The sequence below is a fragment of the Streptomyces sp. WG5 genome (assembly GCF_049974565.1).
In the GTDB taxonomy this organism is placed as follows: domain Bacteria; phylum Actinomycetota; class Actinomycetes; order Streptomycetales; family Streptomycetaceae; genus Streptomyces.
Genome location: NZ_JBNGGC010000033.1, coordinates 1 through 56,959 on the forward strand (window position 1 = coordinate 1; position 56,959 = coordinate 56,959).

General features: G+C 72.7%; 51 protein-coding genes and 1 pseudogene (1 of these 52 cut by a window edge). 26 read left to right on the forward strand and 26 right to left on the reverse strand.

What is annotated here, in order from left to right; all coding sequences use genetic code 11:
• Positions 1-73: 73 nt before the first annotated feature.
• Complete coding sequence (locus tag ACP4IX_RS28400) at positions 74-724, reverse strand: DUF4232 domain-containing protein (protein WP_426557329.1); 651 nt, start codon at positions 722-724, stop codon at positions 74-76.
• 240 nt (positions 725-964) lie between these two features.
• Positions 965-3,343, reverse strand: a complete 2,379-nt coding sequence (locus ACP4IX_RS28405) for a SpoIIE family protein phosphatase (RefSeq protein ID WP_426519090.1) — start codon at positions 3,341-3,343, stop codon at positions 965-967.
• A 264-nt stretch (positions 3,344-3,607) separates the two neighbouring features.
• Between ACP4IX_RS28405 and ACP4IX_RS28410 the strand changes: the two genes are divergently transcribed.
• From ACP4IX_RS28410 to ACP4IX_RS28435, 6 genes are all read left to right on the forward strand, one after another.
• Positions 3,608-6,694, forward strand: coding sequence for a glycoside hydrolase family 2 TIM barrel-domain containing protein (locus ACP4IX_RS28410; RefSeq protein WP_426557331.1), 3,087 nt, complete (start codon positions 3,608-3,610; stop codon positions 6,692-6,694).
• Between the two features lie 178 nt (positions 6,695-6,872).
• The gene (locus ACP4IX_RS28415) at positions 6,873-9,128 is read left to right on the forward strand and encodes a glycoside hydrolase family 9 protein (protein ID WP_426557398.1); all 2,256 of its coding nucleotides are present in this window, start codon (positions 6,873-6,875) and stop codon (positions 9,126-9,128) included.
• Positions 9,129-9,226: 98 nt separating this feature from the next.
• A complete protein-coding gene (locus tag ACP4IX_RS28420; protein ID WP_426519086.1) occupies positions 9,227-9,475 on the forward strand; it encodes a hypothetical protein in 249 nt (82 codons plus the stop codon).
• 3 nt (positions 9,476-9,478) lie between these two features.
• Positions 9,479-9,856 carry a toxin Doc gene (locus ACP4IX_RS28425; RefSeq protein WP_426519084.1) on the forward strand — a complete coding sequence of 126 codons (378 nt, stop codon included), beginning with the start codon at positions 9,479-9,481 and terminating at the stop codon, positions 9,854-9,856.
• A 414-nt stretch (positions 9,857-10,270) separates the two neighbouring features.
• Positions 10,271-11,881, forward strand: a complete 1,611-nt coding sequence (locus tag ACP4IX_RS28430) for an RICIN domain-containing protein (RefSeq protein WP_426557333.1) — start codon at positions 10,271-10,273, stop codon at positions 11,879-11,881.
• A 513-nt stretch (positions 11,882-12,394) separates the two neighbouring features.
• Complete coding sequence (locus ACP4IX_RS28435) at positions 12,395-12,829, forward strand: protease inhibitor (RefSeq protein WP_426519080.1); 435 nt, start codon at positions 12,395-12,397, stop codon at positions 12,827-12,829.
• Positions 12,830-12,978: 149 nt separating this feature from the next.
• Here the strand turns inward: ACP4IX_RS28435 and ACP4IX_RS28440 are convergent, their stop codons facing one another.
• From ACP4IX_RS28440 to ACP4IX_RS28480, 9 genes are all read right to left on the reverse strand, one after another.
• The gene (locus ACP4IX_RS28440) at positions 12,979-13,242 is read right to left on the reverse strand and encodes a CDGSH iron-sulfur domain-containing protein (RefSeq protein WP_426519078.1); all 264 of its coding nucleotides are present in this window, start codon (positions 13,240-13,242) and stop codon (positions 12,979-12,981) included.
• Positions 13,223-13,867 (reverse strand): HemK2/MTQ2 family protein methyltransferase, encoded by a 645-nt coding sequence (locus ACP4IX_RS28445; protein ID WP_426557400.1) that lies wholly within the window; start codon positions 13,865-13,867, stop codon positions 13,223-13,225. Before ACP4IX_RS28445 ends, ACP4IX_RS28440 begins: the two co-directional genes overlap by 20 nt.
• 30 nt (positions 13,868-13,897) lie before the next feature.
• Positions 13,898-14,929, reverse strand: a complete 1,032-nt coding sequence (locus ACP4IX_RS28450) for an iron-containing redox enzyme family protein (RefSeq protein ID WP_426557335.1) — start codon at positions 14,927-14,929, stop codon at positions 13,898-13,900.
• A gap of 56 nt (positions 14,930-14,985) precedes the next feature.
• Positions 14,986-15,165: a hypothetical protein gene (locus tag ACP4IX_RS28455; protein ID WP_426519074.1), complete on the reverse strand. Its 180-nt coding sequence runs from the start codon at positions 15,163-15,165 to the stop codon at positions 14,986-14,988.
• Between the two features lie 75 nt (positions 15,166-15,240).
• Positions 15,241-16,251, reverse strand: coding sequence for a Ppx/GppA family phosphatase (locus ACP4IX_RS28460; protein ID WP_426519072.1), 1,011 nt, complete (start codon positions 16,249-16,251; stop codon positions 15,241-15,243).
• 89 nt (positions 16,252-16,340) lie between these two features.
• The gene (locus ACP4IX_RS28465; RefSeq protein ID WP_426557337.1) at positions 16,341-19,163 is read right to left on the reverse strand and encodes an NHLP bacteriocin export ABC transporter permease/ATPase subunit; all 2,823 of its coding nucleotides are present in this window, start codon (positions 19,161-19,163) and stop codon (positions 16,341-16,343) included.
• A gap of 1 nt (position 19,164) precedes the next feature.
• Positions 19,165-21,390 (reverse strand): NHLP family bacteriocin export ABC transporter peptidase/permease/ATPase subunit, encoded by a 2,226-nt coding sequence (locus tag ACP4IX_RS28470; protein ID WP_426519068.1) that lies wholly within the window; start codon positions 21,388-21,390, stop codon positions 19,165-19,167.
• The gene (locus ACP4IX_RS28475; RefSeq protein ID WP_426557339.1) at positions 21,387-22,193 is read right to left on the reverse strand and encodes an HlyD family efflux transporter periplasmic adaptor subunit; all 807 of its coding nucleotides are present in this window, start codon (positions 22,191-22,193) and stop codon (positions 21,387-21,389) included. The genes ACP4IX_RS28470 and ACP4IX_RS28475 overlap by 4 nt, the downstream gene beginning before the upstream one ends.
• Positions 22,194-22,455: 262 nt before the next feature.
• Complete coding sequence (locus ACP4IX_RS28480; protein WP_426519064.1) at positions 22,456-22,671, reverse strand: type A2 lantipeptide; 216 nt, start codon at positions 22,669-22,671, stop codon at positions 22,456-22,458.
• A gap of 567 nt (positions 22,672-23,238) precedes the next feature.
• Here ACP4IX_RS28480 and ACP4IX_RS28485 point away from each other — a divergent pair.
• The 4 genes and pseudogenes from ACP4IX_RS28485 (at position 23,239) to ACP4IX_RS28500 (ending at position 26,101) form a co-directional block, all read left to right on the forward strand.
• Positions 23,239-24,544, forward strand: a pseudogene (locus ACP4IX_RS28485) (S1 family peptidase).
• A 234-nt stretch (positions 24,545-24,778) separates the two neighbouring features.
• On the forward strand, positions 24,779-25,198 hold the full coding sequence (locus tag ACP4IX_RS28490) for a CBS domain-containing protein (RefSeq protein WP_426519060.1): 420 nt from the start codon (positions 24,779-24,781) through the stop codon (positions 25,196-25,198).
• A gap of 78 nt (positions 25,199-25,276) precedes the next feature.
• Complete coding sequence (locus ACP4IX_RS28495) at positions 25,277-25,462, forward strand: hypothetical protein (protein ID WP_426557402.1); 186 nt, start codon at positions 25,277-25,279, stop codon at positions 25,460-25,462.
• A gap of 138 nt (positions 25,463-25,600) precedes the next feature.
• Positions 25,601-26,101: a metallophosphoesterase family protein gene (locus ACP4IX_RS28500; RefSeq protein WP_426519056.1), complete on the forward strand. Its 501-nt coding sequence runs from the start codon at positions 25,601-25,603 to the stop codon at positions 26,099-26,101.
• A 133-nt stretch (positions 26,102-26,234) separates the two neighbouring features.
• Here ACP4IX_RS28500 and ACP4IX_RS28505 read toward each other — a convergent pair whose 3' ends face one another.
• Positions 26,235-26,600 carry a nuclear transport factor 2 family protein gene (locus tag ACP4IX_RS28505; RefSeq protein ID WP_426557340.1) on the reverse strand — a complete coding sequence of 122 codons (366 nt, stop codon included), beginning with the start codon at positions 26,598-26,600 and terminating at the stop codon, positions 26,235-26,237.
• A gap of 337 nt (positions 26,601-26,937) precedes the next feature.
• On the reverse strand, positions 26,938-28,692 hold the full coding sequence (locus ACP4IX_RS28510; RefSeq protein WP_426519052.1) for an ABC transporter ATP-binding protein: 1,755 nt from the start codon (positions 28,690-28,692) through the stop codon (positions 26,938-26,940).
• A gap of 178 nt (positions 28,693-28,870) precedes the next feature.
• Between ACP4IX_RS28510 and ACP4IX_RS28515 the strand changes: the two genes are divergently transcribed.
• The 3 genes from ACP4IX_RS28515 (at position 28,871) to ACP4IX_RS28525 (ending at position 31,707) form a co-directional block, all read left to right on the forward strand.
• Positions 28,871-29,959 (forward strand): S-(hydroxymethyl)mycothiol dehydrogenase, encoded by a 1,089-nt coding sequence (locus ACP4IX_RS28515; protein WP_426519050.1) that lies wholly within the window; start codon positions 28,871-28,873, stop codon positions 29,957-29,959.
• Complete coding sequence (locus tag ACP4IX_RS28520) at positions 29,959-30,588, forward strand: MBL fold metallo-hydrolase (RefSeq protein WP_426557342.1); 630 nt, start codon at positions 29,959-29,961, stop codon at positions 30,586-30,588. The genes ACP4IX_RS28515 and ACP4IX_RS28520 overlap by 1 nt, the downstream gene beginning before the upstream one ends.
• Before the next feature lie 180 nt (positions 30,589-30,768).
• The gene (locus ACP4IX_RS28525) at positions 30,769-31,707 is read left to right on the forward strand and encodes an SDR family oxidoreductase (protein WP_426557344.1); all 939 of its coding nucleotides are present in this window, start codon (positions 30,769-30,771) and stop codon (positions 31,705-31,707) included.
• Here the strand turns inward: ACP4IX_RS28525 and ACP4IX_RS28530 are convergent.
• Positions 31,698-32,231 carry a hypothetical protein gene (locus ACP4IX_RS28530; protein WP_426519044.1) on the reverse strand — a complete coding sequence of 178 codons (534 nt, stop codon included), beginning with the start codon at positions 32,229-32,231 and terminating at the stop codon, positions 31,698-31,700. The genes ACP4IX_RS28525 and ACP4IX_RS28530 overlap by 10 nt on opposite strands.
• Before the next feature lie 49 nt (positions 32,232-32,280).
• Between ACP4IX_RS28530 and ACP4IX_RS28535 the strand changes: the two genes are divergently transcribed.
• Together ACP4IX_RS28535 and ACP4IX_RS28540 are read left to right on the forward strand one after the other, a co-directional pair.
• Entirely contained in the window at positions 32,281-33,081 is an 801-nt protein-coding gene (locus tag ACP4IX_RS28535; protein WP_426557346.1) for an SDR family NAD(P)-dependent oxidoreductase, read from the forward strand.
• Between the two features lie 168 nt (positions 33,082-33,249).
• Positions 33,250-33,945 carry a L,D-transpeptidase family protein gene (locus ACP4IX_RS28540; protein ID WP_426557347.1) on the forward strand — a complete coding sequence of 232 codons (696 nt, stop codon included), beginning with the start codon at positions 33,250-33,252 and terminating at the stop codon, positions 33,943-33,945.
• A gap of 31 nt (positions 33,946-33,976) precedes the next feature.
• Here the strand turns inward: ACP4IX_RS28540 and ACP4IX_RS28545 are convergent, their stop codons facing one another.
• The 4 genes from ACP4IX_RS28545 to ACP4IX_RS28560 are packed head-to-tail and all read right to left on the reverse strand — an operon-like array spanning position 33,977 to position 38,441.
• Entirely contained in the window at positions 33,977-35,179 is a 1,203-nt protein-coding gene (locus tag ACP4IX_RS28545) for a Gfo/Idh/MocA family protein (protein WP_426557349.1), read from the reverse strand.
• Between the two features lie 14 nt (positions 35,180-35,193).
• Positions 35,194-36,534, reverse strand: a complete 1,341-nt coding sequence (locus ACP4IX_RS28550; protein ID WP_426557351.1) for an ABC transporter substrate-binding protein — start codon at positions 36,532-36,534, stop codon at positions 35,194-35,196.
• A gap of 10 nt (positions 36,535-36,544) precedes the next feature.
• Positions 36,545-37,528, reverse strand: coding sequence for a carbohydrate ABC transporter permease (locus tag ACP4IX_RS28555; RefSeq protein WP_426519034.1), 984 nt, complete (start codon positions 37,526-37,528; stop codon positions 36,545-36,547).
• A gap of 16 nt (positions 37,529-37,544) precedes the next feature.
• Positions 37,545-38,441 (reverse strand): carbohydrate ABC transporter permease, encoded by an 897-nt coding sequence (locus ACP4IX_RS28560; protein ID WP_426557353.1) that lies wholly within the window; start codon positions 38,439-38,441, stop codon positions 37,545-37,547.
• A 155-nt stretch (positions 38,442-38,596) separates the two neighbouring features.
• Between ACP4IX_RS28560 and ACP4IX_RS28565 the strand changes: the two genes are divergently transcribed.
• Positions 38,597-39,760, forward strand: coding sequence for an ROK family transcriptional regulator (locus ACP4IX_RS28565; protein ID WP_426557355.1), 1,164 nt, complete (start codon positions 38,597-38,599; stop codon positions 39,758-39,760).
• Between the two features lie 150 nt (positions 39,761-39,910).
• Positions 39,911-40,096 carry a hypothetical protein gene (locus ACP4IX_RS28570; protein WP_426519028.1) on the forward strand — a complete coding sequence of 62 codons (186 nt, stop codon included), beginning with the start codon at positions 39,911-39,913 and terminating at the stop codon, positions 40,094-40,096.
• Positions 40,097-40,801: 705 nt separating this feature from the next.
• Here ACP4IX_RS28570 and ACP4IX_RS28575 read toward each other — a convergent pair.
• Positions 40,802-42,175: a S1 family peptidase gene (locus ACP4IX_RS28575; RefSeq protein WP_426557357.1), complete on the reverse strand. Its 1,374-nt coding sequence runs from the start codon at positions 42,173-42,175 to the stop codon at positions 40,802-40,804.
• Between the two features lie 229 nt (positions 42,176-42,404).
• Between ACP4IX_RS28575 and ACP4IX_RS28580 the strand changes: the two genes are divergently transcribed.
• Positions 42,405-43,583, forward strand: a complete 1,179-nt coding sequence (locus ACP4IX_RS28580) for a MalY/PatB family protein (RefSeq protein WP_426557359.1) — start codon at positions 42,405-42,407, stop codon at positions 43,581-43,583.
• Positions 43,584-43,633: 50 nt separating this feature from the next.
• Positions 43,634-44,020 (forward strand): PPOX class F420-dependent oxidoreductase, encoded by a 387-nt coding sequence (locus tag ACP4IX_RS28585; RefSeq protein ID WP_426557361.1) that lies wholly within the window; start codon positions 43,634-43,636, stop codon positions 44,018-44,020.
• Between the two features lie 55 nt (positions 44,021-44,075).
• On the opposite strand, the gene ACP4IX_RS28590 is transcribed toward ACP4IX_RS28585, so the two are convergent.
• Together ACP4IX_RS28590 and ACP4IX_RS28595 are read right to left on the reverse strand one after the other, a co-directional pair.
• Positions 44,076-44,498, reverse strand: a complete 423-nt coding sequence (locus ACP4IX_RS28590) for a Zn-ribbon domain-containing OB-fold protein (protein ID WP_426557363.1) — start codon at positions 44,496-44,498, stop codon at positions 44,076-44,078.
• Positions 44,499-44,694: 196 nt separating this feature from the next.
• Positions 44,695-45,429: a TetR family transcriptional regulator gene (locus ACP4IX_RS28595; protein ID WP_426519018.1), complete on the reverse strand. Its 735-nt coding sequence runs from the start codon at positions 45,427-45,429 to the stop codon at positions 44,695-44,697.
• A gap of 128 nt (positions 45,430-45,557) precedes the next feature.
• On the opposite strand from ACP4IX_RS28595, the gene ACP4IX_RS28600 reads away from it, so the two are divergent.
• On the forward strand, positions 45,558-46,394 hold the full coding sequence (locus ACP4IX_RS28600; protein ID WP_426557365.1) for a hypothetical protein: 837 nt from the start codon (positions 45,558-45,560) through the stop codon (positions 46,392-46,394).
• Positions 46,395-46,418: 24 nt separating this feature from the next.
• Complete coding sequence (locus tag ACP4IX_RS28605; RefSeq protein WP_426557403.1) at positions 46,419-46,907, forward strand: flavin reductase family protein; 489 nt, start codon at positions 46,419-46,421, stop codon at positions 46,905-46,907.
• 248 nt (positions 46,908-47,155) lie between these two features.
• On the opposite strand, the gene ACP4IX_RS28610 is transcribed toward ACP4IX_RS28605, so the two are convergent.
• Positions 47,156-47,539, reverse strand: coding sequence for a hypothetical protein (locus ACP4IX_RS28610; protein ID WP_426519014.1), 384 nt, complete (start codon positions 47,537-47,539; stop codon positions 47,156-47,158).
• 315 nt (positions 47,540-47,854) lie between these two features.
• On the reverse strand, positions 47,855-48,772 hold the full coding sequence (locus ACP4IX_RS28615) for a MurR/RpiR family transcriptional regulator (protein ID WP_426519012.1): 918 nt from the start codon (positions 48,770-48,772) through the stop codon (positions 47,855-47,857).
• A gap of 319 nt (positions 48,773-49,091) precedes the next feature.
• Between ACP4IX_RS28615 and ACP4IX_RS28620 the strand changes: the two genes are divergently transcribed.
• Entirely contained in the window at positions 49,092-49,253 is a 162-nt protein-coding gene (locus ACP4IX_RS28620; protein WP_426519010.1) for a hypothetical protein, read from the forward strand.
• Between the two features lie 319 nt (positions 49,254-49,572).
• Here ACP4IX_RS28620 and ACP4IX_RS28625 read toward each other — a convergent pair whose 3' ends face one another.
• Complete coding sequence (locus ACP4IX_RS28625; protein WP_426519006.1) at positions 49,573-50,235, reverse strand: nucleoside/nucleotide kinase family protein; 663 nt, start codon at positions 50,233-50,235, stop codon at positions 49,573-49,575.
• 80 nt (positions 50,236-50,315) lie between these two features.
• Here ACP4IX_RS28625 and ACP4IX_RS28630 point away from each other — a divergent pair, with 80 nt between their 5' ends.
• The 4 genes from ACP4IX_RS28630 to ACP4IX_RS28645 all read left to right on the forward strand — a co-directional run bounded on the left by ACP4IX_RS28630 (position 50,316) and on the right by ACP4IX_RS28645 (position 55,665).
• On the forward strand, positions 50,316-51,056 hold the full coding sequence (locus tag ACP4IX_RS28630) for a beta-phosphoglucomutase family hydrolase (protein WP_426519004.1): 741 nt from the start codon (positions 50,316-50,318) through the stop codon (positions 51,054-51,056).
• On the forward strand, positions 51,053-53,407 hold the full coding sequence (locus ACP4IX_RS28635; RefSeq protein ID WP_426519002.1) for a glycoside hydrolase family 65 protein: 2,355 nt from the start codon (positions 51,053-51,055) through the stop codon (positions 53,405-53,407). Before ACP4IX_RS28630 ends, ACP4IX_RS28635 begins: the two co-directional genes overlap by 4 nt.
• Positions 53,408-53,606: 199 nt before the next feature.
• Complete coding sequence (locus ACP4IX_RS28640) at positions 53,607-55,085, forward strand: hypothetical protein (protein ID WP_426519000.1); 1,479 nt, start codon at positions 53,607-53,609, stop codon at positions 55,083-55,085.
• Positions 55,086-55,176: 91 nt separating this feature from the next.
• On the forward strand, positions 55,177-55,665 hold the full coding sequence (locus ACP4IX_RS28645; protein WP_426518998.1) for a DUF5709 domain-containing protein: 489 nt from the start codon (positions 55,177-55,179) through the stop codon (positions 55,663-55,665).
• Positions 55,666-55,851: 186 nt separating this feature from the next.
• Here ACP4IX_RS28645 and ACP4IX_RS28650 read toward each other — a convergent pair whose 3' ends face one another.
• Positions 55,852-56,073: a hypothetical protein gene (locus ACP4IX_RS28650; RefSeq protein ID WP_426518996.1), complete on the reverse strand. Its 222-nt coding sequence runs from the start codon at positions 56,071-56,073 to the stop codon at positions 55,852-55,854.
• Between the two features lie 195 nt (positions 56,074-56,268).
• On the reverse strand, positions 56,269-56,959 hold the 3' portion of the coding sequence (locus ACP4IX_RS28655; RefSeq protein ID WP_426557367.1) for a glycoside hydrolase family 64 protein. It continues 521 nt past the right edge of the window; 691 of the gene's 1,212 nt are visible here — the last part of the coding sequence; the start codon falls outside the window, past its right edge — the gene reads right to left on this strand; the stop codon is at positions 56,269-56,271.

Genomic DNA, 56,959 nt, shown 5'->3' on the forward strand with positions numbered 1-56,959 from the left:
TGGCCACCGGATGACCAAAGGGGCCGCCCGGCCTCCGGCCGGACAGCCCCTCAGCAAGATCTTCATCAGTCTTCTAGGGACCGGTTCCGGCGTCCAGGGCGGTGACGGACACCGACGACTCGTTGCCGCCCACCGGGACCTCACCGGCCGTCCACTCGACCTCGATCGGGGTCCGTTCGTCCGGCGGGGTGACGAGCAGCGCCGCAGGAGTCGCGGTGCGGGCGCCGCTGATCTGCGGGCTGGAGAACGACAGCCCGGCCCACGCGCTGCTGCCCGGTGTCAGCGTGACCGTCGCGGGGGAGGCGGGCGCGCGTTCGGGGTCCGGGCCCAGCTGCGCACCGGACGCGTCCACGAAGGCGGCGCCCGGATAGCCGTACAGGGTGCAGGTGCGCTCGGAGGCGTTGGTCAGCACGATCGGGAAGTTCCGCTGCCCGGCCCCCGGGTCGACGCGGCCGACGGCGGCGCGCAGCTCGGAGGTGTGGCAGCGGCCGTCGGTTCGTGCGGAGGCGGAGGCCGATCCCGCGGTGTCGCTGGGCGCGGTGGTGACCGCCGGGGCGGTCCGGATGCCGCCACCGGTGTCCGGGCCGGTCGTGCGGGGAGCCTTGGTGGGTTGTGGGGCGCTCGACGTACTGCTCTCGCTGCCGCAGGCGTTCAGCAGGCCGAGGAGCGCGACGGCGCTCGCGAGCAGGGCCGTGCGGCGTACGGGTGGGGACGTGTTCGCCATCGCTTCTCCACACTGCCGTCAGCTTCTCGCGCACGGCCCGCCCCGTGCGGCGGCACCGTACGCCCTGTGCCTTCGAGTGTCCCGCCGCACGGTGCGGGAAACGAGGGGCGCACGACGTCTGGGCACGAGGGGGCGTGCGACGTCGGGACACGGGGGCCCATGATGTCCGGACACGGGGGGCGCACGACGTCCGGAGACGGGGGCGTACGACCTTCGGACACGGGGGCGTGCCGCCCCGCCTCACTCCTCGTCGAGCAGTCCCAGCTCAGCCCAGATCGTCTTGCCCTCGGCCGTGTGCCGGCTGCCCCAGCGCTGGGTGAGCTGGGCCACCAGCAGCAGACCCCGCCCGCCCTCGTCCCAGGTCTTGGCCCGGCGCAGATGCGGCGCGGTGTGACTGGTGTCGGAGACCTCGCAGATCAACGTGGCCGTGTCGTGGATCAGCCGCAGACGGATGGGCGAGGAGCCGTACCGGATGGCGTTGGTGACCAGCTCGCTCACCACCAGCTCGGCGGTGAAGGACGACTCCAGCAGGGCCCAGGAGGACAGTTGCTCGACGACCTGTTTGCGGACGGGGGCGACCAGTGACGGATCGGCCGGGATGTCCCAGGTGGCGACCTGGCCCGCGGGCAGTCCCCGGGTACGGGCCAGCAGCAGGGCCGCGTCGTCGGCGGCGCCGCCGGGCGGGAGCAGGGCGTGCAGCACCCGGTCGCCGGTCGCGTCCAGGGAGCCGGCGGCGGCCGCCAGGGTCTCGCGCAGCAGCGCCCGGCCGGCGTCGGCGTCCCGGTCGCGGCTCTCGACCAGCCCGTCGGTGTAGAAGGCCAGCACGCTGCCCTCGCGCAGTTCCAGTTCGGCGGACTCGAACGGCAGCCCGCCCACGCCCAAGGGCGGCCCGGAGGGGAGCTCGACCTGCTGGGGCGGGCCGTCCGGGGGTACCAGCACCGGCTCCGGGTGCCCGGCGCGGGCCAGGGTGCAACGCCGCGACACCGGGTCGTACACCGCGTACAGGCAGGTCGCGCCGACCTCGCCGGCGCCGTCGTCACCGGACTCCTCGGACAGCCGGACGACCAGGTCGTCGAGGTGGGTGAGCAGTTCGTCGGGCGTCAGGTCGATGTCGGCGAGGGTGCGGACGGCGGTGCGCAGGCGGCCCATGGTGGCCGAGGCCTGGATACCGTGGCCGACGACGTCCCCGACGACCATGGCGACCCGCATCCCGGACAGCGGGATGACGTCGAACCAGTCGCCGCCGACCCCCGAGCGGGCCGCCGGGAGGTAGCGGGAGGCCGCCTCCACCGCGGCGGTGGGCGGCAGCCAGCGGGGGAGCAGGCTCCGCTGCAGGGTCAGGGTCGTCTCGCGCTCCCGGGAGTAGCGGCGGGCGTTGTCGATGCAGACGGCGGCGCGGGCGGTGACCTCCTCGGCCAGCAGCCGGTCGTCGTCCGTGAAGGACCAGGGCCGCCGGAACCGGGTGAAGACCGCGACGCCGAGCGTGGTGCCGCGGGCCTGGAGCGGTACGGACATCGTGGAGTGGATGCCGCACTCCTCGACCCGGCGGACGCGTACGGGATCCCACTCCCGCCACCGTTCCAGGTCGCCGCGGGGCACCGCTGCCACGATCGCGCGTCCCGCGACCAGACACTCGGCCTGGGGCGAGCCGGCCGGGTAGACGTCGAGTCGGCCCGGCTCGGCCACCGCCTCCGGGCAGCCCGGGTTGACCGACTGGTGGGCCGCACGGCGCAGACCCACCGGCGGTGCCGACACGGCGGCGGGCTCACCGCCGTGCTCCTGAGGGTCCAGCAGGTCGACGCTCACGAAGTCGGCGAGCGTGGGAACGCACACGTCCGCCAGTTCCTGGGCGGTGCGGGTGACGTCGAGCGTGGTGCCGATGCGCACGCTGGCCTCGTTGACCAGTTGCAACCGCTCCCTGGCGAGGTGCTGCTCGGTGAAGTCGTGGGCGCTCACACAGACGCCGCGCACCTGCCCGTCGGCGTCGGTGAGGGGCGCGATGGCGGCGTGCCACGCGTGGGCGCGGCTCTCGCCGGTGGCCTTGAGGTGGGTGTGCATGTCGTGGTGGCGGCCGGTGGCGAGTACCTGCCGCATGTGCTGTTCGAGTTCCCTGTTCTGCCGCTTGCTGCCGATGTCGGTGGGCCGCAGACCGCGGACGCGGTCCGCGGGGAGACCGAGGAGCTGTGCCATGACGTCGTTGATGCCGCGCAGCCGGAGCCGGTCGTCGAAGATCATCGTGGCGCAGGGGGACTGGGTGAGGGCTGCTCTGACCAGCGCGTCGTCCGGACGGTCGGGACCGGCCGCCGGCGGGGCGACGGCGAGCCACGTGCCCGGGCCGCCGCCCTGCGACGGCCTGTGGTGAGCGAGCACCCACACGGACACGGTGTGTCCGTCGCCGTGCCGCAGCGCCAGGGTGCCGTTCCAGCGCTCGTCGCCGGGGCCGGGGAGGGGGTCGCCGTCGCCGTCGGCCAGCAGTCCTGCGGCGGGGCGTCCCACGACGTCCGCGGCCCGGTGGCCCAGCAGCAGGCGGGCGCCCTCGTTCCACTCCCGCAGGGTGCCCGAGTCGTCGATCACTGCGCGGGCCGTGGCGGCATCGTCGAACGGGTTGACCGGACTCATCGTCGCCACTCCATTGCGCACACCCACGGTGAACAGCGCGTCACCTGGCCCCAGCCTAGTGCGTCCGCGCTCCGTGCGGACCCGAACCACTGGGCCCGTGACCGTTCCCTGGGCACTCGGGTCCCCCGAAGGCTGGGCCGCCCGGGACAGAAAGAGCTTTCCGTAGTCTTGACGGTCGCATGTGGCACAGCGTCAGAATCTGTTTGTTCGCGATCAGTTGTGAGTACTTCTGAGCCTTGATGAGCTTGACGAAGGAGATCCGTCATGACGGTCACACGCAGATCGGTTCTGATCGCCTCCGCCGCGGCGCCGGCGGCCGGGGCAGTGCTGGGAGCCCCGTCGGCGTGGGCCGCGGACCCGGCGGGGAGCGGTACGGGCCGCAGTACCGTAGCCCTGCGCGACGGCTGGCGCTTTCGGCTGGTCGACCCCGACGGAGCGGCCGAGGACCCGACCGACGCCGCCGACCCCGCCCACGACGACTCGGCGTGGCGCGAGGTCGCCGTCCCGCACGACTGGAGCATCGAGCAGACGCCCACCACCGAGCACGGCACGACCAGCGGTACCGGCTTCCTGCCGGGCGGACTCGGCTGGTACCGCCTCGCCTTCACCCTGCCGGCCGCCGTCGCCGGCCAGCGGATCTCGGTCGAGTTCGACGGTGTCTACATGGACGCCGTCGTCCACTGCAACGGCCGGGAGGCCGGCCGCCACCCCTACGGCTACACCGGCTTCGCCCTCGACCTCACCGACCTGGTGCACACCGACGGCCGCACCGAGAACGTCCTCGCGGTCCGGGTGCGCAACCGGCTGCCGAGCAGCCGGTGGTACTCGGGCAGCGGCATCTACCGCGAGGCCCGCCTGGTCGTCACCGGACCGGTGCACGTACGGCGCTGGGGCACGTACGTCACCACGCCGCGGGTGAGCGACGAGCGCGCCGTCGTCCGGGTGGAGACGTCCGTCGTCAACGTCTCGGGCACCGCGCGCGAGGTCGAGATCAGGTCGACGGTCAAGGACGCCGGCGGACGCACGGTCGCCCGCGCCGCCTCCACGGCGGACGTCACCGGCGAGTCGAGCGAGATCCACGAACTCACGGTCACCCGCCCCCGGATGTGGGACTTCGCCGACCCGCACCGCTACACCCTCCACACCGAACTGCGCGTCGGCGGGCGGACCGTCGACACCTACCGCACCCCGTTCGGCATCCGCACCTTCCACGTCGACCCCGAGGAGGGCTTCCACCTCAACGGCAGGTACGCCAAGATCAAGGGCGTCGACCTGCACCACGACCTCGGCGCGCTCGGCGCCGCCGTCAGCGTCGACGCGATCCGCCGCCAGATGACCATCATGAAGTCGATGGGCGTCAACGCCTTCCGCACCTCCCACAACCCGCCCGCGCCCGAGATGATCGAGGTCTGCGAGGAGATGGGCATCATCATGCTGGTGGAGGCCTTCGACTGCTGGCGCACCGGCAAGAACCGCTACGACTACGGCCGGTTCTTCGACGAGTGGGGCGAGAAGGACGCCACCGAGATGGTGCTGGCGGCCCGCAACTCGCCCGCCGTCGTCATGTGGTCCATCGGCAACGAGGTCCCCGACTCCACCTCCACCGCCGGACTCGCCATGGCCGACCGGATCATCGACGCCATCCGCGCCGCAGACGACACCCGACCGCTGGTCATCGGCTCCGACAAGTACCGCCGGATGCCCGCCAAGGGCTCCGCCGCCGACCTGATGCTGGCCAAACTGGACGGACTCGGCCTCAACTACAACACCGCCAAGTCGGTGGACGACCTGCACGCGGCCTACCCGCACCTCTTCCTCTTCGAGTCCGAGTCGTCCTCCGAGACCTCCACGCGGGGTACCTACCAGGAGCCCGAACACCTCAACACCGGCGAGAATCACACCCCGGGACGCCGGGCCACCTCCTCCTACGACAACAACCTCGCCTCCTGGACCATGAGCGGTGAGTACGGCCACAAGAAGGACCGGGACCGGAAGTGGTTCGCCGGCCAGTTCCTGTGGTCCGGCATCGACTACATCGGCGAACCGACGCCGTACGACGTCTTCCCGGTCAAGGCGTCCTTCTTCGGCGCGGTCGACACCGCCGGTTTCCCGAAGGACATGTACCACCTGTTCCGGAGCCAGTGGACGGACGAACCGATGGTCCACCTGCTTCCCGCCGGCTGGAACCACCGCGAGGGCGACACCGTCGAGGTCTGGGCGTACGCCAACGTCGACACCGTCGAGCTGTTCCTGAACGGGAAGTCCCTCGGCACCCGGACGTTCGACACGAAGAAGACGGTCGACGGCCGGACGTACCTGGAGACCACCGAGGCCACCGGCGACGACAAGACCTTCACCGACGGCCCCTACCCCGGCAGTTACACCAGCCCGAACGGCAGCGCGGGCAAGCTCCACCTGACCTGGAAGGTGCCCTTCGAGGCGGGCGAGCTGAAGGCCGTCGCCCGGCGGGACGGCAGGGTGGTCGCCACCGACGTCCTGCGCACCGCGGGGGCGCCGCACGCCGTGCGCCTCACCCCGGACCGCGGGAGCGTGGCCGCCGACGGCCGCTCCCTGGTCTTCGTGACCGCAGAGGTGGTCGACCGGCGCGGCGTCGTGGTGCCCGGCGCCGAGCATCCGATCTCCTTCGAGGTCGCGGGCGGCTCCCTCGCCGGACTCGACAACGGCCGCCAGGAGAGCGCCGAGCGCTACCAGGCCAGTACCCGCACCGCCTTCCACGGCAAGGCCCTCGCCATCGTGCGGTCCGGCACCCGGCCGGGCACGGTGCGGGTGACGGCCCGGGCGGACGGGCTGCGCACGGACACGGCGACCGTACGCGCCCGCCGGGCCGCGACCCGCGCCACGACGCCCGCCCAGGAGTTCCGGCCCGGGCACCCCGCGCCCGTGGACCACCCGCACGCGGACGCGAGTTACTCCGGCCGCCCCGACACGCTCCCGGCCGCCATGCTCGACGGTGACCCGGCGACGGGATGGTCCAACGGCTTCCACAAGGCGGCCACCGCCCTGTTGCCCGCGTTCGACGGGGCTCGCGCCGAGGACTGGGTCTCGGTCGACCACGGCCGCAGGCGCACCTACGACCGGATCGAGGTCTCCTTCACGGTGGACGCCACGCACAGTCTGCCCGCCGCGATCGAGGTCGCCGTCTGGGACGGCCGCGTCTGGCGAGCGGCTCAGGGGGTGCGGACCGACTGGGCCTCCGAGTCCGACGTGCCCACCGTCGTCACCTTCGACGCGCTGCGCGGCTCCCGCGTCCGCCTCATGCTGACCAGCCGCCACCCCGACGAGGTGGAGGGGGCGTTCCGCATCAGCCGGCTGGAAGCACCCGCCGCCTGAGGTGCCGGTGACACGGTCCGGACGGGAAACCGGTCCGGTCGAGTCCCGTCCGGACCGTTGACGGAATGTCATGTCTCCCACAAGCATGTCCTGCGACCGCTTTTGGGAGCGCTCCCATATCCCATGATCGAGCGCGCCACCCGTACCTCCCCCGAGGAGCCCGGACGTGACAAGACGCCTGACGCAACGCCCGACACGACGCAGAACCGCCCTCGTCTCCCTGACCGCCCTCCTGGCGGCGGCCGTCACCGCGCTGCCCGCCGCCCCGGCCGGAGCCGAGGAGACCGAGCAGGTCAAGAACGGCACCTTCGACAACGGCACCGACTCCTGGTGGACGAGCAGCAACGTCACCGCGGCCGTGTCCGACGGCCGGCTGTGCGCCGACGCCCCCGGCGGCACCGCCAACCGCTGGGACGCCGCCGTCGGCCAGAACGGCATCACCCTCGTCGCGGGGGAGTCGTACAAGTTCTCCTTCACCGCGACCGGCACACCCGCCGACCACGTGGTCCGGGCGATCGTGGGCCTGTCGGTGTCCCCGTACGACACGTACCACGAGGTCAGCCCGCAGCTGAGCGTCTCCGGCAACACCTACTCGTACACCTTCACCTCACCCGTCGACACCACCCAGGGCCAGGTCGGCTTCCAGCTCGGCGGCACGCCCGACGCCTGGCGGTTCTGCGTGGACGACGTGTCCCTGCTGGGCGGCGTGGCCCCGGAGCCGTACGTGCCGGACACCGGGCCGCGGGTCCGGGTGAACCAGGTCGGCTACCTGCCGTCCGGCCCGAAGAACGCCACGCTGGTCACCGACGCGACCTCGCGCCTGCCCTGGCAGCTGAAGAACGACCGCGGACGGGTCGTCGCCCACGGCTGGAGCACGCCGCGCGGCGTGGACGCCTCCTCCGGGCAGAACGTCCACTCGATCGACTTCGGCCGCCACAAGAAGCGCGGGGAGGGCTACACGCTGGTCGCCGACGGGGAGACCAGCCGCCCGTTCGACATCGGCACGGCCGCCTACGAGCGGCTGCGCACCGACTCCGCGAAGTACTACTACACGCAGCGCAGCGGCACCCCGATCAGCGGCGAGCTGCGCCCCGGCTACGCCCGCCCCGCCGGACACGTGGGCGTGGCACCCAACCAGGGCGACACCGAGGTGCCCTGCCAGCCGGGCGTGTGCGACTACACCCTCGACGTCTCAGGCGGCTGGTACGACGCGGGCGACCACGGCAAGTACGTGGTCAACGGCGGCATCTCCACCTGGGAGCTGCTCAGCACCTACGAGCGTTCGCTGCACGCCCGCACGGGCGAGCCGTCCAAGCTCGGCGACGGCACCCTCGACATCCCCGAGAGCGGGAACAAGGTGCCGGACCTCCTCGACGAGGTCCGCTGGGAGCTGGACTTCCTGCTGAAGATGCAGGTGCCGGACGGGCAGCCGCTGGCCGGCATGGCCCACCACAAGATCCACGACGAGGCGTGGACCGGGCTGCCGCTGCTGCCCAGCGACGACCCGCAGAAGCGCGAACTGCACCCGCCGACCACCGCCGCGACCCTCAACCTGGCGGCGACGGCGGCGCAGGCGGCCCGTCTCTACCGTCCCTACGACCGGGAGTTCGCCGCGAAGGCGCTCGACGCGGCCCGCGAGGCCTGGGCGGCGGCCCTGGCCCACCCGGACGTGCTCGCCGACGAGAGCGACGGCATCGGCGGCGGGGCCTACCCCGACAGTCAGGTCGAGGACGAGTTCTACTGGGCGGCGGCCGAGCTGTACCTGACGACGGGGGAGCGGGACTTCAAGGAGTACGTGCTGAACTCCCCGGTCCACACCGCCGACATCTTCGGCCCGCTCGGCTTCGACTGGGCGCGCACCGCGGCGGCGGCCCGCCTGGACCTGGCGACCGTCCCGAACCGGCTCCCCGGCCGGGACAAGGTCCGCCGCTCCGTCGTCCGGGGAGCCGACCGGTACCTGGCCACGCTCAAGGCGCATCCGTACGGCATGCCCTACGCCCCCGAGGGCAACGTCTACGACTGGGGCTCCAGCCACCAGATCCTCAACAACGCGGTCGTCCTCGCCACCGCCTACGACATCACCGGCTCCTCGAAGTACCGTGACGGCGCGCTCCAGAGCATGGACTACATCCTGGGCCGCAATGCGCTGAACATGTCGTACGTCACCGGCTACGGCGAGGTCAGCGCGCACAACCAGCACAGCCGCTGGTACGCCAAGCAGCTCGACCCGTCGCTGCCGGCCCCGCCCGACGGCACCCTGTCCGGCGGACCGAACTCGAACATCCAGGACCCCTACGCCCAGAGCAAACTCCAGGGCTGCGTCGCCCAGTTCTGTTTCATCGACGACATCCAGTCCTGGTCGACCAACGAGCACACCATCAACTGGAACGCCGCACTGGCCCGGATGGCCTCCTTCGTGGCGGACCAGGGCTGACCGCACGACCACCGGCACCGCCTCCCGCGGTACCCACGCAATGTCGCTTTGACCTGCGGCTATTTACGATTCGGTACCCTCGCGGTACCGTGGGAGGCATGCCAGCTCTGAACGTGGAGTTCAGCGACCGCGAGCTCGAGGACCTGCGGCAGATCGCCAAGGAACGCGGTACGTCGATGAAGGCGCTCGTGCGGGAGGCCGCCGCCGCCGACATAGCCCGGCACCGGGCGCTGCAGGAGGGGGCGGCGGCCTTCCGCCGGTTCTTCTCGGCCCACGCCGACGAGTTCGCGGCCGCCTTCCCCGACGACGAACCACCGCCCCTCGGGGGCGAGGGGCGGGCCGCCTGACCCATGGCAGCGGTCCTGCACATCGACGTGCCCTGGCTGCTCCAGCGCCACGAGGAAGTGCTGCCGGAGCAGCCCACCATCAACGACTTCTCCGCGCTCGTCGCCGCCGTCGCCCGGCACCGCGTCGACCCGCCCCGCCTGGGGGTGGATTCCGACCCCGCCTGGCGGGCCGCGGCCCTGCTGCACACCCTTGCCGTGCTCAAGCCGCTGCCCTCGGCCAACGCCCGCTTCGCCTGCGCGACGGCCGTGGCCTACATGTACGCCAGCGGCGTCGGTATCGACCCGCCCTACGGCGCCCTGGTCGACCTCGCGCGCGACCTGATGTCCGGCGGGGCCGACGTCTACGGGGCGGCCGACCGGCTGCGTTCCTGGCAGATCTGAACCCCGGGGGGCCGCCGCCGGCCCACCGCGTCAGGCCGCCGGCCCACCGCGTCAGGGCGCCTGCCGGGAGCGTGCCCGCCGCACCGGTGTGTGCACGTGGTGCGCGCGGGGCGCGGGGCGCGGGGAGAAAGGTGAAAGCCGCCGCGAGCCGCACGAGTTTCCGGGTGATCCGGCCTTCTTCCCAACAGGGCTCGTGTTGCCGGTTCTCCTTGTTGACCATGAGTGGTTGTGCCAGAGTGAAGCACCCGTGCGGGGGGTGAGGCCGGGTCTCGCACGCGCCTGGACGAGCCAGGCCCGATTTCGCCATGGCGAATGCATGCTCTCCGCACCGCACTCAGAAGGTACATACCCATCAGGGTGTTTTCCGGCGACCGGAACCGCTGCGTCGCATGCGCGTGGGAAGGAAACGTCTCAGTGCCCACCCCCCACCCTCCTCGACCCGTGTACCCGCCGTCCGGCGAGGATCCCGGGGAGTCCGACGAGTTCCTGGCCGCGCGGCTGAGGGACGGCCCCCAGAGCGCGGCCGCCCAGGCCGCCGCGCTGCTGATGGCGCGCCACTGGCAGCCCGCCCACGACTACGCGACCATCTGCCTCGCCACGTCGGGCCAGGTCACCGACATGGTCACCGCCGCCGCCTGGCGCCGGGTGCTGGACCGGCTCGCCCAGGGGGAGCCCGCCACCGCACTGCGTCCGCGGCTGCTGGTGGCCGTACGGGACACCGTTCGGCAGTGGTCCGCCGACGACGGGATATCCGGTGTTCTCCCGCAGTTGCTCAAACCCGCCGGCGGACGCGGTGTGCGGGCGGCGAAGTCCCTGCCCCCGGAGAACCGCGTGCTGGCCGCGCGGGCATTCGCGTCACTTCCTGGACCGGCCCGTTGTTTGCTGTGGCACACGGAAGTCGAGGGTGAGTGCATCAGTGTCCCGGCCGGTCTGCTGGGCATGGATACCGGCACCGCGTCGGTCACGCTCGACCAGGCGCGTGAGAAGTTCCGCGAGGGCTGTCTGCACGCCCACGGCCAGTTGGCGCCGACTCAGGACTGCCGCTTCCACGGTCGCCTCCTCGACGTTCCGATTCGCCGCGGCGGCGCCCTGCTGCCGGATGTCCGCGAGCACCTGACGGGCTGCCGGCACTGCCGGCACGCGGCCGAACAACTCGGCCACTTCAAAGGCGAGCCGGGGCCCCTGATCGCCGAAGCGGTACTCGGCTGGGGGGCCCGGCGCTACCTGGACTCCCGTCCGGGGCGCGGGACGCCGGGAACCCTCGCCAAGGGCGCCGCCCGGCACCGAGGCGGACGCCCGGGGCTGCCGGCCCGGATTCCCGCGCCCGTACGCCGGGCCCCGGGCCGGCCGCGCTCCGGCCGGTCGGCGCTCAGGCAGGTCGGCGCGGCCTCGGCCGCGGTGACGGCGATCGTGCTCGTGGTGAGCGTGTGGTCGTACGACGGCGGTGGCGCCGATCCGGCCGCCTCCACCGGCGTCGCCGGGGGCGACGGCGTGGCGTCCGCGACCAGCCGTCCGAAACCACCCGGTGCTGTGGCCGGGGCCCCCGCGGCGGTGGACCGCACGCGGCTGCGCAACGCCGCCGCGGACCTCTGCCTCGACGTCCGGGGAGAGCCGAAGGCGGGGACGGGCGCCCGGCTGGCGGTGTGTTCCGAGGCGTGGACCCAGCAGTGGACCCACGAGGACGACGGACTGCTGCGCAGCGTCGCCGACCCGGGGCTGTGTCTGGACTCGCAGGCCGACGCCGGAGTCGTCGTTCTCGGTACCTGCGCCGACGGGGGCACCGGGCGCGGCGACGACGTGCGCTACGACCTGACCGGACGGGGAGAGCTGGTGCCGCGCCGGCAGCAGCGGCTCGCCCTCGCCGCCACCACCGTCACCGCGGACGCCGACCTCGTGGTGAAGGTGCGTGACGGCTCCGACGGCCAGCGCTGGCGGACCGAGCCGGTACCGACGGCGGAGGGTGCCCTGTCGGTCGCGGGCACGGGCGCGCCGGACACGCGGCGGGTGGAGCTGCCGGGCAGCTGAGAGGGCCGGGCCCGGTCCGGTGCGCGGTGGGTCCCCGCACAAGGCGCGGGGCTGCCACAGGATGGGCGGCTTGCGCCGCGTGGGGCGACCGGCACGGACCCGCGGGTGGCACCGGTGGCGCGCGGTGCAGCCGTCAGCGGCGCCGCCCGCCCTCCCCGGGTTCCGCCTCGCGTCGTCGAGCTCGCGCCGCCGGCACCGTACCGGTGAGTGTGCCGAGGCCGGCCGCTGGGGGGAACGGATCTGTTACAGGGGTGTTTCAGGCCTATTGACGAACGTGCGGATCACGCCATTCGGCCAGTTCGGGCCTGAAGGACCGATCAAGAACCGCCCCGTTCCGGACTTGGAACGTTCGAATTCTGTGACTTCACGCCACTGATTCAATACGCAAGGTTACCGAAATCCATGGGGTCGAGATGAGTTTCGGCGCCGGACTCGGCAGACTCGCGCTCGCCGTTCCGGCACCGACCGAGCCGGGCCGGCGACACCCTCATATCGAGCGGAAGGATGCACACAATGCGGAACACCGCGCGCTGGGCAGCGACTCTGGGCCTGACGGCGACCGCCGTCTGCGGGCCCCTCGCCGGGGCCTCCCTCGCCTCCCCGGCCACCGCCCCCGCGTCGCTCCACGCCCCCTCGGCCCTCGTGCTGACCGTGGGGCACGGAGAGAGCGCTGCCACCGCCGCACCCGTACGCGCGGTCACCCTGACCTGTGCCCCGAAGGCCTCCGGTACCCACCCCGCCCCCGACCTCGCCTGCGCGGAACTGCGGGCCGCGGGTGGCGACTTCGACGCGCTGACCACCGACTCCGGCGTGCTGTGCACCCGGGAGTACGCGCCCGTCGTCGTCACCGTCGACGGCGTCTGGCAGGGCCGGCACCTCTCCTACGAGCGCACCTTCGCCAACGAGTGCGTGAAGAACGCGGGCAGCGCGAGCGTCTTCACGTTCTGAGGACCGGGACCGCCCGACCCGTGCGGAGTGACCGGCGCCTCGCTACTGGGGAGTGCGAGCGCCGCCGTACGGACCCGCGGTCCCGTACCGGGGACGGCGGACGGAGTGGGGCCGTCCGCCGTCCTCCCCGCAACCACGGCGCGACGCCGTCAGTCCTTCACCGCCGGCCCGGCACCGTCACCGGTGCCGGACGACCTGGAGCGGTGGCTGGTGTCGCACCAGGGGTAGCGCCGACTGCGACGACAGGTGCACAACGCGACCCGGAAGCGGTCGGACGACACCGTCGTCCCGTCCTCCAGCTCCACCTCCACCGGGCCCTCCACCAGCAGCGGCCCCCGGCGCTGGACCCTGACCCGGCGCGGGGAGCCCGCGGGACCGGACGGACGCGGGGGGTCAGACGGGGAGTTCTGCACGGACGACCACCAGTTCCTCCTCGTTCTCGGTCAGGGACAGCAGCCCGCGCTGGCGCAGCCAGCGTTCCCGTCCGCGCACCACGGGGCCGAACGCGATCCGCTGCCTCCGGGTCACCGCGGCCTTCAGCCCGGCCTCGCGCAGAAGCCCGACGGTCCGCTCGGGATCGCTGAGCGCGGACTGCACCAGCAGCAGCACACCGCCCGGACACAGCAGGCCGGGGACCTCCCGGCAGATCCGGTCCAGGACCAGCCGGCCGTCGTGGCCCGCGTCCCAGGCCCGCGCCGCACCGCGCGGCCGGCGGCCACCGCCCGGTGCCGGTACGTACGGCGGATTGGCCAGCACGAGGTCGAACGACTCACCGCGCACGGGGGTGAAGAGGTTTCCGTGCCGGACGCGGATCCGCAGCCCGGCCCGCGCGGCGTTCATCCGGGCCGCGCACACCGCACGCCACGACACGTCCACCGCGGTCACCCGGCCGCCCCGCCGTGCCGCCGCCAGGGCGAGGGCGCCCGAGCCGGTCCCCACGTCGAGCACGGCCGCGTCCGGTGGGAGCGACTCGTCGGACAGCGCCCCCGCCAGCAGGGCGGTGTCCTCCTGAGGGGCGTAGACGCCCGGAAGCACCATGAAATCCACGGATCCCGCGTACCCCGGTGGTCACGAAGTATGGGCGGCTTCGGAGGGCTCGCGGGGCGGATCGGGCAGCCGGGTGCGCAGTGACGACCGGCCGGCCCGCCAGTCGGCGAGCAGCCGGGCACCGAAGCGGTCCTCGACGTACCCGGTGGCGTCGATGCCGAAGGCGACGTCCGCCGCGAGGTGCGGCTCCTGCTCCAGCAGGCCGTCGATCACCTCATGGCGCACGATCTGCTCGTGCACCGCGTCGGCCTCGACGTGCTCGTCGTAGAAGTACGCGGCGGCGGGCCCCGCGCCGGTGCGGCGCATCGCCTCGGCGAGCCGCCGGGAACCCGGCGACGAGGTGATCTCGACCGCCGCGAAATGGCCCACCAGGGCGCCGCGCAGGGCACGGTGCAGGCCGAACAGGGACATCATGTTCACCGTGGCCAGGCACTCGGCGGAGGCCGCGTCGAGATGGCGCCCGTACGTCGTGTCCAGACCCAGGTCCGCCATCAGGTCGGCGAACAGGCGGGCGTGCACCCGGTCCGCACGGCCGCCGCCGTGCTCGTCGAACTCCACCGCCGCCATCGCCGCCTTCGCCCGCCCGGACAGCCGCGGCAGCACCCAGGCGTGCGGGTCGGCCTCCTTCAGGTGGTACAGGGAGCGCTGGGCCGCGTACTCGCGCAGATGCCACAACTCGCCCTCGTCCCGCAGGAAGTGGCTGACGCCCTTCCCGTCGACCGGCTCGACGAGCAGCGCCCCGACCGCCTCGTCCACGCTGTCGTGGACCCGGGTGCCGGCCCGCAGCGCGGACAGGAAGCGGTGTTCCAGCGCGGCCCGCACGCGCAGCAGGTCCGGGTCCCACTCGAGGCCGGCGGACACGCCGGCGAAGCCCCGGTAGTGCAGCTCGTAGCACTGGTACAGGGCGAGCTGCAGGTCGTCTCCGTACGCCGGTGCGGCGGCGACGGCCTCCGGGCCGGGCAGCGGGCCCGTTGCGAGCAGGTACGCGCCGACGGCCGCGGAGAGCGGGCCCCGGGCCGTCGGCAACTGTGGTCCTTCGTGGTCGTACTCCATGGCGTCGCGAGTACCCGCGCACCGCGGCGGCACCCCCGCCCGCGCGCGGTCCCGCGTCACTCGTCCTCGGCGTCCCGCTGGGCCCCGGTGTTCGGCGAGGTGGCGTCCCCCGCCTCTCCTCGGCGCCCGGCCTCGTCGGACTCCGCGTCGCGGGGCCTGGACTCCTTGATCTCGCGCAGGACCTCCTCGATGGCCGTCTCGGGCTGCTCGTGGGTGCGCTCGCCGTCCTGGGACACGGGTGTCTCCTTCTCCTCGTACTGTTCGGTCGTGTGCTCGCGGGCTCGGGAGCGGCCCCTGCCACGCGTGGTGGGTCAGCCGGGCGTGGTCGCGATACGCAGGGGCACGGGGGCCGGAGTGGCCGCCTCGTCGTTGCGGCGGATGACCTCCGCCCACCAGGACGGGCCGTCCTCGATGTGGCGCAGCAGGATGCCCTCGCGGATCGCCCAGGGACAGAGCGTGACCGTCTCCAGCCCGGTCAGCTTCATCGCGGTGTGCCCGACCACCGCCCCGGCCAGGCTCTGTGCCGCCCGCGGCGCGGAGATGCCGGGCAGCCGGGCCCGCTCGGCGGCGGACAGAGCGGCCAGCCGGCCGATCGCCCCTCCCAGGTCCGAGCAGCGCAGCTGCCGCTCCGTGAACGGCCCGTGCCGTCCCGGCGACGCCCCGCACAGCCGCCCGAGCTGCTGGAAGGTCCGCGAGGTGGCCGCCGCCGTGCGGGGCCCCTCCCAGCGGATCCGCGCCGCGACGTCCCGCAGCTGATGGCGTACCTTGCGGCGCAGCGCCCGCAGCTGCTCCGGTGGCGGTGCCTCCTCGCCGCCCGCGAGGAACTCGTGGGTCAGCCGCGCCGCCCCCAGCGGCAGCGAGGCGACGAAGTCGGGCAGCCGGCCGCGGCCGAAGGCGATCTCCAGGGAGCCGCCCCCTATGTCGAGCACGGCGAGGGGCCCGGCCCGCCAGCCCATCCAGCGCCGGGCCCCGAGGAACGTCAGCTCCGCCTCCACCTCGCCCGGCAGGGTGCACAGGGCGGTGCCCGTGCGGGCGCGGACGGTGCGCAGCACCTCCCGGCGGTTGGGCGCGGCACGCACCACGGCGGTGGCGAAGGCCAGCGGGTCAGCCGCTCCCCAGCGGGCCGCGGTCCTGTTCGCGTCGGTGACCGCCTCCACGAGCCGCTCCACGGCCTCCTCGGGGACCGGATCACCGGGCTTGACCTGCTCGGACAGCCGCAGCCGCCACTTCGCGGTGTGGACCGGAAGCGGAACCCCGCCCTCGGCGTCCGCCACCATGAGCCGGACCGTCTTCGAGCCCACATCCACCACGCTGATACGCATGAAGGCGCAGGTACCCATTTTGGCGGCGGTCCAACGGGCCCGGAGCCGGTACGGCCGGAAACCGGGCGTACCGGCCGCGCTCCGGCCCGTCAGGCCAGCTGCCGCCGCACCAGCTCGTGCAGCCGGCCGCCCGTGTCGGCGAGCAGCTCGGCGGGCGGGCCCTGCTGGGCGACCCTGCCGTCCTCCATCACGATCACGCGGTCGGCGTCGAGCACCGTGGACAGGCGGTGGGCGATGACGATCCGGGTGGCGTCGAGGGCCTTGGTGGACTCGATCACCGCGCGCTGCGTCTCGTTGTCCAGGGCGCTGGTCGCCTCGTCGAAGAAGAGGATGCGCGGCCGGCGGATCAGCGCCTGGGCGATCATCAGCCGCTGCCGCTGGCCCCCGGAGACCGCCCCACTGCCCGAGACGATCGTGTGCAGCCCCATCGGCATCCGCTTGATGTCCTCCGCGAGCCCGGCCATCTCGGCCGCCGCCATCACCTCCTCCGGCGTGTACGGCTCGGTGCCGCAGATCACGTCCAGGATCGAGCCGCTGAACGGCTGCGCGTGCTGGAGCACCACCCCGCACTGCCGGCGCACCGCGGACTGGTCGAGGGCGGCCAGGTCCTGGCCGTCGTACAGGACGCTGCCCGACAGCGGCCGGTCGAAGCCGATGAGCAGCCGCAGCAGCGTCGACTTGCCGCAGCCGCTGGCACCGACGACCGCCACGAATTCCCCCGGCCGCGCCTCGAACGACACGTCGTCCAGGACCAGGGGTCCGTCGTCGGTGTACCGGAAGGACAGCCGCCGCGCCTCGAGCGCCCCGGACAGCGGACCCGGCCGGGTGCTCGCCGTGCGGACCTCGGGCGTGGCGTCCAGGACCGGCCTGATCTCCTCGAACAGCGGCAGCGCGGCCACCGCCGACACGAACGCGCCGGTCAGCTGGGTGACCGAGGTCAGCAGCATCGTCACCGAGGCGTTGAAGGTGAGGAACTCGGCCGCCGACATCGAACCGCGCGCCGGACCGGCCAGGAGCATGAACATCAGCAGGGTGCACAGCGGCAGGTACACCGCGCCGAGCACCGCGTTCAGGTTCTTGATCCGCCCCGCACGCTGCTGGAGTTCCCGGCTGTGCGCGAACTGCTCCGCCCACGCCGCGTACGCGTAGTTCTCGGCCGCCGCGACCCGGAGCTTGGGGAGCCCGCGAAGCGTCTGGAACGCCTGGTTGTTCAGCTTGTTGGTGAGCTTGACGAGCCGCCGCTGCCAGCGCACCTGCCACAGCCCCAGCCCCAGGAACACGGCGGCGACGACCACCAGCATGCCGATCGCCGCGAGCGCCATGGGCACGCTGTACCAGAGCAGCAGTCCCAGGTTCATCGCCCCGACGGTCACCGACTGGGCCACCGTCGGACCGACGCCCGCCAGCAGTCTGCGGATCGCGCTGATGCCCATGGCCGCGCCGGCCAGTTCACCGGTGGAGCGCTCGGTGAAGAACTTCGTCGGCAGCCGCAGCAGCCGGTCCCACACCGCGGGCTGGAGGGTTGCCTCCACCCGCCCCTCCAGCCGCAGGATGGTGAGGTTCTGCAGCAGCATGAAGGCGGCCGCGACGACACTGCTCAGCATCACCGCGAGACATACCTGCACGATCAGTCCGGTCTGCGCCTTCGGCACGAACTCGCCGAGCACCTTGCCGGTGGCGATCGGCACCAGCGCGCCGATCCCCACCGTCACCAGGCCGGCGAGCAGCAGACCGGTCAGATCACCGCGCGTGCCCCGCATACAGAACCGCAGCAGCCGCAGCGGACTGAGCCGGCGCTCGGGCAGCGGCCGGTAGAACATCACCGCACGCGGCTCGAACTCCTCGGCGTTCGCCTTCTCGACCGGCGTCTCCCGGCCGGTCGCCGGATGCACGGCCACATAGCCGCCGCGCCGCCACAGCAGCGCCACGGGCGCGCCCGACAGGGCCCGGTGGCCGACCAGCGGCCCGACGTCGTCCCGCCACCAGCGGCCGTCCAGCCGCACGGTCCGGGTGCGCACGCGTGAGGCGACGGCGACCCGCTCGACCGGGTCGAGCCGGTCGCTCTCCGTCCCGTTCCGGGCGGGCTCGGCGAGCGGGATGCCGGCGGCGCCGGCGACCAGCCTGCACGCCGCGTACGTGGCGTCGGCGTCGGCGGACGTGGTGCGCTGCCCCGACCGCTTGCCGATGGAGGCCAGCAGCGTCCGGTCGGCCTGGGCGCGTACCGCCTCTCCGGCCTTGATACCGGCCGCGGTACGGCTCTCGTGGGTGCGCTCCAGCTGCTCGATCCAGCGGTCCAGCGTGGTCAGCAGCCGGTACTGCTGGTCGACCATGCTCTGCCACAGCGCGGGGTCCATCAGCAGGTCGGCGGCCGCCTCGTCGCCGTACAGCGCCCCGTACTGCACGCTGCCCGGCGGGACCTGCATCCAGAACACGTCGTCGTCGGTGGGGGCGGCCGCCCGCCCGGTCGCCACCGGCGCCTGGAAGAGGACGGTCAGACCGCGGCCCACGCCGAGGGCGAGGGCGTACTCCAGCGGGCTCGTCGCCGGCGGTACGTACTGGGGGTTGCCGTACTCGTCGTACGACCAGGTCTGCGTGCTCGCCGGCTGGTACAGCTCGCGCAGTCCGATGCGGTGCACCACGCAGTCCCGCAGCGGACGTGCGACCAGCGTGTGCTGCGGACCGGCGACCGGACCGAGCAGCACCGAGCCCGCCTCCAGGCGGCCCAGGTGGTGCCAGTGGCCCTGCTCCTCGGCGTCCACCGCGAACAGGTCCACCGCGCCGGACGCCACCAGCCACAGCACCTGCGGACCCTCCAGGTCCAGGCGGCCGAACCCGGCGCAGTCGACGCGGCTGCCCAGCGAGCCGAGCGCCCCGAGGACGAGGTCGTCCTGTCCTTCGTGCACGGATCTCATCTCACCGCTCCCTGACCAGCGCCGCGTACGCGCCGCCGTGCGCGACCAGTTCCTCGTGCCGTCCGCGCTCCACGACCGTGCCGTGCTGGAGCACGACGATCTCGTCGCTGTCCCGGACGGTGCTGAGCCGGTGCGCGATCACCACGCAGGCACAGCCGCGCCGCCGCAGGTTGTCCATGACCACCAGTTCGGTCTCCGCGTCCAGGGCGCTGGTCACCTCGTCCAGGACGAGGATGCTGGGCCTGCGCACCAGGGCCCGCGCGATCTCCAGGCGCTGGCGCTGACCGCCGGAGAAGTTCCGGCCGTCCTGTTCGACCGCGCTGTGGATGCCGCCCGGCCGGCGCATCACGACGTCGTACAGGGCGGCGTCCTTGAGCGCGTCCACCACGGCGTCGTCCGGGACCGACGGGTCCCACAGCGCCACGTTGTCGCGGACCGAGCCCTCGAAGAGGAACACGTCCTGGTCGACGAAGGAGACGGAGGACGCCAGCGCCCCGCGAGGGATGTCCTCGAGCCGCTGCCCGTCGATGCGGATCACACCGTCCCACGGGGCGTACAGTCCCGATATCAGCCGGGACACGGTCGACTTGCCGCTGCCGGAGCCGCCGACCAGGGCCACCTGCTGCCCCGGCCCCACGGTCAGGTCGAAACCGGTGAGCAGCGGCTTGTCGAGGGGGTTGTAGCCGAAGGAGATGTTCTGCAGCTCGACGTGGCCGCGCAGCCGGCGGGTGGAGTCGCCGGCGCCGCCCGGTCGGTCGTAGAGCGGGTCGGCGCGGAAGTTCTCCACGTCCTTGAGCCGGGCCACGTCGGCGGCGAAGTCCTGGATGCGGCCCGCGACACCGTTCAGCCGGGTCAGCGGGGCCGTGAAACGGACCACCAGCGCCTGGAAGGCGACCAGCAGACCGACCGAGATGTGCCCCTCGACCGCCCGCATGCCGCCGATCCACAGGATCAGCCCGCTGTTGAGCGTCGCCAGCGTCGGCGCGACCACACCCAGCCAGGCGCTCGGCACCCCGAGCCGCTGCTGTTCCTCCAGGGTGGTGGCGTGCTGCCCCGCCCAGGTGCGGAAGTAGCCGTCCTCACCGCCGGTCGCCTTCATCGTCTCGATCAGCTGGAGGCCGGTGTACGCGGTGTTGGTCAGCCGCGCCGTGTCCGCCCGCAGCTTCGCCGTACGGGTGGCGCGCAGCCGGATGACGATCCGCATCGCGAGGATGTTGAGCAGGGCCACGCCGATGCCGACGAAGGTGAGCTGGGGATCGTACGTGTACAGCAGTACGGCGTACAGGACGACCACGATCGCGTCGACGCCCGCCGCGGCGAGGTCGCGGGCGAGTGTCTCGGCGACGGCGTCGTTGGACTGGAGGCGTTGTACCAGGTCGGCCGGGCTGCGCTGGGAGAAGAACGTCACCGGCAGCCGCAGCAGGTGGCGCAGGAAGCGGGCACTGGAGAGGGTGGAGGAGATGATGCGGCCGTGCAGCAGGTTCGCCTGCTGGAGCCAGGTCAGCACCACCGTGAGCAGCACGCATGCCGCCATCGACGTGAACAGCACGCCGAGCAGCGAGGTCTGCCCCCCGATCAGGAACATGTCGATGTAGGTGCGGCTCAGCGCGGGCACGGCCGCGCCCACCGCCACCAGCAGCAGACTCGCCAGCACGGCCGCGGGCAGCGTGCCGGCGGTGCCGCGCAGCCGGGCCGGCATCGCGCCGAGAACGCCGGGCTTGCGGCCTCCGCGGGCGAAGTCCTCGCCGGGCTCCATGGTCAGCACGACCCCGGTGAAGGAACCGTCGAAGTCCTCCAGCGACACGAAGCGGCGGCCCTTGCCCGGGTCGTTGATGAACACCCCGCGCCGGCCGAAGCGGTGCCCCATGCCGTCGTAGACGACGTAGTGGTTGAACTCCCAGAACAGGATGGCCGGCGCCGTCACCTCGGCGAGGGCGGCCAGGTCCATCTGCATGCCCTTGGCGGCGAAGCCGTAACTGCGCGCCGCCTTGAGGAGGTTGCTGGCGCGCGAGCCGTCGCGGGAGACGCCGCAGGCGATCCGCAGCTCCTCCAGCGGGACGTGCCGTCCGTAGTGGCCGAGCACCATCGCCAGCGAGGCGGCGCCGCACTCCACGGCCTCCATCTGGAGGACGGTGGGCGTGCGCACGGTCTTGGCCCGGCCTTTCGGCACCCTGCGCTTCGGCGGGGCGGCGCGGCGTCTGCCCCGGGTCTCCTGTGCGGTGCTCACGGCAGCAGCCAATCGACGGGACGCTCGTCGGCCAGCCGGATGGAGCCGGTGGCCATGGTCATGGAGGTCAGGCCGAACGGCGGTCCGTCCGCGGACGACCACTCGTAGCCGCTCTTCGTGGACGTGGAGGTGTCCAGCCGGACCGTCACGGCCACCGGCCTGCCCTCCTTGGTGAACTGCTCGCCGAGCTGGCTGTCGCCGAGGAACGCGGAGATCGTCTGCGCCGACTGCACCGAGCGGTCGACCGACTTCACCGTCCCGTGCAGCACGCCGTACTGCTGCGTCGGCACCGACTGGACGGTCAGGTCGACGGAGGCGTGCGCGGGAATGGCGGCGGCGTTCTCGGCGGGGACGTAGACGGTGGCGTAGAGCGGGTCGTCGGCGTGGGCGACCTTCTCGACGGAGGCGACGTTCGCGCCAGTCCGGATGATCTGGCCGACGGTGGCGGCGAGCGCGCTGACCCGGCCCGCGTCGACCGTGCGGACCGTGGTGTCGCCCTCGGCGGTGCGGACCTTCAGTACGGGGGAGCCGGCGGCGAGCCGCTCGCCCTGGCGGGCGAGCACGGCGGTGACCTGGCCGGAGACCGGGCTCTGCAGGAGGTAACTGCTCTGCCCGTGCGTGAGGATGGCGGGCGCGGCGACCGTGGAGGTCACCGAGCCGCTCACCGCCCACACGGACGCGGCGGCCATCGCGACCACCGTCACGGACAGCACCAGCCAGCCCTGCGGGCGGGCGAAGCGCACCGGAAGGTCGAGCTCCTCCGGTGACTGGAGTTTTGCGAGGGCTTGTTGGCGGAACTGCACGTCGGACGTATCCCAGGGTTTTCCGGCGAAGCCACGGAAGACACCGTGGAGGAGGTCACGGAAGAAGCGTCATGGAAGAGGAACTGCGGAAGAGGAGCCGCGGAAGAGGAGCCGCGGAAGAGGAGCCGCGGAAGAGGAGGAGCCGCGGAGGAGGTGTCACGCAACGGCGTCACAAAGGCGTCACGCGAGGGGAGTCACGCGAGAACGGCCGCCGAGTCCCGGAGCCTGGCCGGCTCCGGGACTCGGCGGCGCGAGGGCGCGATCAGAGACCGGCGACCAGGCCCGCGACCGGGGCCGTGTTCAGGCCGGTGACACCCTCGACGGTGCCGACGGCCGTGTTGAGCAGGCCCGAGACCGGGGCGACGCCGTCCACCAGGCCGGTGACGGTGCCGAGGGCGTTCACGGACAGGCCGCCGGAGACGTTGTCGAGGTCGGCGTCGGAGATCTCGACGGTCTCGACCTGGGGGGTGGAGTTCATGATGGAACTTCCCTTCGTATAGCCATTTCACAAGGGGGGAGCGGCCCCCTCTGGGGACAGATGACGGCCGCGACCGCGGGTGCCGGGTGCCCGTTTCCGGAGCCCTCCGCGGCCCCCGCGGTGCGATGGATCAAAGCACGCGGCCCGTCCGCGCTTCCAATCAATCACCCCTCCCACCAGGGAACTTGCGTCTCCCAAGCGCCGAATGGTGCAGGTCTGCGCACTCCGTCGCGGCGACTTCTTCACATGGTGCGCGACATCGTCCCGCGCGACCCCTTGCCCGTACGGAGGCGAATCCGGCACACCCGCCCCAAAGGCGTGCGGGGCCCTTCGGGTCTGTGCAGATCCTCCAACGAGGGTGACCGGGTTGGGCATTCGATGTGCAGATTCACTGAAGCAGGGATTCCGCCCCATGATCGCAACGGAACGTCCTCGACCGCATACGGAGGGTGTCGACCGGGCCCGATTGAACGGCCCGTCCGGCCGCTGCGTACCCACAGCCGTCCGGGCGCCCCCCAACAGCTGCCGGACCGGTGGCGGGGACCCCGTCCCAGGAGGTCGAGAAGGTTGAGTCACCAGCGAATGCCGAAGCACAGGGCCGCGATGGCGGCAGGCGGTGTGGTGGCGCTCGGCGCGGCCGCCGTCCTGCTGCCGAACGCGAACGCCTCCCAGGACGGCGACACCTCCGACGCCGCCGTGGCGGCACCGCGGACCCTGAAGGCGGCGGACGCGTCGGATCTCGCCGCGCGGCTCGCCGGCCTGCTCGGCGACGCCTTCGCCGGGTCGTACTACGACGCCGGCGAGCGGCGGCTCGTCGTCAACGTCGTACCCGGCGACGACGACCAGGTCGTCGTGGAGGCGAAGAAGGCGGGCGCGGACGTCCGCGAGGTCGACAACAGCATGGACGAGCTGAGGGCCGGCGCGGGGACGCTGAAGTCCGAGGCGACCATCCCGGGCACCTCGTGGGCGATCGACCCGCGCACCAACAAGATCGTGGTGACCGCGGACACCACCGTCACCGGCGCCGACTGGGAGCGGCTGGAGTCCACCGTCGAGAGCCTCGGCCCCGGCATGGCGACCGTCAAGACGTCCGAGGGCACCTTCAAGACCTTCGCGTCGGGCGGTGACGCCCTCTTCGGGGGCGGCGCGCGCTGCTCCCTCGGCTTCAACGTCACCGCGGGCGACGGCTCACCCGCCTTCCTGACGGCCGGACACTGCGGTGTCGCGGAGGACCGGTGGTCCGACGCGCAGGGCGGGCAGCCGATCGCCACCGTGGACCAGGCGGTCTTCCCCGGCGCGGGTGACTTCGCGCTCGTCCCGTACGACGATCCCGCCACCGAGGCGCCGAGCGAGGTCGACCTCGGGGACCAGACCGTCCGGATCAGCGGGGCGGCGGACGCGGCGGTCGGTCAGCGGGTCTTCCGCATGGGCAGTACGACCGGCCTGGCCGTCGGCCGGGTCCTCGGCCTGGACGCCACCGTCAACTACCCCGAGGGGACGGTCACCGGCCTCGTCCAGACCGACGTCTGCGCCGAACCCGGCGACAGCGGCGGCCCCCTCTTCACCCAGGACGGCCTCGCGATGGGCCTGACCTCCGGCGGCAGCGGCGACTGCGCGGTCGGCGGCGAGACCTTCTTCCAGCCGGTCACCTCCGCCCTGGAGGCCGTCGGCGCCACCCTGGGCGGCGAGGCGGCCGGAGGCGCCGGCGACCGGGCGGGCGGGCGAGGAGGCCGGCGCCGATGACCCGGCCGACGGTCCAGGGACCGGGGGCGGCGGGGCTGTCGGAGGTGGTGACGAGTCCGACGGCGGATACGGGGCCACCGGGGACGGTCCGGGCTTCGGCAGCGTCGACGGATCCGGTCCGACGGGCTGACCCGAACGCCGCACACCTCGGCCGCAGGCGCACGGACCGCCGACCGGTCCTCGACGCACCGGTCGGCGGTCCGGCCCTCCGGCGGGAGCCGCACCGCGGCCGGACCCGCCGGCGGACACCGGATTGCCGGTGCGGTGTCGCGCGGATCCGTGCCGCCGACGAGGTGCCGGCGGCGCCGCGCCGGGTACCCGGTCGGCCACACCACGAGCGAGCGAAGAAGCGAGGGACCACGCCATGACCCAGTACGTCCGCGACATCATGACCGGCGACCCGGTGACCGTGGAGCCGCAGGCCTCCGTCACCGCGGTGGCCCGCATCATGCGCGATCAGGACCTCGGCGCCGTCCTGGTCACGGACGGCGGCGAACTGCGCGGCCTGGTGACCGACCGCGACCTGGTGATCCGGTCGGTCGCGGAGGGCGGTGACCCGGAACGGACCACCGTGGCCGACGCGTGCAGCGACGACGTGGTGACCGTACGGTCCGACGAGGAACTGAACCACGCCGTCGAGCTGATGCGCAGCCACGCCGTACGCCGGATCCCGGTCGTCGACGACGGCCGCCCCGTCGGCATCGTCTCCCTCGGGGACCTGGCCATGGAGCGCGACCCGCAGTCGGCGCTCGGCGACATCAGTGTGGCCCGGCCCAACCCGTAGCGGCCACGCGCACCGGCGTTTCACAGAGTCACGCCCGGGGACCCGGAGGTCAACGGCACCGGACGCAGAAGGAAGATGATGCCCGTGACCACCGACACCAGCGAGAAACCCGTCGTCCGGCGACTGGAGACGGGCTGGTCGACAGCACGCCGCCTGCGGGCCAGGGGCGCCGTACGCACGTGGATACCCGCCGTCGAGGACGGCACCGCCGCACGCGCACCGCAAGCCGGGCAGGAGACGAACATCGTCAGGGGCGAGGACTGACGACAAGCCCCGAGGACGAGCCCTGAGCTGACGACCAGCCCCGAGCGCGGCGGGGACATGCCCAGCGCGCCGGCCTCGACGCCGGCGCGGCGCGCGCCACCCAACCCCTCCCACCCCTTCCATCACCGTGGATCGTCCGTGCGCCTGCTGCTCATGTCCGACACCCACCTGCCGAAGCGGGCGAAGGAACTGCCCGCGCGGCTGCTGGCGGAGATCCCGCACGCCGACGTCGTCCTCCACGCGGGGGACTGGGTGGACACGGCCACCCTCGACCTGCTGGAGAGCCGCAGCCGCCGACTCGTCGGGGTGTACGGCAACAACGACGGGGCAGGTCTGCGCGCCCGGCTGCCGGAGGTGGCCTACGCCGGCCTCGGCGGTCTGCGCTTCGGAGTCGTCCACGAGACGGGCGCCGCCCACGGCCGGGAGGCACGCTGCGCCGCGCGTTTCCCCGACCTCGACGTCCTGGTCTTCGGGCACAGCCACATCCCCTGGGACACCACCGCGGACACCGGTCTGCGCCTGCTCAACCCGGGGTCGCCGACCGACCGGCGCCGTCAGCCGTACTGCACCTACATGACGGCGACGGTCGCCGACGGCCGGCTCGGGGACGTCGAGCTGCACCGGCTCCCGCGGCGGTAGGCGGACCCGCCCGGTACGGCGTACGGCGCGTCACCGGGGCCTCGGTGACGGGGCCCCGGGCCCGGGGCACGGCGCACCACCCCGGCACGGCGCGCCGTACTCGCCGCGCGGCCCTCGCAGGGCAACGCCCCGGCTACTCGTCCCAGGCCTGGACGGTGGTCTGCTCGACGATCTTGCCGTCCCGCAGCGACAGCATCGACTCGGCGAGGACCCGCACGCCGTCCGGATACCTGCACTCCTCGGTGAACGCGGCGTGGTCGCCCTGGACGACGCAGCGTTCCAGCCGGTGCGTCATGTCACGGCTGTACACGTCGTCGAGCATCTCGGCGATCTCCTGCCGGCCGTGCAGGACCTTGGGACGGCTGGGCTGGTCGTACCGGTCGACGACGCGCATCTCCGCGTCCTGTGCGTACAGCGACACGAGGGGTGCCGCCGTCTTTCCTTCGATGCCCCGGCGCAGTGCTTCGATGTCGAAGCCGGAGCCTGCCGTGGTGCCCATGACGACCTCCCTGGAAGGCCGCGACCCGAGGGGAACGGACGGCCGTGGCCCTCACCTCCGAGCTTCCTCCGTCCGGGCGCCCACGGCAATCGTGGCCGGGCCCGCCGGTCCTCACTCGTGCGCCGTGCGCTCCGGCCCGGGTTCGCGTCCGGCCCCGCCGGCGCCGGTCGGAGCACGCCTCAACACGACGTAGCCTCGGCGCTCCAGCATGTCACCGGCCCGGCTCCCCCCGCCGTCCGGCGCCGTCCCCGCACTCGGCCGCCGGCCCGACCGCAGCCGCCGCCGAGGGCCCTCCGGCCGGACGGCCCTCGCACCCGTCCGCACGCCTCCGCGTGGCTCAGCCGCCGGTGGCGAGGAACTGGGTCGCCGCCAGCTCCGCGTACAGCGGATCGGCGGTCACCAGCTCACGGTGCGTACCGACCGCCCGGACGCGCCCCGCGTCCATCACCACGATCCGTTCGGCCATCGTCACCGTGGACAGCCGGTGGGCGACGACCAGCACCGTGGTCGTGCGGGCCACATCGGCCACGGTGTCGCGCAGTGCCGCCTCGTTGACCGCGTCCAGCTGCGAGGTCGCCTCGTCGAGCAGCAGCAGCCGGGGACGCCGCAGCAGGGCCCGCGCGATGGCGACCCGCTGACGCTCACCGCCCGACAACTTGGTCCCGCGATGCCCGACCAGCGTGTCCAGGCCGTTCGGCAGCCGGGCGACCAGACCGTCGAGGCGGGTCGTCTTCACCACCGTGGCCAGGGCGCCGTCGTCCGCCTCCGGGTTGCCCAGCAGCAGGTTGTCCCGCAGCGAGCCGGACAGCACCGGGGCGTCCTGCTCCACATAGCCGATCGCCGCCCGCAGCGAGGCCGGTTCCCAGTCCGCCAGGATCCGGCCGTCCAGCGTGATCTCCCCGGAGACGGGGTCGTAGAACCGCTCGATGAGGGAGAAGACGGTGGTCTTGCCCGCGCCGGACGGGCCGACGAACGCCGTCATGCCGCGGGCCGGCACGTCGAAGGACACCCCGTGGTGGATGAACGGCAGGTCGTCGGCGTAACGGAAGCGGACGTCGTGGAAGGCCACCGCGGCCGGTTCCGCGCCCGGGGACGGCAGCGGGGCCGGCCGGGCGGGCGGCTCGGCGGGCAGGAGCAGGGCGTCCTGGATACGGGCGAGCGCCGCCTTGCCCGTCTGATACTGCGTGACAGCGCCGACGACCTGCTGTATCGGCGCCATCAGATAGAAGACGAACAGCAGGAACGCGACCAGCGTGCCGATGTCGATGGCCTCGGTGGCCACCCGCGCCCCGCCCACCGCGAGCACCGTGATGAAGGCGATCTGCATCGCCAGCCCGGCCGTGTTGCCCGCGGCGGCCGACCACTTGGCGGCGCGCACACTCTGCCGCCACGACTCCTCGGCGGCCTCGTGCAGCACCCGTTCCTCCCGGGGCTCGGCGCCGGACGCCTTCACCGTGCGCAACGCGCCGAGGATCCGCTCCAGCGCGGCACCCATCACGCCCACCGCGTCCTGCGCCTGCCGGCTCGCCCGGTTGATGCGCGGCACGATCAGCCCCAGGACCGTTCCCGCCCCGAAGATCACGGCCAGGGTGACCCCGAGGAGCACCGGATCGACCACGCCCATCATCACCAGGGTCGCCGCCAGCGTGAGCCCTCCGGTGCCGAGACCGACGAGCGAGTCGGTGGTGACCTCGCGCAGCAGGGTCGTGTCGGAGGTGATCCGGGCCATCAGGTCACCCGGCTCGGTGCGGTCCACGGCCGCGATGCGCAGCCGCAGCAGATACGACGACAGGGAGCGCCGCGCGCCGAGCACCACCGACTCGGCGGTGCGCCGCAGCACGTAGGAACCGAGGCCGCCGAGCGCCGCGTTGGCGACCACGAGGCCCGACATGGCCAGCAACGCCCCCGCGATGGTGCGGTCGTGCGACAGGTCGTCGATCAGCTCCCGCGCCACCAGCGGCAGCATCAGCCCGGTGGCTCCCGTGGCCAGCGAGAGCAGGGCGCCCACGAGCAGGGCCCGGCGGTGCGGCCGTACGTATGTCAGGAGCAGTCGCCAGGCGGGGGGACCGGTCTCCGTCTCTGCGGTGCTCACGGCACTCCTTCGGAAGGTGGGCGGACGACTCAGGCTACGCCGTGGCCGTACGGCGCGGCCCGCGGATATGCGCGCGGGCACCGGCAGACCCCCCGGACCGCCTGTCACCTGCCCTTTGCCGATCGGTTGCGCGTAGGGTCGGGGGGAACGCTGAACGGCCGAACAAGGAGTCAGGACCATGGCGCAGGAAGTACGCGGCGTGATCGCACCGGGCAAGGACGAGCCCGTGCGGATCGAGACGATCGTCGTGCCCGATCCCGGACCGGGGGAGGCCGTGGTCAGTATCCAGGCCTGCGGGGTGTGCCACACCGACCTGCACTACAAGCAGGGCGGCATCAGCGACGACTTCCCCTTCCTGCTCGGCCACGAGGCCGCGGGCGTGGTCGAGTCGGTCGGCGCCGGTGTCACCGACGTCGCCCCCGGTGACTTCGTGATCCTCAACTGGCGTGCGGTGTGCGGCAAGTGCCGGGCCTGTCTGCGCGGCCGGCCCTGGTACTGCTTCGACACCCACAACGCCGAGCAGAAGATGACCCTCGCCTCGACCGGCCAGGAGCTCTCCCCGGCCCTCGGTATCGGCGCCTTCGCCGAGAAGACGCTGGTCGCCGCCGGACAGTGCACCAAGGTCGACCCGGCCGTCTCCGCGCAGGTGGCCGGCCTGCTGGGCTGCGGTGTGATGGCCGGCATCGGCGCCGCCATCAACACCGGGAACGTCGGGCGCGGTGACACCGTCGCCGTCATCGGCTGCGGCGGCGTCGGCGACGCGGCCATCGCCGGCTCCCACCTCGCCGGGGCGGCCAAGGTCATCGCCGTCGACATCGACGACCGCAAGCTGGAGACCGCCCGCTCCATGGGCGCCACCCACACCGTCAACTCCCGCGACAACGACCCCGTCGAGGCGATCCGCGAACTGACCGGCGGCTTCGGCGCCGACGTCGTCATCGAGGCCGTCGGCCGCCCGGAGACCTACCGGCAGGCCTTCTACGCCCGCGACCTGGCCGGCACCGTCGTCCTCGTCGGCGTACCGACGCCCGAGATGAAGCTGGAACTGCCGCTCCTCGACGTCTTCGGTCGCGGCGGTTCGCTGAAGTCGTCCTGGTACGGCGACTGCCTGCCCTCCCGCGACTTCCCGATGCTCATCGACCTCCACCTCCAGGGCCGCCTGGACCTGGGCGCGTTCGTCACGGAGACCATCCGGCTCGACGAGGTCGAGAAGGCCTTCGAGCGGATGCACTCCGGTGACGTGCTGCGTTCGGTGGTGGTGCTGTGATGACCGCCCGCATCGAACGCCTCGTCACCTCCGGACAGTTCAGCCTCGACGGCGGCACCTGGGACGTCGACAACAACGTCTGGCTCGTCGGCGACGACCACGAGGTGATCGTCATCGACGCCGCCCACGACGTCGACGCGATCGTCGAGGCCGTCGGGGACCGCCGGCTCACCGCCGTCGTGTGCACCCACGCCCACAACGACCACGTCAACGCCGCGCCGGCCCTCGCCGAGCGCACCGGCGCCGTCATCTGGCTGCACCCCGACGACCTGCCGCTGTGGCGGCAGACCCACCCCGACCGGGACCCCGACGCCTGGCTGACCGACGGCCAGATCATCGAGGCCGCCGGCGCCGACCTGACCGTCCTGCACACCCCCGGGCACGCGCCCGGCGCCGTCTGCCTGTACGACCCGGGCCTCGGCGCCCTCTTCAGCGGCGACACCCTCTTCCAGGGAGGGCCCGGAGCCACCGGGCGCTCCTACTCCCACTTCCCGACCATCATCGACTCGATCCGCGACCGGCTGCTCGTCCTTCCGCCCGGGACGAAGGTCCACACCGGCCACGGCGACCCGACCACCATCGGCGCCGAGGCGCCGCACCTGGACGAGTGGATCAAGCGCGGGCACTGACCCTTCGCGGGGCGCCCGTAAAAGCAGGGCGTCCGTCGAGGCAAGGCACCCGTGAACAGGACACGCGTAGAACGGGACACGCGTAGAACGGGACACGCGTAAAGGTGACAGAAGATGTCCGGCTTCCCGGGCACTCTCGATCACGACATCGCTCGTGCGGGAGAGGAACGGGAGCCGGACATGGCAGCGCCACCGGAAGCATCACGGAAGAAGCCGCTGACGGGCAGGGTCGCACTGGTCGCCGGGGCGACCCGGGGCGCCGGACGCGGCATTGCCGTCGAACTGGGCGCGGCCGGCGCCACCGTCTACGTCACCGGCCGCAGCACCCGCGCCCGGCGCTCGGAGTACGACCGTCCCGAGACCATCGAGGACACCGCCGACCTGGTCACCGAGGCCGGCGGCCTCGGCATCGCCGTACCCGCCGACCACCTCGACCCGGCTCAGGTCGCCACGCTCGTCGACCGCGTCGCCCGCGAACAGGGCCGCCTGGACGTCCTGGTCAACGACATCTGGGGCGGCGAGAACCTCTTCGCCTGGGACAGCCCCGTCTGGGAGCACGACCTGGACAACGGCCTCAGGCTCCTGCGGCTCGCGGTCGAGACCCACGCCGTCACCAGCCACCACGCCCTGCCGCTGCTGCTGCGTCACCCCGGCGGGCTGGTCGTCGAGGTCACCGACGGCACCGACGACTACAACCGCGACCACTACCGCACCTCGTTCTTCTACGATCTCGCCAAGACGTCCGTCCTGCGCATGGCCTTCGCCCTCGGCCACGAACTCGGACCACGCGGCGCCACGGCCGTCGCGCTGACCCCGGGCTGGCTGCGCTCGGAGATCATGCTCGACCACTTCGGCGTACGCGAGGAGAACTGGCGCGACGCCCTGGACCGGGTCCCGCACTTCGCCATCTCCGAGACGCCCCGCTACGTCGGCCGCGCCGTCGCCGCCCTCGCGTCCGACCCGGACGTGGCGCGGTTCAACGGCCGGTCCCTCTCCAGCGGCGGCCTCGCGCAGGAGTACGGCTTCACGGACCTCGACGGCAGCCGCCCGGACGCCTGGCGCTACGTCGTCGAGGTACAGGACGCGGACAAGCCGGCCGACGTCACCGGTTACCGCTGACCGGGCGGCAGCGGCCAGCGAGCCGTGTGACCCGGCGGCAGCGCCAGGTCCTCCCGCACCGCCGTGTAGTAGCCCTCGCGTCCGGCGCGCTGCCGCTCCAGCAGGGCCTGCCAGGCGTCCGGGTCACGCGTCCCCTCGCGCAGGAAGCGCTCCATCTCCATCACCGTCAGGACCCAGGCCCGGGCCTTCTCCACCACCTCCCTGCTGCCCAGCAGGAGCAGCGCCTCCCCGGCGGGGTCCCGGGCGAGGGTGGCCTCGGCCTGGGCCGGCGCGGCCTCCTGCGGGGGCAGCGGGTGCGGGTGCGGGTCGTTGCCGAGGTGGGCGGCGATCCGGTACGTCAGCGTGACGGAGGTCTTGAGGGCCCGCGCGTAGTCGGCGTAGACCGCGAGCCTGCGCTCCTCCCAGCGGGCCGCGGTCTCGCTGCGGAACCGGGCCCGGTCACTGCGGACCACGGCGAGATACGAACCGAGCGCGCCGATGACGACGCCCATGAGCGCGGGGAGTTGCTGCAGGAACGCGGACATGGAGGCACGCTACCTGTCCGAGTGATCGTTTCGGCAGTACCGTCGCGCCATGACGGACACAGGGCGTTTCACCGACCACGGCGTACTGATCACGGGCGCGGCCCGGGGCATCGGCGCGGCCACCGCACGCCGGCTCGCCGGCGAGGGGGCACGGGTGCTGCTGACCGACGTGGACCTCGCCGCGGCGCGGCGGACGGCGGGCGAGCTGACGGAACAGGGGCTCACCGCCGAGGCGTTCGCCTGCGACGTCACCGACCGGGCGTCCGTCGAGGCGGCCGTCGCCCACGCCGTGGACACCTTCGGCACCCTCGACGTGCTGGTCAACAACGCCTACGCCTGCACGCCCGACGCCGCGCTCTTCGAGGACGAGCCGGACGAGGTCTGGGCCCGCGACCTCGACGTCACCCTCACCGGCGCCTACCGCTGCTGCCGCGCCGCGCTGCCCCACCTCGCGGCCTCGGGGCGCGGCGCGATCGTGAGCGTCGGCTCGGTCAACGCCGTCCAGGACTTCGGCAACCACGCCTACAGCGCCGCCAAGGCGGGCCTCGCCTCCCTCACCCGCACCCTCGCCGGACACGCCGCCGCGCGCGGTGTCCGCGTCAACCTCGTGACGCCGGGCACCGTGCGCACCACGGCCTGGGAGGGCCGGGACACGGAGTTGGCGGCGGTCCGGCGGCTGTACCCGCTGGGGCGGGTCGGCGAACCCGAGGACATCGCGGCGGCCGTCGCCTTCCTCGCCTCGCGGGACGCGTCCTGGATCACCGGCACCACGCTGGTCGTCGACGGCGGTCTCACCGCGGTCAACACCGGGTTCCGGCAGGCGTGCCGGGAAGGGGACGGCACGGACTGACGGCCGCTCGACGGGCCGGGGCACCGGGCGGCGTTTGTCACCGTTTCGTCGCGGTACGGGCGGGTCGGGCAACCGAAACGGCCGGGCGGTGGTCTCCCAAGGGGGGAGCGCACCACGGGTTACCCCCTCCGTCCGATCCACCGCTTCGACGCGAAAGGCCGACCAGCCATGGGGGACATGCACCGACGGGGAGCCGTCGCACTCGGGGTCACCGCACTGGTGGCACCGCTCACGCTCGCGCTCGGCGCCGCACCAGCCCAGGCGGCGAGCTGTACGACGCAGACGGGGCCGCACCAGAAGAAGGTGGAGAAGTTCCTCGGCCGCCCGGCCGACGGCAAACAGTCCACCGCCGACTGCAAGGCGATCCGCGCCTTCCAGACCAAGCACGGCATCACGCCGAACATCGGCTACGCGGGCCCCGTCACCTGGGGTGTGATGGACCTGATGACGAAGCAGAAGGCCGTCGGAAAGAATCCCAACAAGTCGGGCAAGTGCCCGGTCAACAAGGGCCGTATCGCCTGCGTCGACCTCACGCTCCAGCTGAGCTGGATCCAGGACGGCAGGAAGCTCGTGTACGGCCCGGTACCGGTCCGCACCGGCCGCAACGGCCACGAGACCCGCACCGGCCCGAAGAAGGTCTACTGGCGCAACATCGACCACCACTCGACGATCTACGACGTGCCGATGCCCTACAGCCAGTTCTTCGACGGCGGCCAGGCCTTCCACGCGGCCGGCGTCAGCATGTGGAGCCCGCCGGGCTCGCACGGCTGCGTCAACATGACCAAGTCCGACGCCAAGAAGTACTGGTCGCTGCTGAGGAAGGGCGACGACGTCCACGTGTACGGACGCAAGCCGGGCACCTGACGGATCCGGGCACCCGGCTCACGCCTTCGCGTCACAGCTGGGGAGCGTCCCCGAAGTCCGGGATCTCCAGCCTGGTACCGCCCTGCCGCGCGGACTCGTGCGCGACGATGCCCGGCAGGGTGTAGCGGGCGGCGATCCACGCGTTCACGGACGGCAGCGTCCGGGAGTTGACCGCGGTCACGAAGTCGTCCGCCAGGAAGTGGTGGCTGCCCTCGTGCCCGTTGCTCATCCGGTCGTACGCCCGTGGCAGCCGCGCCCGGTCGTGCACCGGCGCCGAACCCGAGGTGAAGGCCGCCCGCAGCTCCGGTGCGACGTGCTGGAGGGACGGGTCGTCGGGGGACGTGGTGGGTTTGGGCTCCAGCAGTTCGCTGATGTCCTCCACCCCGTTCTTGTCCTGCCACAGCGCCACCGTGGCGAGCTGCTCCATGCTCGCCTCGGTTCCGAAGAACCGGAAACGGGACTCCCGGATGTGCGAGGGATAGCCGACCCGCCGGAACTCGTTCGTACGGAACGACCCGCCGCCGGCCACCTCGAACAGTGCCGTCGCGTTGGAGACGTCGTTGTCGAACTGGCTGACCGACCGGTCGAAGACCCCGTCCCCGCGCTCGTCCACCACCCCGAGCGCCGAGACGCTGACCGCGTGCGTCTGCCAGGCGCCCAGCACCCCGCCCACCGAGTGCGTCGGGTACAGCAGTGGCGGATAGCTGGCGGTGGCCTTCCACCCCTCGCCGCCGCTGTACTGGTAGGCCTCGTAGAACCCCAGGTCCATGTCGTGGACGTAGTCGCCCTCGGCGTAGAAGAGCCGTCCGAAGGCGCCCTCGGCGATCCGGTTGCGGGCGTGCACGGTCGCCGGGTGGTACTGGCTGGTCTCGCCCATCATGTACGTCAGTCCGGTCGCCTTGACCATGTCGATGATCTCCGCGATCTCCTGCGTGCTGATCGCCATGGGGACCGCCGAGTACACGTGCTTGCCCGCGGCCAGCCCCTGGAGGACCAGCGGCGCGTGCGTCCAGCGCTGCGTGAAGACCGCGACGGCGTCGACCGCCCTGGACTCCAGCATCGCCTCATAGGTCGGGAAGGTGCCGGTGAGGCCTTCGGCGGCGGTGAGCCGTTCGGCCCGTTCCGGCAGCAGGTCGGTGACGTACACGTCGCTCACACCCGGGTGGGCCATGAACAGCCTGGCGAACTGGCCGGAGAACTGGCCGGCACCTACGATGCCGAGGGAGAACGTCATGGATGGTGTGCCTTTCACTGGTCGAGGATCAGATTGATCTGGTCATTGGTCTCGTCGAGGCTGCTGACGGGTTTTCCGCCGCCGTAGATGTCCTGCATGGCGGGGCGCATGAGTGCCTGCACGTCCGCGGCGTAGTTGGTGATGGGGTAGGAGAAGGTCCGGAACCCCTCTTCGTCCTCGACCGGCCGGGTGAAGGCCGTCACGTCGATGCCCTTCTTCTCGTAGGCCGCGACGGCCGCCTCGGTGCCGTCGGGCGTGGCCGGGAAGACGATGCCGTAGCCGCCCACGGTCCGCTGGCACTCCTCGGAGGCCAGGTACTTCACCCACTTCAGGGCGCCCGGCTTGTTGCGGGCGTCCTTGGTGACGGAGTCCGCGAGACCGTTCATCATCGTGGCCCGCTTGCCGGTCGGACCGGCGGGAGTGACGGCGGTGGCGAAGTCGACGCCCTCGAAACCGGCGTACGTCGAGAGCATCCACGCTCCGTCGAAGGCGGCGGCCGCCCTGCCCGCGGCCACCTGGGCGTTGGCCTGGTTGGACACGGAGTAGTCGGTGAAGGGGGCCATGTAGCCCTGGTCGGCCAGCCCGAAGTACCACTCGATGACCGACTGGAACGTGTCGTCGTCGTACCGGTACTCGGTGCCCCACCGCTCCTTGTCCGTGTAGGTCCAGCCGGCGGACGCGGCGAGGTGGCTCCAGGTGGTCTGGCCGTCACCGTCGCCGCCGCCGTTGGTGGCCAGGCCGTAGACCTCGACATTGTCCTTGTCGAAGCCGGGCTGGTCACCGCGCCGGCCCTTCTCGTCCACGGTCAGGCGCGCGATCGCCTTCTCGAAGGTGCCGCCGTCCACGGGGTTCCAGGAGAGGCCGTTCAGCTCCTCGGCACTCAGGCCGGCGTCCTGTGCCATCCGCTCGTTGTAGAAGAGGGCGACGGTGTCCCAGTCCTTCGGGGCGCCGTAGCGGTGGCCGTCCTCGCCGAGCCAGCCGGCGGCCAGACCGGGCTGGTAGGCGGAGTCCTCGATGCCCAGGCCGTCGAGCGGCTCCAGCACCTTCAGGCCGGCGAACTGGCCGAACTTCTGGATGTGGTCGGTGAACACGTCGGGCTGGGTGCCCGCGATGAAGCTCGCGGTGAGCTTGGTCCAGTAGTCGTCCCAGCCCATCTGGGAGATCTTCACGTCCAGGCCGGGGTTCCGCTTTTCGAAGTCCTTCGCGCACGCCTGGTACGCGGGGAGCTGGTTGGTGTCCCAGAGCCAGTACGTCACCGTGTCCGCGGACGATCCGGCGCCGCCGTCCCGGGCGCAGCCGCTCACCAGGGACAGCACCAGCGCCCCGGTCAGAGCGGCGGCCGTACGAAATCGCATGTCCGTCCCCTCACTTGATGCCGGTGAAACTGATGGTGCTGACGATGCGGCGCGCGAAGACACCGAAGAGCAGCAGCATCGGAAGTGCCGCGATGAGCGTGGCCGCCATCAGGCCGGACCAGTCGGTGCCGGTCGTCGGGGTCTGCGCGCGGAAGACGGCCAGTGCCACGGTGAGTACGCGCGAGCTGTCGCTGTAGGAGACCATCAGCGGCCAGAAGTAGTCGTTCCAGGACGTGATGTACGTGAGCACGGCCAGTGTCAGCACGGGCGTCGCCGCCATCGGCAGCATCACCCGGGAGAAGACCCGCACCTTCCCGGCGCCATCCAGCAGGGCGGCCTCCTCCACCTCCCCGGGAAGGTTCATGAAGAACTGCCGCAGGAAGAACACCGCGAACGGGGTCATGAACATCGTCGGGAGAGCGATGCCCAGCAGGGAGTCGACCAGCCCGATCTCCTTGATGAGGACGAAGTTCGGCAGCAGGGTGAAGACGGCCGGCACCATCAGCCCGGCCAGGAACAGGGCGAACACGGTGTCCCGGCCCCGCCAGCGCAGCCGGGCGAAGGCGTAGGCGGCCATGGCGGAGAAGAGGATCTGGCAGACGGTGACCAGGGTGGAGACGAACACCGAATTGAGCAGGTACCGCCAGAACTTCAGTCCGCTGCCCGAGCCGCCCTGCGCGATCGCCTCCTCGGCGGACTGCAGGCCGAGGGCCCGCTCGAAGCCGCTGGTGGTCGGGGCGACCGGCAGCGGGTCCGCCGGGTGGGCGGCCAGCCCGGTGTTGGCGGACAGCGCGGTGCGCAGGATCCAGTAGAAGGGCAGCAGGGTGACGAGCACGATCGCGGCCATCACCGCCCAGGCCGCGATCCGCCCGGGGGAGAGCCGCCTGCGCCTGCCGCGCCGTGCCGTCGCCGGGCCGGCCGCGGAGACGGTGCCGGTGACGGGGGCCGCGTCGCCCTTGGGTGCCGTGTCGGCCGTGGAGGCCGTCTCGGTCATCTCGTTCTCCTCTCCGTCAGCCGAGGTCGGTCCGGCCGGCCCGGGTGAGCCGGTACTGGACGAAGGTGATGGCGCTCAGCACGACCAGCAGGGCGACCGACATCGCCGAGGCGTACCCGAACTGGAAGCGGCCGAAGGCGGCGCCGTAGATGTAGAACTGGAGCACGTTGGTGGCGTTGGCCGGTCCGCCCCCGGTGGTCACGGCGACCGTGTCGAAGACCTGGAAGGAACCGATCACCGTCATGATGAGGACGACCGCGAGGACCGGCCGCAGCAGCGGCATCGTGATCCGCCAGAACATCCGCCACTCGCTCGCGCCGTCCACCTTCGCGGCCTCGTACATGTCGCCGGGGATGGCCTGGAGCCCCGCGAACAGCAGCAGCGCGGTGTAGCCGACGTGGCGCCACACGTTGATCAGCGCGATGGTCGGTACCGCCCAGGTCTCGTCGGCCAGGAACGGGATGCGGTCGAGACCGAGCCCCGCGATGATCTCGTTGCCGATGCCGAGCTGGGTGTCCAGCATCCACAGCCAGACGATGCCGGCCACGACGTTGGACATCAGGTACGGCGTGAGCACGATCCCGCGCAGCAGTGACGACTGGGTCAGCCGCTGGAGGAGCACGGCGATGGCCAGGGCCGAGACCGTCTGCACCCCGATGTTGACGACCACGTAGACGACCGTGACCCGCATCGACTCCCAGAAGATGGGGTCGTTGACCATCCGCACGTAGTTGTCCAGGCCCACCCACTGGGCCGGGGTCAGGAGGTTGAAGCGGGTGAAGCTCAGGTAGATCCCGCGCAGCGTCGGCCAGAGCAGGAAGACCACGAAGCCCAGGAGCGCCGGGGCGATGAACACCGCGGCGAGACGTCCGTCACCCCGCTTCCCGCCGGGGCTGCTGGAGGCGATGGTCATCGGCGGACTCCCTCGCATGCGGCGGCTCGGTCCCATTTACTTTTGGACCGGAATAATCAACGCGTCAAGAGGTCGCGCGAACATCCTTTACGAAGGAAAAGCCGCCTAGACTGGCTCAGTTGTTTCCGGCTCAGAAGAAAGTGGGGCTCGATCACATGCCCACCAGTGCCGAGAACTGGCTGCCGTTGAGTCCCGGAGAACGCTCCGTGGCGATCGAGGTGCTCGTGCACGGACCGCTGTCCCGTACCGAGCTCGCCCGGCGGCTCGGCCTCTCACCGGGCAGCCTCACCCGGCTGACCAAGCCGCTCATCGAGTCGCGGCTGCTGGTCGAGGTCCCCGAGGCGGGCGCGCCGGCGGGAGTGCGCCTGGGCCGTCCGTCGCAGCCGCTCGACGTGGTCACCGACTCCCGGTACTTCCTGGGCTTCAAGATCACCGGTGACATGGTGTACGGCGTCGTCACCACCCTCAGGAGTGAGATCGTCGCCCGGCACGACCGTGCGCTCACCACGCACGAGCCCGGTGAGGTCGCCGACCTGCTGGCCGCGATGACCGGGGAGCTGTCCCGCGGCCGTCCCCGGGTCGCCGGTATCGGCATCGGCGTCGGCGGACTCGTCGAGGGCCGGGCCGTGGTCGGCGAGTCCCCCTTCCTCGGGTGGCGGGGAGTCCCGCTGGCCGGACTCGTCGAGGACCGCACCGGACTGCCGGTCGTCGTCGAGAACGACACCGCCGCTTTCGTGGAGGCCGAGACCTGGTTCGGGGCGGGGCGCGGCCTGGACCGGTTCGTCGTCCTCACCGTCGGCGCCGGGCTCGGGTACGGGCTCGTGCTGGGCGGCAAGCGCGTGCCGTACCCGGGGGACGAGGACCGCGGCTTCGGCCGCCACTGGATCCTCGACCCGTACGGCCCGCTCACCCCCGACGGCCGGCGCGGCAGCGCCGTCTCGCTGCTGACCATCCCGAACATCCGCTACCAGGTCCAGGCCGCCACCGGCCGCGACCTGGGCTACGAGGAGATCCTCGCGTCCGCCGCGGCCGGCGAGCCCGTGTCCGCCCGGGTCGTCGAGGAGGCCGGACGGGCCCTGGGGGCCCTGGTGGCGCAGATCGCCAACTTCGTGATGCCGCAGAAGATCCTGCTCGCGGGGGAGGGGGTGGGCCTGATGGACGTGGCCGGAAACGTGGTGGAGAACACCATCCGCGACAACCGGCATCCGCGGGCCGCGCCGGTCGGTCTGGAGACCCGGGTGTCCGACTTCCACGACTGGGCACGCGGCGCCGCGGTGTTGGCGATCCAGGTTCTGGTACTGGGAGCGGCGCAGGTGTGAAGAGGCGTGCCATGTGCGCCAGAACACAGATGACGTGAACGAACTCGCCGGTAGCCCTTGACAGATGAGACGGTTGACGTGATCAGTAACACGGTCCGTTATGTCCGGTTGGCTCGCCATTACTCACATCGTCTTCACGCCAGGCGCCGTATGCTTCACAGCATGTCCACCACTGTTGAACCCTCCTCCGAGCGATCGGCTGCCGAGGTCAACGAGGAGATCCGGGCCCTGTGGCTCCGGTCGGGCGGGATACTGAGCGTCGAGCAGCGCGCGGAGTACCAGCGGCTCGTCATGGAGTGGGCCAGCGCGGCCCCGGAGCCCGCGAAGGCTGCCTGACCGCCGCCTGACTCCTCGGCTGCCCGGAGCCTTGGCCCCGGGCACCCCCAACGGACGGGTGCCCTTCTCGCACTGACCTCGGCCGTCTGCTACGGCACCGTGGACTTCGCCGGCGGCCTGCGGTCCCGGCGCGTCCATGTCGTCGCCGTCACCTTCCTCGGCCAGGTCGGCGGGCTCGCACTCGCCTGCGGGCCGCCCTCCTCGTGACCGCACCCGGCGTCCGCCCCGCGGACCTGGGGTGGGGCGGCCTGCCCGGCGTGGGCAGCGGCGTCGCCATGCACTCCCTCGACCGGGGCCCGCGCCGCGGCGCGATGAGCGTCGTGGTGCCCGTGAGCACCGTCACAGGCGTCGCGCTCTCCGTCCTGTGCGGCGTACCCGTCCTGGGGGACCGCCTCACCGGACAACCCACCGGCCGAACCGGACGCCGGCCCCGCCCACCACGTGGGCGGCCGGCGCGCGGCCGTCCTCCGCGGTGGTGACCGCGGGCGGTGCTCCACGTCCTGCGGGCCGCCCGATGCCGCCCGACGCCGCCAGGCGGGCACAGGGCCGGGCGGCGCACATCCGCTGCGTCCGGTGACGGCCCCGGACGGCGCCGGCGAACGTCCCGCCGCAGTCCGGCGGGCCGAGCCGGCCATCCCCGTGCGCGGCGCCTCCGGACGCGCCGCCGCCTCCCTCACCCACGCCCTGCCTCCCCCGCACCACAGCTCACCCCCACGTCGTCGAGTAGTGCCGTCGGTAGGCCTTGCGGTCCTGCTCCGCACGGATCCACCGGGTGGCCACCAGCGCGACCAGGCTGCCCGCGACGACGAGCATGCCGGGACCGACGTTCCGGCGGTCGGTGAGCCGGGAGAGCGGCGTCGAGCCGTTGACGCCCGTCACGGGCGCCGCGGTCCCCGGTGCCACCGCCCCCGGCGCGGTGGCGCCGCCGCCGTCGGCGGCCGGCGGCGAGGACGCGGCTCCGGGCCCCGCCTCCTCCTGCGCGGAGACGATCAGCCGTACGCCGAGCGACCGCATGGCCTCCGGCAACGGCTGGAAGAACGTCGTGCCCCCCTTGTCGCAGTCGCCGCTGCCGCCCGACGTCACGCCGAGGGCGAGGCCCTCGGAGAACATCGGGCCGCCGCTGTCCCCCGGTTCGGCGCACACGTCGGTCTCGATGAGACCGGTGACCGTGCCCTCCGGATAGTTCACCGTCGCGTCGAGCGCCGTCACCCGCCCGTCGCGCAGCCCGCTGGTGCTGCCGCTGCGGAACACCCGCTGCCCGACGGCCGGTTCACCCGTTCCCGTGATCCGCACCCCCTGGTCACCACCGACCGCCACCACGTCGGCGCCGTCGCCGGCCTTCCCGTCCGCGTACTCCACCAGGGAGAAGTCGTCCCCGGGGAAACTCCCGGCGACCGTCCTGCCGACCTGCCGGTCGCCCCCGCCGCCGGACCAGACGGACCCCGTCGGCCCGCAGTGGCCGGCGGTCAGGATGAAGTCCCTCGTTCCGTCGGTCACGTTGAAGCCCGCCGAACAGCGCCCCGCCGCGGACAGGATCGGCTCCGCCCCGTTCAGGCGAGTCGTGAACGTGCCGCCGGTGCGCTCCACGCGGACGAACTCGCCGATGGCCTCCGCGACACCCGTCAGCCGGGACCAGTCGGATTCGGAGACCGTGCTGTCACCCCGCACCACCACCTCGTTCGACCGGTAGTCGAGCGCCCACGCCGTCCCGGGCACCCGGGGCGCCGAACGCAGCGCCGAGACCGCGGACTTCAGCTCGGACATGCTGTGCCGCACGACCTTCGCCCCGGCGCCGGCCCGCCGCACCTCCTCGGCCGTGCGCTCGTCGGTGACCGCGACGACCGGCCGCCCGTCGGAGCCGACCCAGTGGCCCGCCGTACGGGAGGCGCCCAGCCGTGACACGAGTCCGGCGCCGGCGCCGCCTCCGGCCGCGGTCCGCGCCGTTGTGTACGGCGCGGCCAACGCGGCGGGGGATTCGTCCGCCACGGCCCGGGTGATCATCGTCCCCCCGATCAGGAGTCCGCATACGGTCGCCAGCCGTGCCGTTCGCCGGACGATGTGTCGTCGTGCGTGCCTCATGTGTGTGCTCCCGAACCCGGACACGCGGTGTCGCCACCGCGGGGGCCTCCGGACGTCGAGCGCCCCCCTCCCGTACGGGGACGGCCCCGCCCGCGTTCACCGGGCCGGCGGACCGGTCGCGGACGCGGCGGACGGGGCGTCACCGCGTCCGCTCGGGCCGGCCCCGTCGGCGCCGTCCGTGCCCGTCGGCCCGTTTCCCGGTCGCACCACGGCCCCCTATCTTGTGGCCATGACCAGCATCCCGCAGGACCAGCCCAGTGACCCGAACCCCTTGCAGGCACTCACCCTGGACCAGCTGCGCCGCCGGACGAGCATGAAGTGGCGCACCCACCCCGCGGACGTACTGCCGCTGTGGGTGGCCGAGATGGACGTGCCGCTCGCCGAACCCGTGGTGCGCGCCGTCACCGACGCCATGGAACTCGGCGACACCGGTTACCCGGTCGGCACCGCCTACGCAGAGGCCCTGGCCGCCTTCGCCGGCAAGCGGTGGGGGTGGGGCGACCTCGCCGTGGAACGCACCGCGATCGTGCCCGACGTGATGCTGGGCGTCGTCGAGATGCTCAGACTGGTCACCGGGCCCGGCGACCCGGTGGTCGTGAACCCGCCGGTGTACCCGCCGTTCTACCAGTTCGTCACCCACCTGGACCGGCGCGTCGTCGAGGCCCCGCTCGGCGCGGACCTGCGGATCGACCCCGGTGCGCTGGAGGACGCCTTCCGGCGGGCCGTCGCCGACGGCGGGCGGGCCGCCTACCTGCTGTGCAGCCCGCACAACCCGACCGGCACCGTGCACACCGCGCAGGAGCTGTCCGCCGTGGCCGCCCTCGCCGAGCGGTACGGCGTCCGGGTCGTCGCCGACGAGATCCACGCGCCGGTGGTCGGCACGGGTGCCCGGTTCGTGCCGTACCTGAGCGTGCCCGGCGCCGAGCGCGGCCTCGCGGTGATGTCGGCGTCCAAGGGCTGGAACCTGGCCGGGCTCAAGGCGGCGCTCGCCCTCGCCGGCCCCGGCGCCGCCGCCGACCTGGCGCGGATGCCCGAGGAGGTCGGCCACGGACCGAGCCACGTCGGCGTACTCGCCCACACCGCCGCCCTGCGCGACGGCACCGCATGGCTGGACGCCGTGCTGGCCGGGCTCGACGAGAACCGGCGGCTGCTCACCGGCCTGCTGGCCGAGCATCTCCCCGGTGTCGTCCACCGCCCGGGCGAGGCGACCTACCTGGCCTGGCTCGACTGCCGTGCGCTGGACGTCGGCGACGACCCGGCGGACGTCTTCCTCCACCGCGGCCGGGTGGCCCTCAGCTCCGGCATCCCCTTCGGTACCGGCGGAGCGGGACACGTACGGCTCAACCTGGCGACCTCGCCCGAGGTGATCACGGAGGCGGTGCGGAGGATGGCGGCGGCTCTGGCGTGAAGGGAGGGCTTTCGGCCCCGCCCGACAAGGGCGCGCCTAGACTTCCGGCCATGGACGACGCGTCACTGGCCCGGCTGGGCTCCGGAAAGTACCTGCTGGTCACCACGTACCGGAAGAACGGCACCCCGGTCGCCACACCGGTGTGGGTCGTACGGGACGGGGACTCGCTCGGCGTCTGGACGGCCGCCGACTCCTGGAAGGTCAAGCGCGTCCGCAACCGCGCCGACGTCCTGGTCGGCCCCTGCGACCTGCGCGGCAACCCGACCGGTGACCAGGTTCCGGCGACCGCGGAGATCTGCGACCCGGCCACCACCAGCCGTTACCGCCGGCTGATCGCCCGCAAGTACGGCATCGTCGGCCGGCTCACCCTGTTCGGCAGCCGGCTGCGCCGGGGTCTGGACGGCACCCTGGGCATCCGGATCACGCTCACGTCCTGAACGGCCGCTCGCCCTCCTGCGCCGGCGGCGTACGTCCGGAGCGGCCGGCCGGCGCTCAGGTCCAGGCCCGGTACGGTTCGTCGACCAGCTGGAAGACGGGCTGGCCCCGTACCGGGTCCTTGGCCGTGGACAGCCGCACCCGGTCCCCGCTGTGGATGCCGATGAGCGGCCCCATGACCCGGCCGCGCAGCACGAAGCCCTCGGCCATCTCGATCAGGGACACGTTGCGTGCGGCGGGGGTGTTGCGGTGCACCACCGTGGTGTGGCGCACGGTGCCCGTCCCGTCGCTGCGTTCCGTCCGGAGGTCGCTGCCGCGACAGACCGGGCACAGCACCCGGTGGTACATCGCCGTGCCGCACCAGGTGCAGCGCTGGAAGAAGATGGCCTCGGCGTCCGGGGCACCGGGGGCCCTGGGGTCGAGCACGCCCGTCGCGGAGCCGGCTGCCTGCTGAGCGACGTTTCCTGAGTGGTGGTACACGCTGTCAACTCCCTGCACTCGGGCCGGAATCCGCGTGCGCGGTCACCGGGCACGCGTGTGCGCGGCTCGTCGTGCCACCGTGCACGCCGCACAGCGTATGGCACTGAGTGCCACTCGTAAAGGCACTCGGTACCCCAATTCCGCGTCCGCGGTTCGGTGCCGGCGCTCCGTGACCGCCGGCGGCCGGCGCCGGCCGTCAGTCGCGGGCGAGGGCGGTCTCGACCTCGCGTACGACCTGCCACAGGGGCGCACCGCGTCGCGCGACCACGACCACCACGTCCTCGGGCCCCTCGGCCGACGGCGGAACGGGAGGGCTGCCGAACGCGGACTGGGCGTACGCCAGCGCGTGGTCCACCGCGGCGCCGGCGTCGTCCCGCCCCTCCGAACGCAGCCAGGACAGCAGGGCGTTGTTGTGCGCCGCGACCACGGCGGCCGCGATCACGTCGGCGCGCAGGAGCCCGTCCCGCTGCCCGCCCAGGCGCCCGCGCAGGTACGCGGCGAGGGCGCGTTCGTAGCGCCACACCACCGACAACTCGTACGCGCGCAGCCCGGGGACCTTCTTCGTGAGGTGGTAACGCTGCACCGAGAAGGCCGGGTTCTCGGCGTACATGCGCAACACCAGCCGGGCCGCGTCGCAGACCCGCCGCACGGGGTCGACGTCCGGCGGGGAAGCGGCCAGGAAGGCGGTCATGTCGGCCAGGCAGCGCTCGTGGTCGGGGAAGACCACGTCCTCCTTGGAAGGGAAGTACCGGAAGAACGACCGCCGTCCGACACCGGCGAGCGCGACGATGTCGTCCACGGTCGTCCGCTCGTAGCCCCGCTCCAGGAACAGCCGGAAGGCGGCCGCGACGAGCGCCTCCCGCATCGGCGGCCGGGAATCCGCCGCGTCCGTCCCGTCCCCACGGCGGGGCGCCGCACTGCTGGAGCTCATGCAGGGGAACGTAACAGGTCATCGGCACCTGTGACACCCAGTGCAGTGCAGGGAGGGAACTGAGTGCTCTGCCGCCTCGCCGTACCGGTCGCATACGATCGCTACCGGTCAGCACCGAGGAGTCCCGCATGGCACCCGCCCGCCCCCGCATCCTGTACGTCACCGACCTGGCCTATGAGGCGCGCGGGCGGCGCTACGGCGACGAGGACGTCTTCCTGACCTCCCGTCTGCGCGCGGACTTCGACCTGGCCCTGTGCCATCCGGCGGACGCCGCCGCGCTGATGGACGCCTTCGACGCCGTCGTCGTACGCAACAGCGGTCCCGTGCTGGGCCATCAGGCTGCCTACGACGCCTTTCGCGAGCGCGCGGCCGAGCACGGCACCCGTGTCTACAACCAGCTCACGGGCAGGGCGGACATGAACGGCAAGCAGTACCTCCTCGACCTGGCCGAGGCCGGACACCCGGTCATCCCCACCGTCGACCGGCTGGACGACGTGCACCGGCTGCCCCCGGCGGACGAGTACGTCGTCAAGCCCAGGCTCGGCGCGGACTCGGCGGGCCTGCGGTTCGTGCCCGCGGACCGCCTACGGGAAACGGTGCTCGACGACGCCGGGGACGTCCTCGTCCAGCCACGCGTCGACTTCGCCTACGAGGTCTCCTTCTACTTCGTCGACCACGGCTTCCAGTACGCCCTGTACGCGCCGGACCCCGACCGGCGCTGGCGGCTGGAGCCGTACGACGCCACACCGGAGGACCTCGCGTTCGCGCGGCGGTTCATCGAGTGGAACGGCATCGACCACGGCATCCAGCGCGTCGACGCCTGCCGCGCGCCCGGCGGTGAGCTGCTCCTGGTCGAGTTGGAGGACCTCAACCCCTACCTGTCGCTGGACGCCCTCGACGAGGCGGGCCGGAACTCCTTCGTCTCCGCCCTGCGGACGGCCCTGCGGCGTCTGCTCGCGGCATGACCCCGCCCGGAGGGCAGGCCTAGCCTGGACGGCATGAACGTGTTTCTCGAGCGGCTCGACCCGGACATGTGCGTGGTGACGGCCGCGGCGGACGGGGAACGGGCGGGCTGCCTGGTCGGCTTCTCCTCGCAGTGCTCCATCGAACCCGTGCGGTTCGTCGTGTGGCTGTCCGACGTCAACCGGACCTTCCGGGTGGCGCGGGCCGCCGACGTGCTGGCAGTCCATCTGCTCGCCCGCGACCAGCGCCGGACGGCCGAGGTCTTCGGCGGGCAGACCGGCGACCGGACCGACAAGTTCCAGCAGGTCCGCTGGCGTGAGGGGCACGGCGGGGCGGTCGTCCTGGAGGACGCCGAGGCGTGGTTCGTCGGCCGCGTCGTGGACCGGGTCGTCGGGGGCGACCACGTCGGCCACGTCCTCGAACCCGTCGAGTGGGGCGGGCGCGAGGCGTCCGGCGGACCGCTGCTGCGGCTCGCCGACGCCCTCACCATCCGGCCCGGGCATCCGGTGGAGTGACCCGCGCACGCACGTCGTTCCGGCCGGGTCGTCGTGTGCGCGGATGCCGAGCACGCACGTCGTCCCGGCGTTCCCCTGTCTCCGGTTCCACGGCCGCCGGCGGTTCCGGAAAGCCGGCTTCGTCGGCTCGGCGTGCCGCGACGGCGTCCACACCGTGCCCGACCGTGTCGCCGGCCGCGAGCCCGGCCTCGGGCGGTCGGCGGCGTGAACCGCCGGCACCGACCTGGGCCCTGGCCGCGCGGGCGGACTCAGCGCCCCGCGGGGCTCCGCTCGACCAGCGCGTCGGTGACCGCCCGCACGCTGCGCGCGATGTGCTGCAACTGCAGGACCTCCGCCGCGTACAGCTTGATGGTGTGCTCGATGACCGACTCGGGCAGGCCGAGCCGGGGCAGGTCCGCCCGGGCGGTCTGCAGAGCGGTGCGCGCCACCCGGATCTCCTGCTGGACCTGGAGCTGCGCGTGGCGGGCGAGCAGCACGGGGTGGCGGATCAGCGCCGGATAGCCGGCGTAGCGGGCCGGTACGAGTTCGCGCAGCCACTTGGCCGCCGAGCGCTCCCAGTCGTAGCTGCCGGGGGTCTTGACCTGGCAGGGCCAGTCCGGGCTGATGCGCGTGGTCGTCAGGGGCATGATCATCGCCTCCGGGTGTGCGGCGTCGTGGGGGTGGGGCGAGGGCGGGCGGTCCAGGGACGGCCGGGACCGCCGCGGATGCCCGAGCAGGCGATGCCCGACGGAACATCCCCGGTGTGCCGGACGGGCAGGAGTCGACGGCCGGGGATGTTCGCCAGGTGCGGACGCGCTCCGGGGCGGCCGGGTCGCGCTCCGTGAGCAGTATTTATATATGCCATCTGCTTTGCAAGCGGTATGAAAACATTCATGCCTGCTGTGCCGTGAATGACTCCCCTCCGCGGGGGACGGTCGCCCCGCCCGCCCCCGGAAAGCGGCGCCGGCTCAGTCCCGGAGGAAGAACTGGTGCTGGTCGGCGACCTGCTCGTACTCCTCCAGCCGGGCCTGTGTCCGCTCGGGATCGGCGTCGGTCATGGCCTGGAGCAGCGCCGCGCACATCACGCCCGGCGCCGCATAGGAGTCGAAGACCAGCCGGGACCCCGTGCCGGTCGCGAAGGTGACGTCGGCCTCGTCCACGACGGGGCCGAGCGCCAGGTCGGTGATCAGTGCCACTTTCAGTCCGGCACCGCGAGCCACCCGCACCGCGCCCAGGGTCTCGTGGGCGTGCCGCGGCATGGAGAAGGCCAGCACCCACGTGCCGCCGGCCTCCCGGGACTGGAGCAGGGCGTCGTAGGCGACGCTGCCGCCCCGGGTCACCAGGCGCACGTCGGGGTGGACGCGGCGGGCGGCGTAGGCGAAGTACTCGGCGAGGGAGACGGAGATGCGCAGCCCGAGGACGGTCAGCGGCGCCGACGCGGCCAGCCCGCGGCCGACGTCGATCACCCGGTCGGCGTCGGCGAAGTCGCGCCGCAGGTTCTCCAGGTTCTCGATCTCGGCGTCGACGGCCGCCTGGAGTTCGTTGCCCCGGTTCTCCTCGGCCGGGGCTCCGCCGCGCGTCCCCAGCGCGATCGACTGGAGCCTCTCCCGCAGCGCCGGGTAGCCGCTGAAGCCGACGGCCGAGGCGAATCGCGTCACCGACGGCTGGCTCACGCCCACCCGGTCCGCGAGGTCGGTGATCGACAGGAACGCCGCCTCGGTGAGGTGCTCGATGAGGTACTGCGCGATGCGCCGCTGTCCGGGGGAGAGGCGGGGCCGGTCGAACAGCGTCCTGAGCAGGGACGTGGGGGAGGCCTCCGTTCCCGGAGCCACCCGTCCCGAGGTGATCGCCGATGCCTGCGCGCGTGCCTGCTGCGGCGATGGCAAGGGTGCGCCTCCTCTGTCTCCCACGGAGGTCAACATAGCCCACCCCACGTGTCCGGCCGGGCGGTGTCACAGGCCGTCCCGGGGCCGCGCGGTCCGGAGCGGGATCCGCACGAATCCGGCATCGGTCCCAGGTGAGTGCGGCGTCCGCCCCACGGAACACGGTGTCAGCTCCACGTGGACACGGTGTCAGCCCCACGTGGACACGGTGTCCGCCCCACACGGGTCCGGGATCGCACCCCGCGGGGATAGCACCGAGCTGTCCGGGAACCCGCCGTCACGGAAGCAAACGCACCCACACCACGGACGAGGAGCCGCAGCCATGACCGTCCCGGAAGAGAACCGGCCGAAGACCGACACCACCGACGACGTACTCGAACAGCGCGACGAGGACGCGTCCCGCCCGCCCGGGGGCACCGGCCGGACCATGCGCGAGGCGCTGGAGGAGGCGCACGTCCGCCCCGACGACTACGACGAGGAATGACCGCGTCGTGACCGAGCCACGACCGCGCCCCCACCGTCGACCGCGCCGCCCCGGTTCGACCGCGCCGCACCGGGTCGACGGACGCCGAAAACCCCGGCAGGTGACACCGTAGGGGCGCCATCAGGCGCTGGACAACGACTGCCCGGTCCGGCACGCCGAGCGGCACGGACACCAGGGGGCAGGCCCGCCGGCCGTGCGCACCGCCGGGCCGGACGACGCGCCGAACGACCGCTACCGCGTGGCGAGCAGCGTGCTGCCGCACGTCACGACCGGCGGCTTCCCGCACGCGGAGCCCCCGCCGGGCCTCACCGGTGGTGGCTCAGCCGGGTGACCCGGGGACCGGCATGGCCCCCGCCGGCACCACGAGGTCCGCGCGGTCCCGGGTCGCGGCGACCAGGCCGGCGTTGCGCTGGTCGGTGCCCAGCGTCCAGGCGACCGCTTCCTCGTGGGACTTGCCGAACCGTTCGTGCCGCGCCACCAGCCGGCGGACCCGCTCCGTCTCCGCCGGCTCGCAGAACCACACCTCGTCGAGACGGGCGCGCACCCGCGTCCACGCCCCGGTCTCCAGCAGCAGGTAGTTGCCCTCCGTCACGACCAGCCGCGCGGACGGAGGAACCGGCACGGCTCCGGCGAGCGGCTGCTCCAGCACCCGCTCGAAACCGGGCGCGTACACGATGTCGCCGTACTCCTCCTCGCGCAGGCGGAGCAGCAGCGCCGCGTACCCGGCCGCGTCGAAGGTGTCGGGCGCGCCCTTGCGATCCCGGCGGCCGAGCCGGTCCAGTTCGGCGTCGGCGAGGTGGAAGCCGTCCATGGGGACGTGCGCGACCCACGGCTCGCCGGTCCCGTTCAGCTCCCGCACCAGGTGTTCGGCGAGCGTCGACTTACCGGCGCCGGGGCTGCCGGCGATGCCCAGGATCGCGCGCCGCCCGCCCGCCGGCAGGGAGCGGGCACGGGCGAGGAGGTCGTCGAAGGTCAGCGGCACACCGCAGAGTGTGTCACCTGATCGGACCCGCGCCCGAGGGGAACCGATCGGATCCGCCCCCGCGGGGAACTGTGTCGGGTATGACGACGCAGCTGGGACTTCCCGACTCCATCCGGGCCTGCCTCTTCGACCTCGACGGGGTCGTCACCAGAACGGCGGTGGTGCACGCCGCCGCCTGGAAGGAGACGTTCGATGCCTTCCTGCGCGAGCGGGACGGCGCGGACTTCCGGCCCTTCACCGACTCCGACTACGACGAGTACGTCGACGGACGCCCCCGCGCCGACGGCGTGCGCTCCTTCCTCGCCTCCCGCGGCATCGAACTGCCCGAGGGCGGGCCCGACGACCCGCCCGACGCGCAGACCGTGGGCGGCGTGGGCAACCGCAAGAACGAACTGCTCCTCGAGAAGATCCGCACCGACGGCGTGGAACCCTACGAGGGCACGCTGCGCTACATCGACGCGGTCCGCGCCGCCGGTCTCGCCACCGCGATCGTCTCCTCCAGCGCCAACACCCTGGACGTCCTGCGTTCCCTCGACGCCGAGCGCCTGTTCGACGTACGCATCGACGGCGTGGTGGCCCGCGAACGGCGACTGCCGGGCAAACCACGCCCCGACACCTTCCTGGCCGCCGCCCGCGACCTCGGTGTCGAACCGTCCCGCGCCGCCGTGTTCGAGGACGCGCTCGCCGGCATGGACGCGGGACGCTCCGGAGACTTCGGCTACGTCGTCGGCGTCGACCGCGTCGGCCAGACCGAGGCCCTCTACGCCCACGGCGCCGACCGCGTCGTCAAGGACCTCGCCGAACTGGGAGGCCGGGCGTGATCACCAACCGGACGTACGCCGTCGAGCCCTGGTCCGTGCGCGAGACCGCTCTCAACCTCGACCTGCTCGCCCAGAGCGAGTCGGTCTTCGCCCTGTCCAACGGGCACATCGGCTGGCGCGGCAACCTCGACGAGGGCGAACCGCACGGCCTGCCCGGCAGCTACCTCAACGGCGTCCACGAACTGCACCCGCTGCCGTACGCCGAAGCGGGCTACGGCTACCCCGAGTCCGGGCAGACCGTCATCAACGTCACCAACGGCAAACTGCTGCGGCTCCTCGTCGACGACGAACCCTTCGACCTGCGCTACGGCCGGCTCGGCAAGCACGAACGCACGCTGGACCTGCGGCGCGGCGTGCTGGAGCGGATCTGCGAGTGGACCTCCCCGGCCGGTACGACCATCAGGGTGCGCTCCACCCGGCTGGTCTCCCTCACCCAACGGGCCATCGCCGCCGTGGAGTACGAGGTGGAGCCTCTCGACAGCCGGACCCGGGTGGTCATCCAGTCCGAGCTCGTCACCAACGAGAGCCTGCCCGGACCCGACGGCGACCCCCGGACGGCCAAGGCGCTGCGGTCCCCGCTGGAGCCCGAGGAGGACCTGGCCATCGGGTCCCGGCTGCGCCTGGTGCACCGGACGCGGCGCAGTGGTCTCAGGGTCGCCGTCGCCGCCGACCACGTCGTCGACACCTCCGGGGAGATCACCACGAGCAGTGAGAGCAACACGGACGTGGCGCGCCTGACCATCACCTCCGTGCTGGAGCCCGGACAGCGGCTGCGGGTGCAGAAGACGGTCGCCCACGGCTGGTCGGGCGCCCGCTCCCGGCCCGCGATGAGCGACCAGGTCGAGGCGGCACTCGCCGCCGCCGCGCACAGCGGCTGGGACGGCCTGGTGGCGGAACAGCGCGCCTACCTCGACGACTTCTGGGCGCGGGCGGACGTCGAGGTGCACGGCGACGAGGAGATCCAGCAGGCCGTGCGCTTCGCCCTGTTCCACGTCCTGCAGGCCGGGGCCCGCGCCGAACAGCGGGCGATCCCGGCCAAGGGACTGACCGGCTCCGGTTACGACGGGCACGCGTTCTGGGACACCGAGATGTTCGTGCTGCCCGTGCTGACCTACACCGAGCCCAGGGCCGTCGCCGAGGCGCTGCGCTGGCGCCGTGACACCCTGCCCGCCGCCCGGGACCGCGCCGCCCAGCTCGGGCTGCGCGGCGCCGCGTTCCCGTGGCGGACCATCGACGGCTCGGAGGGCTCCGCGTACTGGCCGGCCGGCACGGCCGCCTTCCACGTGGCCGCCGACATCGCGCACGCCGCGGTGCGGTACACGGCGGCGACCGGCGACACCGACTTCGAACGCGACACCGCCCTGGAACTCCTGGTGGAGACGGCCCGCCTGTGGCGCTCGCTGGGCCACCACGACCACCACGGCGTCTTCCACATCGACGGCGTCACCGGCCCGGACGAGTACAGCGCCATCGCCTACGACAACACGTACACCAACCTCATGGCGCGGTCGAACCTGCTCGCCGCGGCCGACGTGTGCGAACGCCACCCGGACGAGGCGGCCCGTCTCGGCGTCGACGACGAGGAGAGCGCCGCCTGGCGGGACGCCGCCGAGTCCGTGCACATCCCCTACAACGACGAGCTCGGCGTCCACGAACAGCACTCGGGCTTCACCCGCCACCAGCGCTGGGACTTCGCCCGCACCGCCGCCGACCAGTACCCGCTGATGCTGCACTTCCCGTACTTCGACCTCTACCGCAAGCAGGTGATCAAGCAGTCCGACCTCGTCCTGGCGATGTACACCTGCGGCAGCTGGTTCGACGCCCACTGCGACGAGGACCAGATCGCCCGCAACTTCGCCTACTACGAGCCGCTGACCGTGCGGGACTCCTCCCTGTCCGCGTGCTGCCAGGCCGTCGTCGCCGCCCAGACCGGACATCTGCGCCTGGCCTACGACTACGCGGCCGAGGCCGCCCTGATGGACCTGGCGGACCTGGAGCACAACACCCGCGACGGGCTGCACATCGCCTCACTGGCCGGTACGTGGATGGCGCTGGTCGCCGGGTTCGGCGGCACCCGACGGGACGGCGACAGCCTCCGCTTCACGCCGCGCCTGCCCGAGAAGTTCAGCCGTCTCGCCTTCCGGCTCCAGTTCCGCGGCCGGTGCCTGCGGGTGGAGATCGGCGCCGACAGGGCGACGTACACGCTGCTGAGCGGCTCCCCCCTGACGATCCACCACCACGGGAACCCGCTGACCGTGAACGGAAACGGCCCCGTCACCCGTCCCGTCCCGGCACCCGAACGGCGCCCCACCCCCGAACAGCCCCCGCACCGCCGCCCCAACGCCCGCTGACCGGCCGGACGCGAGGAGCGCGGGGAGAGGCACGCGGCAGTCCGACTGGCCGAGTTCCGCCCTGCGCATCCGCGGCACGCCGGTTAGTTTGACCTTGTTTTCCGGGTTTCCGGGTTTTCCGGGCTTCCGGGCTCCCGCCACCGGCGGCTGGAGGTGAGGACCGAACGGCCCGCGACGAGCGGGGGTGAAGGGGTGCGCGATGGCCGACCGGGCGAACGCCATGCTCGCAGGCGGACGGCGGGACGAGGCGGCGGCCACACCGGGCAGGCCGCGGCGCCTCGGCGGTGACGCCCCGCTCGTGGCGGTGGCCGCCGTCTTCACCCTGGCCCAGCTGATCTTCGTCCACCCCTGGATGGGGCTCGGCTGGGACGAGACGGTGTATGTCAGCCAGGTCACCTCCCACCACCCCGCCGCCTTCTTCAGCGCACCGCGTTCCCGGGGCGTCTCCCTGCTGGTGGCGCCCGTCGCGTCCTGGTCGTCCTCCACCGAACTGCTGCGCGTCTACCTCGCCGTACTGTCCGGCCTCGGCCTGTACCTCGCCCTGCGCGCCTGGAAGGGCCTGTTCCCGGCCCGCGTCCTGGCCACGGCCGGCGCGTTCTTCGCCACCCTGTGGGTGACCCTTTTCTACGGTCCGCAGGCCATGCCCAACTACTGGGTCGCGATCGGCGCCCTGTTCTGCGTCGGCTGCTTCCTGCGGGCCCGGCAGGGGTTGTCCGGCCGGGTCGCGCTGTGGGGCGTGGTGGCCGGGGCCGCGCTGATGGCGTGGATGCGGCCCACCGACGCGGTCTGGGTGACCGTGCCCCTGCTGGTCATCACCCTCGTCCGCCGCCACTGGCCGCTGCTGCTCGCCCTGGTGGGCGGCCTGGCGGCCGGGGGAGTGGAGTGGGTGATCGAGGCGTACGGCTGGTACGGCGGACTCGGGGAGCGGCTGTCGAGGGCCTCCGAGATCCAGGGCGGCCTCGGCTGGAATCTCGCCGTCGACGACCAGATGCGCAGCCTGGGCGGGCGGGGGCTGTGCCGCCCGTGCACCGGCTCGATGCCGCACCCGGTGGTCACCCTGTGGTGGATCGCCCTCCCGGCCGTCGCCGGCCTCGGGGCCGTCGTCGCGGTCCGGGCCCGGCGTGCCGCCCGCACGCTGGTCCCCCTCGCCTGCGCCGTGACGGCCGCGCTGCCGTACCTGTTCCTGATCGGCTACGCGGCGCCCCGCTTCCTGCAGCCTGCCTACGCCCTGCTCGCCGTCCCGGTCGCCGACGCGCTGTGGCACCTGGCCAGGACGGAGCGCGGCCGGTGGCGGCCGGTGGCGGCGTCCCTCGTCGCGCTCGCGCTGGCCGTGCATCTGTCGGTGCAGCTCGCCGTCCTCGTGGGCACCGTGGACCGCAACGTCGAAAGCCGCGCGGACTGGGCACGCGTCGCCGACGAGCTGCACCGGCTCGGTGTCCGCCCGCCCTGCCTGGTCACCGGGCACGAGTCCATCCCGATCGGCTACTACACCGGCTGTTCCTCCGGCTCCACGAGCGGCAACAACGAGAACATCACCGCCGCCGAGATCGTGGACACGGCCCGGCGGATCCCGGTCGCCACCGTCACCGGCCCGGGCGGCACCCCGCCCGGCTACGCCCGGGACTGGACGGCGCACCGCATCACCGACCTGACCGTCCGCGTCGCACCCCGGGGGTGAAGATCCCGGACCGGGAACGGGTTAGCGAGCGCGTATCGGGAAACGCGAACCGGGCACCCGCACCACCGAGCCGCGCGAGAGGGAGGCAGCGATGGGCACCGACCCGATGGCCGACGACGTCTACCAGCCCACCGGAACCAACGAGGAGCAGGAGGACGCCGCGCCCCTCGACCTCCAGGACGCCGTGGGCGAGCGGACCTACGACGACACGCTCGACGAGGGCTACTCCCCGCCGGAGAAACCCCTCGGCGTGACCAAGCACGGCACCACGGCCGCCGAGCAGCACGACGGCGAGACCCTCGACGAACGGCTGTCCCAGGAGGTACCCGACGTGTCCGCCCCGGACGGGGACGGCGTGGGCGACGAGCCCGGCGGCGAGGGCGAACCGGTGGACCCCGAGGCGGGCACCGGCCGAGCCGGCCGCCTGGTCGCCCCCGACGAGGGCGTACGCACCGACACGACCAAGGAGACCGTCGCCGAGGACGTCGGCATCGACGGCGGAGCGGCGGGAGCCGAGGAGGCCGCCGTGCACGTCGTGGAGGACGAGACGGCGCTGCCGGACCGAGAGGACGGCCGGTAGGGCCCCGCGCGGCACCCACCCGCCTCACGTAGCGCACGGGGAGCCTCACCGTCAGTCACGTGACACTTCATATGTCATGCGCCTCACAAGTGCGCCTTGCGCATCCCACACCTTGCGCACGTCACACCGCCCGGACCGGTGCGCGGAGCACCGGTCCGGGCCTTCGGCCGTCCGGCGGCCACCCGGTCAGGGCAGTAGCTTGTCGAGGGCCGCGGCGCCCTCCTCGGCCAGCTTGCGCCTGGCCCACTCGAGGTTCCTCGGGGTGACGTCCCGGCCGGCGGCGAGGACCAGGTCCTCCGGGGACACGTCGGTGCCGTTGCGGGTGTGGAGCAGTTCGTCCGGAGTGGCGCGGTCGTCGCCCGCGCGGGCTTCGGACGGCCGGGAGGCATCGGGCTGTGACGTCGACATGATCAGTGCTCCTCGGGTCCGGATCGCTGCTTCGGTGCCGTGCTGTTGTCGGTCCCGGATATCCCGATAACACCATTCAATGCGGAAGCCGCCCGCGCATCCGGAGCCCGACGTGATTCAGGCCGCCGCCTGACGCACACCACCACGCTCCTACGCCCCCGGGTCTCCCGCACGCCGAACCGGGGCGGGGCCGGCTCAGAACGCGGTGAGCGTCAGCCGGAACCCGGTGGGCGCCGGGTCCTGGACGTAGGAGGCGAAGTCCGCCACGTCGTCGAAGGCGAAGCCGTACGCCCTGCCGTCCTCGGTGGCCGCGTGCACCGCCTTGGAGTAGTGGTTGGTCAGGGCGGTCCGGTAGAACGCGACGGCGTCGGTCGTCGGCTGGACGGCCGGGGAGAGCAGAGTGGAGCGGTTGAAGCCGGCGCCGAGAACCGCTGCGACGGGCCCGGTCGTGCCGTCGTTGGGTGCGGCGAGGGCGCCGTCGCAGAACAGCACGTCCCGGGTGGACGGCCTGGCGAAGGACACCTGGGCGGGCCCGTCGAAGGTCAGCCGGTCACCGCGCACCCGGCCGGTGAAGGTCCCGGCACGGGTGGTGATCCTCAGGTCCCTGCCGGTGTAGGCGCTCCAGACCTCGTCGATGTACGGGGCGAGGTAGTCCTCGGGGAAGAGGCCCGCGTCCAGGCCGTGCCCCGGGGCGATGATCCGGGTGTCGTCGACGACCAGCGGCGCGAACTCCTCGACCTTCCGCAACGCGTCGAAGGCGGCCGCCCGCCCGCCGGTGCGCACGGTGCCCGTGGTCTGGTCCTCGGCACCGGTCAGCCGGATGGCGAGCGGCACGCTGAACATGTCGACCATGGTGGTGTTGCAGAACATCCCGGCCGAGTTGTAC

Coding starts and splice junctions, on each gene's coding strand:
- ACP4IX_RS28525 (WP_426557344.1), top strand. CDS start 30,769: ATGGCAGCGCCACCGGAAGCATCACGGAAGAAGCCGCTGACGGGCAGG.
- ACP4IX_RS28450 (WP_426557335.1), bottom strand. CDS start 14,929: ATGGAGTACGACCACGAAGGACCACAGTTGCCGACGGCCCGGGGCCCG.
- ACP4IX_RS28445 (WP_426557400.1), bottom strand. CDS start 13,867: ATGGTGCTTCCGGGCGTCTACGCCCCTCAGGAGGACACCGCCCTGCTG.
- ACP4IX_RS28560 (WP_426557353.1), bottom strand. CDS start 38,441: ATGACCATCGCCTCCAGCAGCCCCGGCGGGAAGCGGGGTGACGGACGT.
- ACP4IX_RS28630 (WP_426519004.1), top strand. CDS start 50,316: ATGACGACGCAGCTGGGACTTCCCGACTCCATCCGGGCCTGCCTCTTC.
- ACP4IX_RS28545 (WP_426557349.1), bottom strand. CDS start 35,179: ATGACGTTCTCCCTCGGCATCGTAGGTGCCGGCCAGTTCTCCGGCCAG.
- ACP4IX_RS28650 (WP_426518996.1), bottom strand. CDS start 56,073: ATGTCGACGTCACAGCCCGATGCCTCCCGGCCGTCCGAAGCCCGCGCG.
- ACP4IX_RS28405 (WP_426519090.1), bottom strand. CDS start 3,343: ATGAGTCCGGTCAACCCGTTCGACGATGCCGCCACGGCCCGCGCAGTG.
- ACP4IX_RS28565 (WP_426557355.1), top strand. CDS start 38,597: ATGCCCACCAGTGCCGAGAACTGGCTGCCGTTGAGTCCCGGAGAACGC.
- ACP4IX_RS28505 (WP_426557340.1), bottom strand. CDS start 26,600: ATGGGCACCACGGCAGGCTCCGGCTTCGACATCGAAGCACTGCGCCGG.
- ACP4IX_RS28555 (WP_426519034.1), bottom strand. CDS start 37,528: ATGACCGAGACGGCCTCCACGGCCGACACGGCACCCAAGGGCGACGCG.
- ACP4IX_RS28640 (WP_426519000.1), top strand. CDS start 53,607: ATGGCCGACCGGGCGAACGCCATGCTCGCAGGCGGACGGCGGGACGAG.
- ACP4IX_RS28480 (WP_426519064.1), bottom strand. CDS start 22,671: ATGAACTCCACCCCCCAGGTCGAGACCGTCGAGATCTCCGACGCCGAC.
- ACP4IX_RS28585 (WP_426557361.1), top strand. CDS start 43,634: ATGGACGACGCGTCACTGGCCCGGCTGGGCTCCGGAAAGTACCTGCTG.
- ACP4IX_RS28520 (WP_426557342.1), top strand. CDS start 29,959: ATGACCGCCCGCATCGAACGCCTCGTCACCTCCGGACAGTTCAGCCTC.
- ACP4IX_RS28575 (WP_426557357.1), bottom strand. CDS start 42,175: ATGAGGCACGCACGACGACACATCGTCCGGCGAACGGCACGGCTGGCG.
- ACP4IX_RS28600 (WP_426557365.1), top strand. CDS start 45,558: ATGGCACCCGCCCGCCCCCGCATCCTGTACGTCACCGACCTGGCCTAT.
- ACP4IX_RS28490 (WP_426519060.1), top strand. CDS start 24,779: ATGACCCAGTACGTCCGCGACATCATGACCGGCGACCCGGTGACCGTG.
- ACP4IX_RS28645 (WP_426518998.1), top strand. CDS start 55,177: ATGGGCACCGACCCGATGGCCGACGACGTCTACCAGCCCACCGGAACC.
- ACP4IX_RS28530 (WP_426519044.1), bottom strand. CDS start 32,231: ATGTCCGCGTTCCTGCAGCAACTCCCCGCGCTCATGGGCGTCGTCATC.
- ACP4IX_RS28495 (WP_426557402.1), top strand. CDS start 25,277: ATGCCCGTGACCACCGACACCAGCGAGAAACCCGTCGTCCGGCGACTG.
- ACP4IX_RS28460 (WP_426519072.1), bottom strand. CDS start 16,251: ATGCGTATCAGCGTGGTGGATGTGGGCTCGAAGACGGTCCGGCTCATG.
- ACP4IX_RS28425 (WP_426519084.1), top strand. CDS start 9,479: ATGGCAGCGGTCCTGCACATCGACGTGCCCTGGCTGCTCCAGCGCCAC.
- ACP4IX_RS28620 (WP_426519010.1), top strand. CDS start 49,092: ATGACCGTCCCGGAAGAGAACCGGCCGAAGACCGACACCACCGACGAC.
- ACP4IX_RS28550 (WP_426557351.1), bottom strand. CDS start 36,534: ATGCGATTTCGTACGGCCGCCGCTCTGACCGGGGCGCTGGTGCTGTCC.
- ACP4IX_RS28570 (WP_426519028.1), top strand. CDS start 39,911: ATGCTTCACAGCATGTCCACCACTGTTGAACCCTCCTCCGAGCGATCG.
- ACP4IX_RS28410 (WP_426557331.1), top strand. CDS start 3,608: ATGACGGTCACACGCAGATCGGTTCTGATCGCCTCCGCCGCGGCGCCG.
- ACP4IX_RS28610 (WP_426519014.1), bottom strand. CDS start 47,539: ATGATCATGCCCCTGACGACCACGCGCATCAGCCCGGACTGGCCCTGC.
- ACP4IX_RS28515 (WP_426519050.1), top strand. CDS start 28,871: ATGGCGCAGGAAGTACGCGGCGTGATCGCACCGGGCAAGGACGAGCCC.
- ACP4IX_RS28595 (WP_426519018.1), bottom strand. CDS start 45,429: ATGAGCTCCAGCAGTGCGGCGCCCCGCCGTGGGGACGGGACGGACGCG.
- ACP4IX_RS28540 (WP_426557347.1), top strand. CDS start 33,250: ATGGGGGACATGCACCGACGGGGAGCCGTCGCACTCGGGGTCACCGCA.
- ACP4IX_RS28535 (WP_426557346.1), top strand. CDS start 32,281: ATGACGGACACAGGGCGTTTCACCGACCACGGCGTACTGATCACGGGC.
- ACP4IX_RS28435 (WP_426519080.1), top strand. CDS start 12,395: ATGCGGAACACCGCGCGCTGGGCAGCGACTCTGGGCCTGACGGCGACC.
- ACP4IX_RS28420 (WP_426519086.1), top strand. CDS start 9,227: ATGCCAGCTCTGAACGTGGAGTTCAGCGACCGCGAGCTCGAGGACCTG.
- ACP4IX_RS28465 (WP_426557337.1), bottom strand. CDS start 19,163: ATGAGATCCGTGCACGAAGGACAGGACGACCTCGTCCTCGGGGCGCTC.
- ACP4IX_RS28580 (WP_426557359.1), top strand. CDS start 42,405: ATGACCAGCATCCCGCAGGACCAGCCCAGTGACCCGAACCCCTTGCAG.
- ACP4IX_RS28400 (WP_426557329.1), bottom strand. CDS start 724: ATGGCGAACACGTCCCCACCCGTACGCCGCACGGCCCTGCTCGCGAGC.